The sequence below is a fragment of the Flavobacterium psychrotrophum genome, from assembly GCF_003403075.1.
In the GTDB taxonomy this organism is placed as follows: Bacteria; Bacteroidota; Bacteroidia; order Flavobacteriales; family Flavobacteriaceae; genus Flavobacterium; species Flavobacterium psychrotrophum.
On sequence record NZ_CP031557.1, the window covers coordinates 1,383,377 to 1,441,047 of the forward strand.

Below are 57,671 nucleotides of genomic sequence, written 5' to 3' on the forward strand. Positions count from 1 at the left end.
CTACACGCGCAAGGCGGGTAATGGTTTCTTCTTCTTTACCTTCGGGGGTAACAAGTAATAATGGCTGGTTAACATCCATAATTAGCGCACCTACCCAGGGAGCGAAGCTTCCGTTAAGGCCAATAAAAACAGATCCCGGTATGTGCTCTGCTATGAAGTCATTTTCATGCCTTACATCAAGAACTAAAGCTCCGGTTTCAGATGCTATGGCTTCAAATTCGGCAGGGGAGAGGGCTTTTGCTCCTTTTTCTATTACTGTATCAAGGCTGTCGTATCCTTTAATATTCAGCATTACATTTTGAGGGAAATAAGCAGGTGGCCTGCCCAGCCCGTCTAGCAGTTCGGTAGTAAACTCTTTAAGAGTCATGTCAGCACGCAGCGCATAATTAGTGCGTTTTTGGTTACCCAAGGTATCTGTAGTTTCTTTACTCATGTTTTTCCCGCAGGCACTGCCGGCTCCATGGCTTGGGTATACTATGGTTTCATCTGGCAATACCATTATTTTTTCTCTCAGCGAACTGTAAAGGTGTGCTGCAAGTACTTCCTGTGTTAGTTCGGTGGTAAGTGCCTGTGCAAGGTCTGGCCTTCCTACATCGCCTATAAATAAAGTGTCTCCGGTAATAATGCCGTGAATGCTCTTATTTTCATCCAGCAGCAGGTAGCAGGTACTTTCCAGCGTGTGGCCGGGTGTATGTATGGCTTTAATAATATAGTTGCCAATGGTAAATTCCTGGCCGTCCTGTGCTATCAGCGCATCAAATTCAGGCCTTGCGGTAGGGCCATATACAATTTGCGCACCTGTTTTATGTGCCAGGTCAATATGACCCGATACAAAATCGGCATGAAAGTGAGTTTCAAAAATATATTTAATTTTAGCTCCGTCTTTTTCGGCCCGGGCTATATATGGCTGTACTTCCCTGAGTGGGTCAAAAATGGCAGCCTCGCCGTTGTTTTCAAGGTAATATGCCGCCTGCGCGATACATCCTGTATATATTTGTTCAATTTTCATTAAAAATGGTTTATAAGCCCCCTTTTGTTATATTGTTACAATTAAAAAAACTACATTTGGGGTAACGTTGCAAATATACCAATTTAAAAGATACACAACCCCTCCTTTATAGGGGAAGCAATTGTAAAAACGTTATGTTTTTTTTTGATTATACCCTATTATAAACATAGGTCTATGTCCGTTAAAAATTGTTATTTTTGTATTAAAACGATGTTAAATAAGATTTCAATTAAATTAATCATAATTTTATTTAATATTTTTTGTGTTATTTGTAATTGTTAATACCTTTGTGTATATATTTGTATCAAATTTACGAGTACCAAATCTTGTTTTAATTTAAGTTGTAATATAGGTATGGCAACAGCTGCAAAACCCCGCAAAATGGGGATGTATGAAAACGTTAAGAACCAGTTTGAAAAGGCTTCAGAAGTAATGGGCCTTGATGAGAGTCTTAAGAAAATTTTAGCTTTAACAAATAATGAAATAGTTGTTCACTTTCCGGTAAAGATGGATAACGGTGAAGTACAGGTATTTACAGGATACCGTGTGCAACACAATAACTTTTTGGGGCCGTATAAAGGTGGGCTTCGCTATCACGAAACGGTAGACCTTGATGCTGCACGTGCACTGGCTACCTGGATGACCTGGAAAACATCGCTTGCCGGACTTCCTTACGGAGGCGGTAAAGGTGGTATTCAGCTTGATCCAAAAAAATATAGCCAGGGAGAACTTGAAAGGATAACCCGCAGGTTTACTTTCGCACTGGGCGATAACATAGGCCCAGAGCATGACATCCCAGCACCGGATGTTAATACCAATGCCCAGATGATGGCTTGGATCGCTGATACTTACATGAGTACAAAGGCTCCGGCAGAACGTTCTAAAAACCAGCACGTTGTTACGGGTAAGCCGGTAGGGTCTGGTGGTCTTGAAGGGCGCGACAGGGCTACAGGCTTTGGTGTTGTTGTAACACTTGAGGCGTGGGCTAAACTTAGAAATACTTCTCTTGAAGGTAAAAGGTATATAGTACAGGGGTTTGGTAACGTAGGTTACTGGGCAGCGCATTTTATGAACAAAAATGGTGCTATACTTGTAGGTGTTCAGGATGCAACAGGAACTATTTACAACCCTGATGGTATGGATCCTGAGGATCTTTTAAAATACCAGAGCGATAATGCTACTATACACGGTTATACAGACCATGATTTTGACAGTTCAAAATTCTTTGGTATTGACTGCGACATTATTATTCCTGCGGCACTGGGTAACCAGATAACCGAAGATAACGCTGCTGATATTAAGGCACAGGTTATTGCTGAAGGCGCTAATGGCCCTACAGATACCGAAGGAGAAGCTATATTGCTTGCTAAAGGTGTAGAGATCATTCCTGATATTCTATGTAACTCTGGTGGTGTAATAGGTTCTTACTTCGAGTGGCTGCAAAACCGTAACGGTGAAATGTGGACTATGGATGATGTAATTGTTAAACTGCGCCGCAAGCTTGAAGAAGCTTTTGGTAAAGTTATAGACAGCTCAGATAAATATAAAACGGACTGGAGGACTGCTGCTTATATAGTTGCACTTACCAGAATAGAAATGGCTTATAAACAAAGAGGTATTTTTCCATAAATAAATCTTTTATTATAGATATACAAAGGCGCTCAGGAATGGGCGTCTTTTTTTGTGGCATTATAGAGAGTATAAATACTATATTTGAAAAAGTTTATTATTCGTTTACCAATCAACCAGCATTACAATGGGAATGATATTTTTCTTTATGGTTTTATTTACCATTTTTATTTTAGGTGGTTTACTTTACCTGCTCTATATACCTTTTAAAATATGGTTAGTTAGGACTGAAAGATTGAGTTTTGAAAAGAGCAGAAGGATCAATAAAATATATTTTGGGATTTTAACGGCAATTGTTCTCGCTATTACATATATAGGTATTTTTCCTGATGAAAGTTTTTATGCAGATGAATTCAAAAGAGTAACCTTAAGGAAATTACCTGATTCGGCTGATTTTATATCTAAATCTGCATCTTACCCGGATTTTCATGGAGAATATTGGTCGCGGTCTGAAATAGAATTATCAAGACCAGAATATAATAAGCTGTTGATGGAGCTTTATAAAGACGAAAGGTTTAATAAAAACTTTCAGAGATTATCTTTTGAAGGGGGTAAAAATACAAAAGATATTACCTATCAGTTTCTAAGGGAGATAGAAGAGGAGAGTGATCTATATTTATATATTGGCTTTAGTAAAAATAAAAAAACGATTTATGTAGACCTAAGCCGCTCGTAAATTGAGGTGGTAAGTATATGCTGGACAACCATAAATTTCACTCATAATTTACAACCGTTTCTTTACACCCAATTAAATGTTATTGCCTAAATTTGCGGTACAAATATCAAAACGATTAAAACTTTATCTATATGAGTTCATTTGACGTTGTCGTTATAGGTTCGGGACCCGGCGGCTATGTAGCTGCTATCCGTGCTGCGCAATTAGGCTTTACTACTGCAATCATCGAAAAATATTCAACCCTTGGCGGTACCTGTCTTAACGTAGGCTGTATACCAAGCAAGGCTTTGCTTGATTCTTCTCACCACTATCATGATGCCCACTCTAACTTTAAAGAGCATGGTATTGATATTGCCGGAGAAATAAAAGTAAACTTCGAGCAAATGATAGCCCGTAAGCAGGGTGTTGTTGACCAGAATGTAAGCGGTATTAAATACCTTATGGACAAAAACAAGATTACTGTTTTTGAAGGTCTTGGTTCTTTTGAAGATGCTACCCACGTTAAGGTTACTAAGAACGACGGAACTGAAGAGGTTATCGAGGCAAAAAACACCATTATTGCTACAGGTTCTAAGCCATCGTCACTTCCTTTCATAAAAATTGATAAAGAAAAAATAATTACCTCTACAGAAGCCCTTAAGCTTAAAGAAGTGCCTAAGCACCTTATCGTTATTGGTGGTGGTGTTATAGGCCTTGAACTTGGCCAGGTATACCTGCGCCTTGGTGCACAGGTTAGTGTAGTAGAATATCTTGACCGTATTATTCCGGGTATGGATGCCGGCCTTAGTAAAGAACTTACTAAAGTACTTAAGAAACAAGGTATGAAATTCTACACGTCGCACAAAGTAAAATCGGTAGAGCGTGCAGGCGAAGGTGTGCAGGTTCAGGCTGAGAATGCTAAAGGCGAAACTATTACCCTTGATGGCGATTATGCACTGGTATCTGTAGGACGTCGTCCGTTTACAGATGGACTTAATGCTGACAAAGCCGGAGTAAAAATTACTGAGCGCGGACAAATTGAAGTTAACGATCACCTGCAAACCAGCGTTCCTAACATCTATGCTATAGGCGATGTTGTTAAAGGTGCTATGCTTGCGCACAAAGCAGAAGAAGAAGGTGTATTTGTTGCAGAAACCATTGCCGGGCAAAAACCACACATTGACTATAACCTTATACCGGGTGTTGTGTATACATGGCCAGAGGTTGCTGCTGTAGGTAAGACCGAAGAGCAACTTAAGGAAGCCGGTGTTGCATACAAATCAGGTAGTTTCCCGTTCAAGGCATTAGGACGTAGCCGTGCAAGTATGGATACTGATGGTTTTGTGAAAATATTAGCCGATGCCACTACAGACGAAGTTTTAGGTATACACATGATAGGTGCCCGTACTGCTGACCTTATTGCTGAAGCAGTTATAGCTATGGAGTTCAAAGCAAGCGCAGAGGATATTGCAAGATCATCTCATGCACACCCTACCTATGCTGAAGCTGTTAAAGAAGCTGCTCTTGCAGCTACCGAAAATAGGGCGATACATATATAATACGTATTTACATAAAATAGCAAAACCCACTTCTAACAAGGTGGGTTTTGTGTTTTAGATCAGGTTATATGTAGTGTTAAAGCTTAAACCCGTATGCCAGGCGCAGCGCAATCTGGTCGGCATGAAAATCATTCATACCCTCATAGCGCACACTAATGTCTATAATATCGGTAGCATACCCAATGCCGGGTGCCCATATAAATGTAGTCTGGTCATAGTTATTGGTTACTGCAAAACCAGCACCTACTTCGCCCAGTACATAAAACTGGTCTTCCCATACAAATGCCTTAAAACCCGCCTTTGCAGGAATAAACCCAAGATCTTTAATATCGCCATCTCCAAAAAGGTTAGTAAAACCGGTTGTAAGTGTTAGCGATGTCTTTTTGGTAAGGTCATACTGAAACCTTACATCGCCACCCAGTGCCCAGTTAAAATAGTCTCCTGTTGTAACACCACCATTAACGGCAAAGCCTAAACGGTAGCTTTGACTATAATTATCAATAGCGGGGTTATTAGTTCCCTCAATTTTTTGCGCAAACGCCGTCATGCCAAGCATCATCATGCCCGATAACAGCAATCCTTTTAAATTAATCATCCTTTTCATGGCTCTCATTTGTTTTATGTTAGTAAGTCAAAATTAGCCCGATTGGATTACTAATAATCGTAATATCCTGTTAAATAAGTGTCAATGAAATAATAAAGTTAGGACTTGTACTACATAACCTGATGATTTAAAATATTTTACCATATGACAAATTGCCGTTTTAAGTCAACGGCGTACCTTTGCAGCCTAAAAATTATAACTTTGGCACTCGCAACCTATACTAAAGAATTTCGAAATAATATACAACTGGCTTATCCTGTTATATTAGGTATGCTGGGGCATACCCTTATTGGCCTGATAGATAATATAATGGTAGGTCATTTGGGTAGTGCAGAGCTTGCTGCTGTATCTTTAGGTAACAGTTTTGTATTTATTGCCATGAGTGTAGGCATTGGGTTTAGTACTGCAATAACGCCAATTGTAGCACAGGGAGATGGCGCAAAAGATGACATTATGGTACGCTCGGCGTTTCATCACGGTTTACTGTTATGTACTGTTTTGGGACTTTTGCTGTTTGGCATTGTAGAAGCTGCCAAGCCATTAATGTATCTTATGAAACAACCGGCAGAAGTTATAGCACTTGCATCTCCGTTTATAAGCTGGGTAGCATTTTCGCTTATCCCCATGATTATCTTTCAGGCATACAAGCAATTTTCAGATGGTATGTCTTTAACAAAATATGCCATGTATGCGGTTATCTTTAGCAACGCAATACACATTCCGCTAAACTATGTCCTTATATATGGTGTATGGGGCTTGCCTAAAATGGGTATGATGGGTGCAGCGGCCGGTACTGTAATATCGCGTATAGCCATGCTACTGTTTATGCACATTGCCATATCGCAGAATAAAAAACTAACGCAGTATATTAAAGGTTTTAGCTTTGGCGAAATCAAAAAGAGCATGATCAAAAAAATTGTGGGTCTGGGGCTGCCATCAGGTATGCAGATGTTTTTTGAAGTGGCCTTGTTTACCTCTGCCGTATGGCTATCGGGCTTTTTGGGTACAACAAATCAGGCAGCTAACCAGATAGCGCTTAGCCTTGCCAGTTTTACTTTTATGTTTGCCATGGGGCTAAGTGTTGCAGCTATGGTACGCGTAGGCAACCAAAAGGGGCAGCAGGATTATATAAAACTACGTGTTGTGGCACGGTCTATTTTTTTAATGGCTATAATTATAGAAACGGTTTTTGCATTACTTTTTGTGGCGCTGCATAATGTGCTGCCTTACCTGTTTGTGAATTCTGAACACATTTCGCAGGTACAGGATACCGCCGAAGTTATTGGTATCGCGGCACAGTTGCTAATTGTAGCAGCCATCTTTCAGCTTAGCGATGGCGTGCAGGTGGTAGTACTTGGTGCACTGCGCGGATTACAGGATGTGAAAATACCTACTATAATAACTTTTGTGGCATATTGGGTTATTGGTTTCCCCATATCTTTTTACCTGGGGTTGTATACCGAATTAAAAGCCATAGGTATCTGGATAGGATTATTGGCAGGGCTTACTGCAGCCGCAATATTTTTGTATCTTCGCTTTAACTTTCTTACAGATAAATTTATCAGTGAGGGAGAACAACCTGTTAAATTAAAATTGAAAACCGAAACAGAAATATAATGGAACTACCAAAATTTATACTTGGCGATAATACTGATTTCCCGGAAGATATCTTTATTGTGCACCTCGATTACCCACGCTTTATCATTAACCTTAAAGACGATGAAGTAGAGTTTTTAGAAGAGCCGGAAGATCTTGATGAAAATGAGCTTAATGCCGAAATGGAAGGCCTTATCGTGGCAGCAAACGAATTTTACGACCGTGAAATGGAACGCTACGAGCAGCAATAATATTTAATAATTGAAAAATCAGATTTCAGAATGAGATGCTTTCACATTCTGAAATCTGATTTTTTTATTCCGATTTTCGTTGAGTACATATTTTGAGACCATCTCTGCTGAGGATATACCCAAAACGACATCAGTCTTGGATAAAGCTTATTCTGAAATCTAAATTCTTACTTCTTAATTCCAAAAACGCTATCCGGTTTTTCCAGCGCATCCAGCTTTTTAATATATTCGTCGGGCAACAGGCTCATGCCATATTGGTAAGAAGCATTCATCCAACCAAAGCCACTGCGGGTAATGTAAGCAAAATCGGTACCAACATTACCATACTCAGCATATACTTTGTGGCTACCCAGTACCACATCATACTTCTCCGGAATTGTACCATTATAATCTACCGCATTACGGGTTATCATATATAGCCATCTGTATACCATTTCTCGGGCTTCATTTTCATAACCATAATTCAGCAGCCCTTTCCACAACAGCATTTGGTGCGGTGCCCATCCGTTAGGGTAGTCCCACTGGCGTTGTACCTCATTAAGTGCATACTTATCAGTACTTTCTTTAGAAGATCCTGCAAAACCGCCTTCTTCTTTTAGTTCTTTCATAAGCACGGTAACCATTTTAGAAGCCTCATCTTTAGTGCACAGTCCTGCCCAAAGCGGGAAGAAATTTGTAGCCGACATAAAATCAGTACGCTGCTGTGTTTTTACATTGTAGTCAAAAAAGCACTGTTGTTTTTCGTTCCAAAGATATTTGTGCATCAGCATTTTTCGCTTTTCGGCCTGCTCATGCCAGTAATTAGCGGTATATGTTTTACCATCAGTACCTTTAAAACCGTGCTTAAAATAAGTGCCTATTAAAAATTCGAAATCTTTTTCATACTTATATAATAAAGAGTTTACGTCAACACAGTTTAGGTCGGCCGCAATATTGTCAAGGCGCCAGCTGGTATCGTGACCGCTTTCACGCAAGGTACGATCGTGTACAAAGTAACGGTCGAGTGCGGGGCTTTTAATACTACCATGCTTGTATTTATCTTCAAATTCGGCCTCGGTCATATTATTCTTTTCTGCAAACTCCTGTAATATCTCTTTAAAATGGCCTTCTTCTGTTTCCGGCGGAATGCCTATACCATCAGCATAGTAACGGTTAAGTCCAGTTTCAGGAGTATAACGGTTGCCTTCCATCCATACTGTATTATATTCCTGTATGCAAATTGCCAGGCTTTCGGCTAGCCAGTCTTTATCTTTGGCATGCATGCTTTGATACACCTCCCTTATAAATGAAGATAAAAAAGGAGGCTGTGTCCGGGTTAGATAATACGATCGGTTAGCATTTAGTATCTTGCCGTAATGCTTTATCTGGTAACAAAAATTATCAACCATTCCCTTTGCGAGATCATCCCTTCGATCCAGTAGCAGGCCAATGCCTTCAAAATAACTATCCCAACCGTACATTTCGTTAAAGCGTCCGCCGGGAACCACAAAAGGTACCCCTCTATTATCTTCTATTTTTAAAGAAAGTATGCCAGGCTTCTCATTTATAGATTGTACATACTCAGGGGTAATGTTTTTAGGTAATATAACAACGTCCAGGTGCGGACGTTCTTTTTTAAGCGATGTAAAATACGCAATACCCACAGCATCATCATACGGAACATAAATGCGCTGCTGCTTATCATGCATTTTGTCATCGCCTGCAATGCGGTCAAGGCCATCGGCATCAATAGTGCGGGTGAGGTCATCCCAAAACTGGGTTTTAATCCTGCGGGATATGCGCTCGGCGGGTGGTTCCTGTATCTGCCTCAGGCTTATAAGCAGGCTATCGCGGGCACCGTCATTAGCAATAGCAAGTTCCTGCAAAAGGTTGCTTATATAATAAGTGTTGCGCAGTATTACGGTATCGCCTTTTGTGCTGAGCAAAAAATAATCTTTGTTGGGCGGTGCATCGTCTTTGGTAATTCTCTTATCGCCATCGGTATCATAACCTGTAAGCAGGTCGTTAATAGTTTGAGACACCGGAAGGTCAAAAACAGTTTGGCTTTCTATAAATTTATCACTACAACTCATACAACACAGTACTGCAAATACAATTCCGAAAAATGGCACTACAGGTTTATTTATATTAGAATTAACGCTCATTTTTTTAATAACTACTTGTACAAAGGGTGTACAAAACTTAAATTTAGAAATTCTTACAAGGGTGTGCAACAATTAGGGGAGGGGTTAACAATATATTAGGACATCTTTTTATATTTAACCATCTAGATTTACCATTACATATAAGAGTGTAAAATTTTAGGGTCTTAAATTAGAATAGAACAAATATGCCGGATTTACTGTTTGCAGATAACCCGGCTACGTTAAATTTGTTTCGATATGGCTTCTGATATATGATAATATATACCTGGCTGTACGTTATTATGACGAACATCTTGTAAAAAAGTAGCACTTTAGTATAAATAGGGGTGGTGTAAGGTTAGTTTCTTAAAAAACTTCCCCTCCCAACGCCCACGTTAATAGAACGTTAAGATAAAGTTTCAAAAAAGGGGTTTAAAAGGCTTGTAAAAGATAAAAAGAGTTGTAGATTTGCACCCGCATCACAGCAGACGTTCTTTACCACGATGACACTAATAAGGCAGAAGGTTTTTAACCGGAAACCACTTTCAAAAAAAAGTAAAAAAGATTAGGAGATAACGAAAAGTTTACTACTTTTGCACCCGCAACTACGGCAAACGATCTTAGCTTCTAAACTTCAGGAAAACCCAGTAAATACTGGTTATCCGCTTCGAAATAAATTTGAAAAAAGTTAGAAAAACATTAGGAGGAAAGAAAAAGTTTACTACTTTTGCACCCGCAACTACGGCGACGTACTTTGAGAGACTGAAACACGAGACGGATTTGAAAAGAAATTATTTACTCATATATATATGAGTTGTGAAAAATCTTTAAAAAAGCATCGAAAAAAAAGTTTAAAAAAAGCTTGGAATTAAAAAGGAAAAGATAGTATCTTTGCCCTCCCAAACCGCAAGGAATGGGATAGATTGAAAAGCAAAACGAACTTTAAAACGAAGCTAAGATAAAGAAAATAAATTTTCAAAAAAAAGCTTGTGAGTTTAAAAAGAAGTTGTAGTTTTGCAGCCGCTTAGAGAATGAGAAGATAAAGAAACAATATTTGAATCTTTAAATTTTAAATCTTTAACTGGAAAACAGAAAGACACGTTCATAGACATATTGGATTGACAGCATAAGAGAGAGTAAGACTACTAGCTTTTATTGAATTAAAGAATACCTAGCAACAAAGGTCGTAAAAATATAAAAATATACGATGAAGAGTTTGATCCTGGCTCAGGATGAACGCTAGCGGCAGGCCTAACACATGCAAGTCGAGGGGTAGAAGTCTTCGGACTTTGAGACCGGCGCACGGGTGCGTAACGCGTATGCAATCTACCTTGTACAGGGGGATAGCCCAGAGAAATTTGGATTAATACCCCATAGTATATTTGAGTGGCATCACTTGATTATTAAAGTTCCAACGGTGCAAGATGAGCATGCGTCCCATTAGTTAGTTGGTGTGGTAACGGCACACCAAGACAATGATGGGTAGGGGTCCTGAGAGGGAGATCCCCCACACTGGTACTGAGACACGGACCAGACTCCTACGGGAGGCAGCAGTGAGGAATATTGGTCAATGGGCGAGAGCCTGAACCAGCCATGCCGCGTGCAGGATGACGCATCTATGGTGTGTAAACTGCTTTTGTACGGGAAGAAACACTGCTACGTGTAGCAGCTTGACGGTACCGTAAGAATAAGGATCGGCTAACTCCGTGCCAGCAGCCGCGGTAATACGGAGGATCCAAGCGTTATCCGGAATCATTGGGTTTAAAGGGTCCGTAGGCGGTTTTATAAGTCAGTGGTGAAATCCGGCAGCTCAACTGTCGAACTGCCATTGATACTGTAGAACTTGAATTATTGTGAAGTAACTAGAATATGTAGTGTAGCGGTGAAATGCTTAGATATTACATGGAATACCAATTGCGAAGGCAGGTTACTAACAGTGGATTGACGCTGATGGACGAAAGCGTGGGGAGCGAACAGGATTAGATACCCTGGTAGTCCACGCCGTAAACGATGGATACTAGCTGTTTGAACGCAAGTTTGAGTGGCTAAGCGAAAGTGATAAGTATCCCACCTGGGGAGTACGGGCGCAAGCCTGAAACTCAAAGGAATTGACGGGGGCCCGCACAAGCGGTGGAGCATGTGGTTTAATTCGATGATACGCGAGGAACCTTACCAGGGCTTAAATGTAGAGTGACAGGACTGGAAACAGTTTTTTCTTCGGACACTTTACAAGGTGCTGCATGGTTGTCGTCAGCTCGTGCCGTGAGGTGTCAGGTTAAGTCCTATAACGAGCGCAACCCCTGTCGTTAGTTGCCAGCGAGTCATGTCGGGAACTCTAACGAGACTGCCGGTGCAAACCGTGAGGAAGGTGGGGATGACGTCAAATCATCACGGCCCTTACGTCCTGGGCTACACACGTGCTACAATGGCAGGTACAGAGAGCAGCCACTTCGCAAGGAGGAGCGAATCTATAAAGCCTGTCTCAGTTCGGATTGGAGTCTGCAACCCGACTCCATGAAGCTGGAATCGCTAGTAATCGGATATCAGCCATGATCCGGTGAATACGTTCCCGGGCCTTGTACACACCGCCCGTCAAGCCATGGAAGCTGGGGGTACCTGAAGTCGGTGACCGCAAGGAGCTGCCTAGGGTAAAACTGGTAACTGGGGCTAAGTCGTAACAAGGTAGCCGTACCGGAAGGTGCGGCTGGAACACCTCCTTTCTAGAGACACGACCGTTAGGTAAAATTAAAGAAGTAAAGATGGATACATCTTACTCTCGCTGTTAGTTCAAATAATATAATAAGGAGTAAAAGAGGATATTTTATAGTCTCGTAGCTCAGCTGGTTAGAGTACTACACTGATAATGTAGGGGTCGGCAGTTCGAGTCTGCCCGGGACTACTAATTTTACACTTATTAAAGGAAATTCTGGAGGTTGAGTGCCTTATTAATTGAAATTTGGGATTTGATACTTAGAATTTCAATACAAATAATGGGGGATTAGCTCAGCTGGCTAGAGCGCCTGCCTTGCACGCAGGAGGTCATCGGTTCGACTCCGATATTCTCCACAAATCGATTAGTCGATTTGAAGATTAGATAATTTGAAGATTTATTTTCAAATGGTTGAATTTTCAAATTTTCAAATTGAAAAAAGTTCATTGACATATTGAGATAAGAAAAACAAGAAAAATATAGAAAGCATGTAAAGTGTTGAAATGTTTTAAGAGTTGAAAGTTTAAAAGTTGCAAAACTTTATAACGTTCAACATTATAACTTCAACCGTAAGTACAATAAGCAAAATAAGGGCGTATGGGGGATGCCTGTGGCTCTCAGAGGCGAAGAAGGACGTGATAAGCTGCGAAAAGCTGCGGGGATTGGCACATACGAATTGATCCGCAGATATCCGAATGGGGCAACCCAGTATGTTGAAGACATACTACTCCGATAGGAGGGCAAACCCGCTGAACTGAAACATCTAAGTAGGCGGAGGAGAAGAAAACAAAAGTGATTCCGTAAGTAGTGGCGAGCGAACGCGGAATAGCCCAAACCAAAGTTGTTACGGCAATTTTGGGGTTGTAGGACCACGACATTTGTTGCAAATTGAATTAGAACCATCTGGAAAGTTGGGCCATAGACGGTGATAGCCCGGTATAAGTAAGAGATGTAAATGATAGTGGTATCCTGAGTAGGGCGGGGCACGTGAAACCCTGTCTGAATCTGGCGGGACCATCCGCTAAGGCTAAATACTCCTGAGAGACCGATAGTGAACCAGTACCGTGAGGGAAAGGTGAAAAGAACCGTGAATAACGGAGTGAAATAGATCCTGAAACCATACGCCTACAAGCGGTCGGAGCACCTTTGTGGTGTGACGGCGTGCCTTTTGCATAATGAGCCTACGAGTTACCGTTGCTGGCAAGGATAAGTACTTCAGGTATGGATCCGTAGCGAAAGCGAGTCTTAATAGGGCGCTTTAGTCAGTAATGGTAGACGCGAAACCGTGTGATCTACCCATGGGCAGGATGAAGCTGTGGTAACACACAGTGGAGGTCCGAACCGGTTGACGTTGAAAAGTCTTCGGATGACCTGTGGGTAGGGGTGAAAGGCCAATCAAACTCGGAAATAGCTCGTACTCCCCGAAATGCATTTAGGTGCAGCGCTGGCTTAGTTTATTAGAGGTAGAGCTACTGATTGGATGCGGGGGCTTCACCGCCTACCAATTCCTGACAAACTCCGAATGCTAATAAATGATTACCAGTAGTGAGGGCATGGGTGCTAAGGTCCATGTCCGAGAGGGAAAGAACCCAGACCATCAGCTAAGGTCCCCAAATCTATACTAAGTTGAAAAAACGAGGTTTGTCTGCCCAGACAGCTAGGATGTTGGCTTGGAAGCAGCCATTCATTTAAAGAGTGCGTAACAGCTCACTAGTCGAGCGGACGAGCATGGATAATAATCGGGCATAAGTATAGTACCGAAGCTATGGATTTGTATTATATACAAGTGGTAGGGGAGCATTCTAACAGCGTCGAAGGTGTAATGTGAGTTATGCTGGAGCGGTTAGAAAAGAAAATGTAGGCATAAGTAACGATAAGGGGTGCGAGAAACACCCCCGCCGTAAGACTAAGGTTTCCTCAGCTATGCTAATCAGCTGAGGGTTAGTCGGGACCTAAGGCGAATCCGAAAGGAACAGTCGATGGCCAACGGGTTAATATTCCCGTACTTCTTATAATTGTGATGGGGCGACGGAGTGATGAAAGCACCGCGAACTGACGGAATAGTTCGTTGAAGTACCTAACTATAGGATTTGTAGTCAAATGCGCAGATCCTGGTGAAATACGATAGTACACGGAGCCTTCGGGCAAAGTGATAGTGTGCCTAAGGGCTTCCAAGAAAAACCTCTAAACTTAGATTATAAGAACCCGTACCGTAAACCGACACAGGTAGTCGAGGAGAGTATCCTAAGGCGCTCGAGAGATTCATGGCTAAGGAATTAGGCAAAATAGACCTGTAACTTCGGGAGAAAGGTCGCCAGCAGCAATGCTGGCCGCAGTGAAAAGGTCCAGGCGACTGTTTATCAAAAACACAGGGCTCTGCAAAATCGTAAGATGAAGTATAGGGCCTGACACCTGCCCGGTGCTGGAAGGTTAAGAGGAGATGTTATTTTCGGAGAAGCATTGAATTGAAGCCCCAGTAAACGGCGGCCGTAACTATAACGGTCCTAAGGTAGCGAAATTCCTTGTCGGGTAAGTTCCGACCTGCACGAATGGTGTAACGATCTGGACACTGTCTCAGCCATGAGCTCGGTGAAATTGTAGTATCGGTGAAGATGCCGATTACCCGCAGTGGGACGAAAAGACCCTGTGCACCTTTACTATAGCTTAGTATTGACCTTGGATAATTGATGTGTAGGATAGGTGGGAGACTATGAAGTGGCGTCGCTAGGCGTTGTGGAGTCATTGTTGAAATACCACCCTTTGGTTATCTGAGGCCTAACCCCATATTGTGGGGGACATTGCTTGGTGGGTAGTTTGACTGGGGTGGTCGCCTCCAAAAGAGTAACGGAGGCTTCTAAAGGTTCCCTCAGCACGCTTGGTAACCGTGCGTAGAGTGCAATGGCATAAGGGAGCTTGACTGAGAGACATACAGGTCGATCAGGTACGAAAGTAGAGCATAGTGATCCGGTGGTTCCGCATGGAAGGGCCATCGCTCAAAGGATAAAAGGTACGCCGGGGATAACAGGCTGATCTCCCCCAAGAGCTCATATCGACGGGGGGGTTTGGCACCTCGATGTCGGCTCGTCACATCCTGGGGCTGGAGAAGGTCCCAAGGGTTGGGCTGTTCGCCCATTAAAGTGGCACGCGAGCTGGGTTCAGAACGTCGTGAGACAGTTCGGTCTCTATCTACTGCGGGCGTTAGAAATTTGAGTGGATCTGATTCTAGTACGAGAGGACCGAGTTGGACTGACCTCTAGTGTATCTGTTGTTCCGCCAGGAGCACCGCAGAGTAGCTACGTCGGGAAGGGATAAGCGCTGAAAGCATATAAGCGCGAAACCCACCACAAGATGAGATTTCTTTTAAGGGTCGTGGAAGATGACCACGTTGATAGGCTATAGATGTAAAGGCAGTAATGTCATAGTCGAGTAGTACTAATAACCCGTTAGCTTATGTACGTCTTTCCTGCCCCGCAAGGGGCAGGGAGAACTTTCTAAAAAATAGTACTTGAATTTTTATCTCAGTATGTTAAGATATTGGTTTATGGTTGTGTGTTGTTATACTACAGCATCATCAATAAACGCATTGCCCAAAGCAATGAGCCTTTTAAGGTGATTATTGCGGCGGGGCTCACCTCTTCCCATCCCGAACAGAGAAGTTAAGCCCGCCTGCGCAGATGGTACTGCATTTTGTGGGAGAGTATGTCATCGCCTTTTTTTAGAAAGCCCTTTACAATAGTAAAGGGCTTTTTTGTTTTGGTAAAACCCGCTGTAACTAATATTGGATCAATACCAAAACCTGTGGGTTTTAAAGGATCAATACGAAAACCTGTGGGATTTACAGATTTAAGCATATAAATTAGTAAGCCTAAAGAGAAAGAATTCTACGTTTCTTAAACCCCTGAATTTACTTCTGAAGATTTTTATCTTTGCATGGAAGGATTGTATGAAGAATTTTGCTACTTTAATCACATAATTTATTATCGTTGAGATATAAAGAAAAGTAGCTTAAAATATACTTCTATATAATTCAAGATTATATTATTTTTTTGTAGTTAACTAATTAAATGTCAGGCGAAAATTTTTTTAAAATTTATTTTGTATTACTCTTTTATTATCATTACCCTTCCTTTAAAACCGGTACAGAGACCCCATTCACCTTTCATTAATTGTACCTCCCACTGATCATAAAGTATAAACATTGCTGTGTTTGGCCCACTTGTACCTTGGTTCATAGCTTCAAATTCAATATTGTTAAAGCCATCGTTTAATCTTACTCTTAAAGGTTTGTATGTGTTGTAAAGCGTAAATTCCTGTATTACAACCTGACCATTTACCAAAACTCTAACACGGTCTCCATCTTCTGCACCAAAATCTGCAGCCATAATATCTACATACCCTGACTTAGTACGTATTTCTCCAAAATCCTGATTTCCCCTAAATTCTTTAGCTGAATCACCAGTAGGTTTTACAGTCGTACGGTCAGAAAATTCTTTTGTACGATTTACAAACTTCTCATCAGGATACATACTAAAATCGGCTTTTTTTTCGCCTACGCTGAAGGTAGGATAACCTGGGTTAGACTTCTTTTCCGGTTTGATATTAAATGGGCTGTTAGGCGCTACGGTAGTCGTTGAGGGTTTAACCTCAGTATTATTGTTACTTGCTTTAGGTATAGATATGCCGCTTTTGGTGCCAGTGTCAAACTGTGCCCAAACGGATGATGCTGTTAATGTTAAGACTGCTATGCAAATATTTTTCATAGTGAAAATTGGTGTAGAAACAAAGTAACAAAAATTTTGCCAATATCACTTACCTGTTAAGTATTGATTGAAATTATAACGCTTTAACTTCTTTAAAAGTATGCTGACCGCATCAATATCATCTTGAATTTTCTAATGGTTAAAAGATTTTTTTGATATTTGTATTTGTAATACGAGAGTCCTGATGAAAAATGTTTTAAAGCTTTTACTGTTAACCATATTTATTGTAATGACATTAATGCTTGCTTCCTGTAAAATGAGAAGGTTTGTATATTATAATTTTGCTAATATTACTGATTACAAAATATTTCCCTATCGTACTGCTAAAAACGATTCGATAAAATTTACATTCGAAACACTGGAAAAGCAAAAAGCGCCACGTACCCTGACTTTTGGTAATAAAGAGTATGGTTTTGACGAATATCTTAAAAAAAACAAAACAGTTGCTTTCCTGATTATTAAAAATGATACCCTGCTTTGCGAGAAATATTTTAATGGATATAGCGAAGCATCAATAGTTAATTCTTTTTCAATGGCAAAATCTGTCACTTCCATACTTATTGGTTGTGCAATAGATGATGGTTTTATAAGGTCTGTAGAGGAGCCTGTTATTAAATATGTGCCGGAGCTTACTGGTAAAGGGATGGATGAAATGAGTATAAAAAACTTACTGCAAATGACTAGCGGTATGAAGTATAATGAGAGTTATGTAAATCCATTTGGCGATGCGGCTACCTATTACTATGGCACTAACCTTCGCAAAGCATTAAATAACAGGGAAACTTTACAGGCTCCCGGTACCGAATTTAGTTATAGCAGTGGTGATACCCAAATGCTAGGCCTTGTGCTGGAACGTGCGCTTGAAGGAAAAAATATTACGGAATACTTACAGGAAAAACTCTGGAAACCATTGGGTATGGAATATGATGCCACCTGGAGCCTTGACCGCAGGGAGAACGGACTCGAAAAAACATTTTGCTGCCTTAATGCCCGTGCACGTGATTTTGCGAAAATTGGCCGGTTATACCTTAACAAAGGGAAATGGGACAACAAGCAAATTGTTAGTAAAGAGTGGGTAGATGTAAGCACTACTGCAGATACGCTAGAAGGTGGTGCACCACATTATAAATACCAATGGTGGCTTGAAAAAGATGGTAATTATATGGCACAAGGTATATTGGGTCAATATATCTATGTAGTTCCTAAAAAGAATATGATTATAGTAAGGCTTGGCAAAGACTATGGTAATGCCAAATGGGAATCAATATTTTATTCCCTTTCCAATTTATATTAAACCGTATTATTAAAGTATTGGGATACTATAATTTTGGATATTGTGGAGTATAGAAGTCGGAATATTGCAGCTACCAGCTATCTGAATTACTTGTTCCTGCCCGTGCGGCTGTCTTCGGCATTCCAATCTTCGGTAGAGTCATGACGGTCGCGCTCATCTTCGCGTGTTATATTGCCGTTTTTATCATATCTGGCATTGTTGTTTACGTTGTCGTCTGCGCTGATAATGCCTTGGTTGTTCGTTTTATCTTTATTCATAATTGAATGTTTAATATAAAGCTATTCAATAATTGCTTTCCCATTGGTTAAACAAATGATAATGTTTTGTGTTATATACCATTTAAAAACCTGTTGTACCGATAATTTTGTATTTTGTCAACCTTAAACTCAAATTGTTTTTATGAAGTATTTATTATTTTACATTTGTTTGGTAACATTTTTATGTAGCCTTAGTGTTGTTGCCCAAGATAGTACCGCAACTGCATATGCTGTACCCATCAATAAAGAATTAACTGAAATCAATGCCAATATTGCAGAATACCGCGCAGAGTTAACTGCTCTTCAGACTAAATTATCTGAACTTACAGCCACTGCAAATGAAAAAACAGCGGCGGCAGAAAAATCTGCGTCAGATAATGCCGATGCAGCAAAAAAACTTAAGCGAGACATTACAGATACAAAGAAAGCCAGAAAATCATCAAGAGCTGCAGATCAGGCTGCTTCAGACACTAAGGCTGCCGATAAGGCGAATGCAGCAGTAAAGAAAGCGCAGAAAAAAATAGATGCACTGGAAAAGAAAATAAATAAACAAGAGAAGAAGCTTTTAGAGGCCAATAAGCTATAAATAAACAGGTGCATTTTATATAGCCTATTTAATAAATAAGTTCTTCTACATTTTTACGGATGTTCTCCGATATTTTTTCAAGTGGAAGATCATTAGCATCAGTGCCAAAAGGGTCTTCAATTTCTTCGGCGATAAGCTCCAGGCTTGCAAGTACATAAAATACAAATACCACAACAGGTATAACATAATATCCCAGTTGAAACACATATCCAAACGGTAAGCTCATTACATAAAAGAAAATAAACTTTTTTATAAAAGCACTGTAAGAGTAGGGTATAGGTGTGTTTTTTATACGCTCGCAGGCTCCACTAATATCAGTAAAACTTTGTAGTTCAGCATTAAGAACTATAAGCTGATCACCGGTTATTTTGCCTTGTGTGTAAAGATCATTTGTGTGTTTTAATATTGCTTTGGCAACCTGGTTTGGTTTATGTTTATAGTGGTCTGGCCTTAGTATGGCATTGTCAAAAAGCTCATGACTCACTTCCTCATCTTTCAGGTGTTTGTTTAGTACATAGGCAAAGGCTGGTATAAGTTTTCGGAAAAGCTCCTTATCATTCTTATCCTTAATCATTACAGCTACCTTAATTGCAAAGTTGCGGGAATTATTTACCAGAGCACCCCACAGCCTGCGCCCTTCCCACCAGCGGTCATAAGCGGTGTTAGTACGAAATACTAACAGCATCGAAATTACAAATCCTAAAAGCGCATGTACCACAGTAAGGTTTTTAACGTGGCTTGTTTCAGATAGTTTCCAGTAACTGGTTTCTAACCATGCAATACCCGCAGAATATGCTGCAATGCCTATCATTAAGGGAAGTAACTTCCTGATGGTATCTCCTTTATGAAAACGGAATATAAACGAAAACCATTCTTTTGGGTTGTATGATATCATAGCTGGTTTTTTCGGCTAAAATAATACTTTTAGACAATGTCCATTTATATCTGTCCTGTATTATTTATCAGTATATAAGGTATTACTGTTTTATTCCACTTGTCACTATATAATCTTTTGGCATGGTCTTTTGCAAGATTATAAAAACTATCCCACTGTTCAGGATAAATAGTCTGGCAGCCTTCGCTGGAGGTAGAGTTGTAACTGCCACGGTGTATATTAATGCCAAACCCCGAACCGGTAAATTCGCCATCCATCCCATCGCGCGTTACGGTTGCATTTCCAAGGCGTTGACATATTGCAGGGTAACTTGAACTCCCATTATGAGTGTCAAACTTATGACAATAATAAATACCGGGTTTTAAGGTAGCAATTCCTTTTTTTGAGGGTGTTGCCCGGCGATATACTGATGGATCAGTATTGGCATTAAAGGCAGACATGGCTTCGGGAGCAGCAATAAACAGGGCATCATCATAAATACCACGGTCATTAACGGCTGCTGCTCCTAGTGTATTTAAATAATAGCCTCGAATTCCAACAATAAACAATGGATATTTTTCTGTATCAAGATTGTATGGCGCTATCAATTCTTTTAGTCTGGTGTAGGACAAACGTGGTTTTGCCGAAGGTAAAGTTACGCTCATTTGTTTTTTATTTATTTGTTTTACAGTGTTTTGCATAGTAAATATAAATATTTTATAAGTTTAAATAGCTAAACACTAATGGTGATTTTTGCACTACTTTATACTTCGTTAATTGGCATGTCAAAAAATTGGCGCATTGCTACATTACAATTATCTTTGCCGGTAACAACACAAACTACAGCACATGAGTTCTGATACGAGCAAACGCTACAGCCAGCGTGGAGTTTCGGCTTCTAAAGAGGACGTACACAACGCGATTAAAAATATTGATAAAGGGCTTTTTCCAAAGGCTTTTTGCAAAATTGTACCCGATTATCTTACCGGTGATGCCGATTATTGCCTTATAATGCACGCCGATGGCGCAGGTACTAAATCGTCTCTTGCTTATATGTATTGGAAAGAAACCGGCGATATATCAGTATGGAAAGGCATTGCACAAGATGCGCTTATCATGAACATAGACGACCTGCTTTGTGTAGGGGCTGTAGATAATATCATGCTCTCATCTACCATAGGGCGTAATAAGAATTTGATTCCGGGAGAAGTAATTTCTGCTATCATAAACGGTACCGAAGAGCTTATTGAAGAACTTAAGGGGTATGGCGTTACCATACACTCTACCGGCGGCGAGACAGCCGATGTGGGCGACCTTGTACGCACAATTATTGTAGACAGTACAGTAACGGCACGTATAAAGCGCAGCAATGTTATTGATAATGCTAATATACAGGCTGGTGATGTTATAGTGGGATTAGCTTCTTACGGGCAGGCCAATTATGAAAAAGGCTATAATGGCGGTATGGGTAGTAACGGTTTAACCTCTGCACGCCATGATGTATTTAATAAATACCTTGCAGATAAATATCCTGAAAGCTTCGATGCGGCTGTTCCGTCTGAACTGGTGTACAGCGGTAATATTAAACTGACCGATGAAGTGGAGGGTAGCCCAATAGATGCCGGTAAGCTCGTATTATCTCCTACGCGCACCTATGCACCGATAATTAAAAAGATACTTGGTAAATATACGCCTGAAGATATTCACGGAATGGTGCATTGCAGTGGTGGTGCCCAAACTAAGGTGCTTCACTTTGTAGATAACGTTCATGTTATAAAAGATAATCTTTTCCCGGTATCTCCTTTATTTAAACTGATACAGGAGCAAAGTGGTACTGACTGGAAAGAAATGTACCAGGTGTTTAACAGCGGCCACCGTATGGAACTGTATGTACCTGAAAGTATTGCGCAGGATATTATTGCAATATCAGAATCTTTTGGTGTACCTGCTCAAATTGTAGGCAGGGTAGAAGTATCTGAAGCTAAAAAACTGACAATAAAAAGCGAGTACGGTACTTTTGAGTATTAGTATTTAGTTATGAGAATTGAAATTCCTCCTATAGTAGGATAAAAAATAAGGCCATCCCGAAAGAGATGGCCTTGCTATTTTAAAGTAGTGTTTACTCTTATTTAAGAGAACCTACCATATCTTCCGGTTTTACCCAGGCATCAAAATCTTCAGGGGTTACATAACCTAAACGTACTGCCTCATCTTTAAGGGTAGTGCCATTTTTATGTGCTGTTTGTGCAATTTCGGCAGCTTTGTAGTAGCCTATTTTTGTATTAAGAGCTGTAACAAGCATTAGTGAGTTGTCTACAAGCTCTTTAATACGAGTGTAGTTTGGCTCTATGCCCTGTGCGCAGTGCTCGTCAAACGATACACAGGCATCTCCCAGTAAACGTGCAGACTGTAAGAAGTTTGCAGCCATAACCGGCTTAAATACATTAAGCTCATAATGGCCCTGCATACCGCCTACGCCTATGGCTACATCATTACCCATTACCTGTGCGCAAACCATAGTAAGCGCCTCACATTGAGTAGGGTTAACTTTACCCGGCATGATAGAAGATCCAGGCTCGTTTTCAGGAATTATTATTTCGCCAATACCAGAGCGTGGACCAGAAGCGAGCATACGCACATCGTTAGCAATTTTATTTAATGAAACAGCAAGTTGTTTAAGTGCACCATGTGTTTCTACAATAGCATCATGAGACGCAAGTGCTTCAAACTTATTAGGAGCCGTTACAAACGGGTGTCCTGTAAATTTAGCAATGTATTCAGCAACTTTTACATCATACCCTTCTGGAGTATTAAGGCCAGTACCTACAGCAGTACCGCCCAGGGCAAGTTCGCTAAGGTGGCTAAGTGTGTTTTTAACGGCTTTAATACCATAAGTAAGTTGCGCGGCATATCCGCTAAGCTCCTGTCCCAGGGTTAGGGGGGTAGCATCCATAAGGTGCGTACGGCCTATTTTAACCACGTTCATATACTCTGCAGATTTTGCAGCAAGTGTGTCGCGCAGTTTTTCTACACCCGGCAGGGTAACTTCTACAACTGCCTTATAAGCAGCAATGTGCATACCTGTAGGATAAGTGTCGTTGCTCGACTGCGATTTGTTTACGTCGTCGTTAGCTTTAAGTACCGGTTCGCCTTCGCCTATTTTGCCTCCGGCAAGTACCTGTGCGCGGTTAGCCACCACTTCGTTAACGTTCATGTTACTTTGTGTACCAGAACCTGTTTGCCATATAACTAACGGAAATTCGCTATCCAGTTTACCTTCCAGTATTTCATCGCATACCTGTCCTATGGCATCACGTTTCTCAGCGCTTAGTACGCCAAGGTCGTGGTTTGCATAAGCAGCTGCTTTTTTAAGGTAAGCAAAGCCTTCTACAATTTCTTTTGGCATAGAGCCTGACGGGCCTATTTTAAAGTTGTTGCGAGAACGTTCTGTTTGTGCTCCCCAGTACTTATCGGCAGGCACCTTAACTTCGCCCATCGTGTCTTTTTCAATCCTGTATTCCATTTCGAAAAATGATTTTTATGGTTTTTTATAAATTTAGGTTAACGGCTCCCTAATTACCTGGCTGTGTGCAGGCGGGTGTAAGCCAGCCAAATTTAAGCAATAATGAATCCTTAAGAAAATGTTTTCGCCTTTAATTTTATCTGAATTTTTATCGCCTTTTTAATTGTTTTAGAAGATTGAAAGCCCTAAATTTGGTGCTCAATTCAAAAAGTTCCGGAATATGTTTGAATTTCAAGAGTACCTGGGTTTTATTGCTTTTCTTACCATAGCTACCATAGGTTTTTGGTTGCTGATGTTTCTTGCAAGCTTTGTATTTTACTGGCTTGGTGGTGCAACAGTAGAGCTTGTTAAAGAAAAGAGAGCCCTGAAAAACGATAAAGCGTAATTTATTGTTTACAATACAAAAGCCCCTTAATAGGGGCTTTTTATTTTTAGAATGATACTGAGATTATATCCTGTTTGCAATTTTTGCTACTTTCCAGTAACGCACCATGTCAGATATGAGGCCTTCATACTCAGCATAATCATTAGGTTTTGTAAAATAACCCTGAATAGATAATCCGTATGCTTTTTTCATAAACTCGGTATTATCTCCGGATGTGGTTAAAAATACATAAGGAATACATTTATCATTTAGTTCCTGATCCTGAAATATCAATTCTCTAAGCGCAAAACCATCCAGTTTAGGCATATTAATGTCTGATATTATAAGAAAAGGCGAACTGGTTGTTCCTTTAAGGTAATCTATTACTTTAGTACTGTCATCTATAAGTACCACTTTATTAGTGTAACCATATTTATTTAGCACATCATCAAAAACTTCGACTAAAACATCTCTGTCATCTGCATCGTCTTCTATAATAATTATGTCTCCGTTTAAATTCATATAATATTTATTTTTTTGCTAAAATAAACTATTTATGTTATTTTAATCTTACAATATTTAACTTCGGATTGTTAAAACTATACTAATGATACGATTTTTAAAATGATTCAGACTTTTTTATAGGAAAATACAGCGATATTACAGTGCCTACATTAACTGAACTTGATGCTGAGATATGCCCATTATGATTTTGCATTATTTTTTTGCACAATGCCAGGCCTACGCCACTGCCTTTGCTGTCAGGATCTGAATGCAGGCGTGTAAAAATATTAAAAATGCTCTGTGCATATTGCTGGTCAAACCCAATACCATTATCTGCAACATAAATAACCTGGTACAGTTCAGGATCATTAGCATTAAAAGGCTGTAATTCTTCAGCAGGTGTAATTTTTATTTCCGGTTTTTTTTCTGGAGCCGTATATTTTATAGAGTTGTTTATAAGATTACTAAATAGCTGCTTTAGTAAAAAAGAAATACCATTTATAACAGGCAGGTTATTGTCTATTATAATCGACACATTTTTTTCTGCAATAGTTTCAGATATTTCAAGAGATACTTCTTCTAACAGTTCTTTCAGGTCAATGTGCTCTGAACTGTCATCATTATATTTGAGGCGTGTATACTTAAGAATATCTATAAGTAACGTTTGCATACGGTTAGCCGAAGTATTCATTCTTTTAATAGAATCCTGTACTGTTTCAGGAAGATCGTGCTGGCGTGTTAAAATGCGCGATGCCATTAACTGTATTTTACGTAACGGTTCCTGCAGGTCGTGCGTGCTTATCCAGTTTATGTTTTCGAGTTCGCTATTAGTTTGCTTTAACAGTTCGCTCAGTTTGCGGTACTTTTCTTCTTCCTGTGTAATTACAAGCAGGCTTATCTGGCGTTGCAGGCTGTAGGCATAAGTTGCCGCAGCATCAAGTTCAGGTTGTAGCCAAGGCTTGCTTATACAGTCTACAATTTCTTTCCATAAAGCAAAAGACCTTCGTGGAGATAATCCTTTTTCATCTTTCTCAATAGATTTTGCAGGGTCTCCCGCCCAGTTCACTTCAGTTTTAGTTTCTGGCCTGTACCAGATTATGCAATTATTATTGTCAATATCCAGCGAATGGTAAATTATGCCTGAGACGTGCTGACAGTCTTCGGCAAATTCAGGTAAATAGTCAATCAGTTTTTCGGTACTGAAGTTTCCGTGTCTTGTATGGTTTGCCAGCCATTGTGCCAGCATTATTGTTTTTTCGTTATTTGGTGTAAGGCCGTGATTATATGCTGTACCGTTAAATATGATAGAAACGCCTGAGGTATTACAAATGTTTAATATTTCCGGGTTCTCTACAATAGCCTGAAGATCTGTGGCTTTATAAAGCGCATGGCTGTTCATTTTTTCTACGGCAAGGCTTGTTTTTCGAGAATGCTCATATTCTTCGGATGCCTGCCTTACATCAATTTGCGATGTAATAAAATGTCCCTGCAACTGGGCTGCAAGGCGAATTTCGGGAGTAAGGTTTTTAGGAGAATAGTGGTGGCAGGCTATAAGGCCCCACAATTTCTTTTTGTATATAAGCGATATAGTAAGAGTAGCGCCTACACCCATGTTGTGCAGGTACTGCACATGTATGGGCGATGTACTGCGCAATATTGCCAGGCTAAGGTCGAGGTTTTTATGCTCAGCATCAGCTATGGTATAAATAGGTACGGGTGTGTAATCTATATCATATATAAGGCGTAGCAGGTTGCGCATATAGAGCTCTCTTGCCTGTGCGGGTATATCGGTGTGTGGGTAGTGTAATCCTAAGAAAGGCTCCAGGTCTTCTCTAACGGCCTCGGCAAATACCTCTCCGTTATAATCTTTATCAAACCGGTACACCATAACGCGGTCATATCCGGTAATATCTCTGGTGCCTTCTGCTACCAGCTGGCAAAGTTCTTTAAGGCTATGGGTATCGTGCATGTAAGCAAGAAACTGCGATGTCTGGTCATATACATCTACGGCCTGGCGTGTAACCAGTGTTACCGGCTCTCCTTCGAGTATATAAATATCATCATCGTTTTTGTGTAGTGTGCATAAAAAATCTACACCGGCCAGAGTAAGCCGCAATAGTGTACTGCCCAGCATCATACCGTTATGCTCATACTCTCGTAGCGTATCAGCAGCTTCAGCGCCAAAAATTGTACCGAAGCTTTGCCCGAGTAGCTGGCTGTGAAACAGGCTAAGATATTCAGCAGTATTAGCACTACAATAATCTATAAGCAGTGTTTCGCCTTTAAGCCCCAGCAAAAAACCATGTGGCTGTATGCTGCCCGGTATGTGTATGGGTTCCTGTTCGCAATTGGTAAGGTTTACAATATCGCGGTTTACAATGTCCTTTATATCCATGTAATATTATACGGTGCTTTTAGAAAAATGCCTGTTAATTGCGTTGTAGGCATAGTTAGCACCTGCAATAATTTCTTCGCCTGCATTGTTAGCGGCTTCATAAGCTGTAAATTGATCAAGAAATGCTTTCCAGCGGCTGCCTGTCTGGCCTCCGTAGCCAGAGAAGTAAGCAGCGCCTTTTTCTGCATCGTGGCCCAGTACGCCGTTAATGTTTTTTAATATTACACGTCCGCCAAGGGTAGAACCTTCTATAACATATAGTACGCCCAGTGCAAATGGCAGGGTAAGGTTTTCTATACCGTCAGATAATGGCTTTTCGGCATCGGTAACTACAGCGCCTACAGCAGTAAGGTCAGCTTCTATAAGGTGTGTTTTATTACGGCTGTCAAGATCTGTTATTACAGTAGCAGTTATAGGGAAAATGTTTTCTTCGGCATCTTTAACTACATCACGCATTATGGTAAGGTAGTGTCCGTACTCAACATCGGTAACATCTGGTTTAAGTATTGATTCAGAAACAGGTAACGCTTCAAGCGCTACGTGCGATTCTGAAGTAAGGCTGCGTAAGTTTTCAAGAAAAGTTGGTGCAGATACAGTGTTGTTCATTAGATTGTAATTGAAATTAAAAATTTTATTTGTAAACGTAATAAAGTCACGTTATATAATAAACCATAAGGCTGTTCATACAATGTTACCTAAGCAAATATAACCATTTAAATTTGTAATAAAACATGATAAATATTCTGTTAGATAGGTTTAAAAAATGTAATATCTATAAAGTTAATTTAATATTTGAATGTATGTGTTGCTGTAATTTTAATCTTTTGCAGTAATTTTTTTAAATTGTAATGATATCTGTAAAATCATATAAAAAAGATTATGGACTTGCTGTTTAATTTTGTAGTCGGTAATTATGTTTTAAATGAAAAAGCTTCTATTCCTGGTTTCAATAGCAGGACTTATATGTGCTGTTTATTGTATGGTAACAGGTTTTGAAGGCGGGTGTGATGCACAGAATCCTATGTTTTTTGCATTGCTGATTATCTTGCTTTTTAATAGTCTTGTGGGGCTTGTTCTTACATACCCAAAAAAGAAAAATAAGAAACAAAAAGAAGGCAGTAACACCAGTAACGACCTTTAATGAAATTTGGCTACACTATAGCCTACTGTAAAACAGCAAATGCTGCTGTGCTGTTTGGCGGAAAATAAGTATCTTCACGCCGTTTTTACACAAGGCACAAAGCATTCGCACATGAAAAATATCAGCAAATACTATCCGCAACTCTTAGCGGTACTAGGTTTTATCATTGTTTCCCTTATTTATTTCTATCCGGTTTTACAGCCCAATAAGGCTTTTTACCAGTCTGATATTGCTCAGTATACGGGTATGGCCAAGGAGCAAAACGATTTTAGGAAAGCTAACCATGGCGAAGAACCCTACTGGACAAATGGCGCCTTTGGCGGTATGCCTACCTATCAGCTTGGGGCTAAATATCCTTACAATTTTGTAAAGACTATAGACGGTGTTATCCGTTTTTTACCACGCCCGGCTGATTACCTTTTTATATATTTCCTTGGTTTTTTTATACTGCTAAGGGTTTTAAAAATAGATACGCTCAAGGCATTTTTTGGTGCACTGGCCTTTGGTTTCAGTACATATCTCATTGTGATACTTGGGGCAGGGCATAATGCCAAAGCCCATACCATAGCCTATATGCCGGTAATTATTGCCGGTATCATATTGGTTTTCAGGAAACGATATATAACCGGTGGTTTGCTTACGCTTTTTGCTGTAGCGTTAGAGATTAATGCGAACCACTTCCAGATGACGTATTATCTGCTGTTCCTATTGCTATGTATTGGTATTTATTATGTAATAGACATTGTTAAGCAAAAAGACTATAAGCACCTGGGTACATCTATGGGTGTGTTTGCTATTGCAGGTATAGTAGGTCTTGGGCTTAATGCTACGAGTCTTATGGCTACAGCCGAATATACAAACTACAGCATTAGGGGCAAAAGCGAGATAAGCTTTAAACCAGATGGCAAAGCTGTAACATCTAATGCTGCCATGGACCACAGCTATATTACAGAGTACAGTTATGGTAAGGCAGAAAGTTTTAACCTTATTGTTCCGGGGCTTTTTGGCGGCGGAACGGTAGAGAAATCTAAAGAGGGTTCTAAAGTCTACGACTTTTTTCTTAGCCTTGGCGTACCACCAAATGAAGCTTTGCAATATGTAGAAAAAACACCGTCTTACTGGGGTGACCAGCCTATAGTTGAAGCTCCGGCTTACATAGGCGCGGTAGTATTTTTCCTTGCGGTATTTGCACTTTTTGCAGATAACAGGAAACTAAAATATGCTTTTCTTGCAGGTGGTATTATTTCCTTGTTGCTTTCATGGGGTAAAAATCTCCCGGGACTTACCGACTTCTTTATCGAAAACGTACCGCTTTACGATAAGTTCAGGGCAGTATCTTCAATACAGGTGGTGTTAGAGCTTTGTTTACCTGTGCTTGCATTTATGGGGCTGCAAACGTTCTTTAAATTAGATAAAAAAGACCAGTTTAAATACCTTTGGCAGTCTGTTGCTGTAGTGGGCGTAGTGCTTGTAGGACTGCTGTTTGCTAAAGGCTCATTTAATTTTGAAGGCACACGTGATGCATACTTTGCAGAGCAGATATTTGGACCTGATGGTGCCAAGCAGGTAGGGCCGGGTTATATAGCAGCACTTAAGGAGCAGCGTATGGATCTTTATACAGGCGATATTTTCCGTTCATTACTGTTTATACTGGGTGCAGCGGTAGCGCTTTGGCTGGTAACAAAAGAAAAACTGAAAGAAACAACGGCGGTAATTGTGGTGGGGCTTTTAGTAGTATTAGACCTGTTTACAATAGACCGCAAATATGTAAATGCCGAAGACTTTGTGCCGGCACGCCAAATGGAACAGCCTTTTGAGATGACTGCCGCCGATGCCGAAATCAAGAAAGATGAAGGCCACTACCGCGTATACGAACCGTTTGCAAGGTTGCAGGGACGCACATCTTACTATCATCAGTCGGTAGGGGGGTATAGTGCCGTTCGCCCTCGCAGGATGGATGAATTGTTTACCTATTCTTTTGAGAAAGGTACCAATATTGATATTTCTCAAATTATAAAGAATCTTGACCAGCAGTCGTTTGCCATGACGGGCGCTGTGCCGCAGCTTGACCTGCTAAACGTAAAATATATTTTACTGCCGGGGCAGGAGGGCGACATTGTGGTAACCAATCCGTTTGCATCAGGTCCTGCGTGGTTTGTAAATAAAATACAGCCTGTAACTACAGCCGATGAAGAGTTGAAATCTGCGCTTAAGCTGGATGTAAAACACGTGGCGGTAGTAAATAAAGATAAGTTTCCTGATGCGGTTGCTAAGACCTCTTTTGTGGTAGATAGCACAGCAACAATTAAGTTAGATACCTATGAGCCAAACCACTTGGTTTACTCATCATCAAATAAAAATGAAGGTTTTGCGCTGTTTAGCGAAATGTATTATGGCAAAGGCTGGAATGCGTATATTGATGGCAAGGCAGTACCACACTACCAGGCAGATTATGCCATACGTGCACTTAATGTACCGGCTGGGCAACATAAAATTGAGTTTAAATTTGAGCCGCAGGTTATTAAGACCGGAGGCATCATATCACTGATAAGCTTTATTATTTTCCTTGGTTTATTAGCCGCAGGTATTTGGTATGAAAGGAAGCAGGCAGTAAGGCAAGAGGCAAAAGCCTAAAGGAAAGCGAGAAGCCCAATCTGAAATCTAAAATCATAAATCTGAAACCAAAAGTCCTCATAGTAACCTATTACTGGCCGCCCGCGGGTGGGCCGGGTGTACAGCGCTGGCTTAAGTTTGTTAAGTACCTGCCAGATTTTGGTATTGAGCCTATTGTTTACATACCGGAAAACCCTACCTACCCATTAATAGATGAAGGATTGCTTGCAGAGGTGAAGCCGGATACAAAAATTATAAAACACCGCATTATAGAGCCGTATGCCTGGGCTGCTGCTTTTAGTAAAGGCAACACCCAAAAAATAAGCAGCGGCATTATTCCTGATAAAAAAAAACAAAGTGCATTGCAGCGTCTTATGCTTTGGGTAAGGGGCAACGTTTTTATTCCAGATGCACGTGTGCTTTGGGTTAAGCCATCTATAGCATATTTGTCAAAATATATTCAGGAAAATAATATTGACACCATAATTACTACGGGGCCACCACACAGCCTGCACCTTATAGGCCTTGGCCTTAAAGAAAAGCTTGGGGTAAAATGGCTGGCTGATTTCCGTGACCCGTGGACAACCATTGGCTATCACAAAGAACTCAAACTTGGTGCTTCGGCAGCAAAAAAACATAAGGATCTTGAGTATAAGGTACTCAATACTGCAGATACCGTTATTGTAACCAGCCCTACAACAAAAAAAGAGTTTGAAGCGCTTACCACAAAGCCCATTGCAGTTATAACCAATGGTTATGATGTAGAGAAAATAGTGCGACAGCCGCTTGATGAGAAGTTTACCCTGGCACACATAGGCTCGTTTCTTAGCGAACGTAATCCTCTAATACTATGGCAGGCCATTGCCGAACTTATTGCTGAAAATGCCGACTTTAAAACGCATTTTGAGCTTAAGCTGATAGGGGCGGTAAGCAGGGAAGTACTAGAAGGCATCAATCAGTATAAACTTAATGATTATGTAAATAACCTTGGCTACATACCCCATGCCGAGGCTGTGGCACAGCAGCGAAAAAGCCAGGTATTACTGCTTGTAGAGATAGACAGGGAAGAAACAAAATGCATTATTCCGGGTAAGTTATTTGAATATATGGTTTCTGAGCGGCCGATATTGGCGATAGGCCCTGAGGGAGCCGACTTTGCCGAAATAATGCGCACTACAAACAGTGGCGTATTTGCCAGATATACAGATAAAGATAAGGTTAAGCAAACCCTGCTGAGGTACTTTGATGAATATGCAAAAGGTACTTTAAAATCGCATCCTATAGGCCTGCAGTATTATTCCCGTAAAAACCTTACCGGACAGTTAGCAGAAGTTCTGAAAAAGGTTTAGATCGGCTTTTTATTTTGGTCAAGTTTTGTTTTTCACAAATCCCTTTAGTTATATCATTAGTAAATTTATTGTAATCAAAACGGTTTAAATACCACGCTGATACGCCAAGTCGCCAAGCTTTGCGACTTATCAGTCGATTGTGTCTGAACTTAATAAGAATACAACTTTGCGTCTCGGCGCCTTTGCGAGAAAAAATTATTTAAACTACATTTATCTGGTATTATCACCTCCCTTTAAATCGATGCGCATTTCGTAATTGCCGAAATTTGTGAAAATTCGAGTAATTCGTGGCTTATTTTTTTGTGAATAGTCTCTCCTGAATGATATTTCATAACTCAACTTTTGTTCGTAACTTCGCAGGCTTATTTATAAGGCTTTAGGCTTAATGATTATGGAAAACAGGAAGAAAGTCGCTTTTTATACACTGGGTTGCAAACTGAACTTTTCAGAAACCAGTACCATTGCACGCAGTTTTGCTGATGAAGGTTTTGACCGTGTTGATTTTGAAGACCCGGCAGACATTTATGTTATCAATACCTGCTCGGTTACCGAGAATGCGGATAAGCAGTTTAAGCAGATGGTAAAAAAAGCCCTGAAGTCTAATAACAAAGCCTTTGTTGCCGCTGTAGGTTGTTATGCCCAGCTAAAACCAGAAGAACTTGCCGCTGTAGACGGTGTAGACCTTGTACTGGGCGCTACCGAAAAATTTAAGATTACCGATTACATAAACGACCTGTCTAAAAACGATATGGGCGAGGTGCATTCCTGTGAAATATCTGAGGCCGACTTTTATGTAGGCAGTTATTCTATAGGCGACCGTACCCGTGCGTTTCTTAAAGTGCAGGACGGCTGCGACTATAAATGTACATACTGTACCATACCGCTGGCACGTGGTATTTCCCGTAGCGATACGCTGGAAAATGTACTTAAAAATGCAAAAGAGATATCTACACAAAATATTCGTGAAATTGTACTTACCGGCGTAAACATAGGCGACTATGGCAAAGGTGAATTTGGCAATAAAAAGCACGAGCATACTTTTTATGAGCTGGTTCAGGAGCTGGATAAGGTAGAGGGTATTGAACGCCTGCGCATCTCATCTATTGAGCCTAACCTGCTTAAAAATGAGACCATTGATTTTGTGAGTAAGAGCCGCACTTTTGTGCCGCACTTTCATATACCATTACAATCGGGTAGTGATGATATCCTTAAGCTAATGCGCCGCCGCTACCTGCGTGGCGTATATACAGAGCGTGTAGGCAAAATACGCGAAGTAATGCCACATGCCTGCATAGGGGTAGATGTTATTGTAGGTTTCCCCGGCGAGACAGATGAGCATTTCCTGGAAACATACAATTACCTTAACGAAATGGACATTAGCTACCTGCACGTGTTTACATACAGCGAACGCGATAATACCCCGGCTGCCGAAATGGGTGGTGCCGTACCCGCTAATGTACGTGCAAAACGCAGTAAGATGCTAAGGGGGCTTTCGGTTAAAAAGCGCCGTGCATTTTATGAAAGCCAGTTAGGTACTACTCGTACCGTTTTATTTGAAGGAGAAAATAAAGAAGGTTACATACAGGGCTTTACAGAAAATTATGTAAAGGTAAAAACACCATGGAATCCTGAGTTGATTAATACGCTTCATGAAATAAAGCTGACTAAAATTGACGAGGATGGCCTTGTAAGGATGGAGTTTGTAAACGAGCCTGTATTTGCATAAACGACAATTATAGTCATTAATACAATACTGTATTTTATCGGTTTGGGTTTTGCTTAATGTATACTTCTGTAGCACCCAGGCCATATTTTTGGTAATCGGCATCGCCAAAGGTAATGCCGTCATAACGGCCAAGTAAAAAATCGAGCTCTGATTTTAAGATACCTTCGCCTACGCCGTGTATAAACACCACTTTAGGAATGCGGTTTTTAATAGCAAAATCAAGCTGGCGTTGTGCAGTATCGGTTTGTATGGTAAGGATGTCGTAATTGTTCATCCCTTTCTTATTAGGCACCAGCTTTTCGATATGGAGGTCTATTTCCATTATAGTGCCCGTATCTTTTTTAGACTTTTTCTCTTTTACAAAAGAGCGTTTTTTAGGGGTTTCTTTTTCCCTTAAAACAGCACCTACGCTCTTTCCTGCAAAGAAAGAGCGCATTTCGTTGCTGTTATTTACTATAACAAGTTCAGCCTCGTCAAAAAGCAGTTCAAAACCGTCGGTAGTTTCTATACTTACCTTTCCCTTTTGGTACGCCCTTACGGTACCGTTAAAAGAGTCGTCTAAAACGCTTACTTTATCTCCTGGCTTAAACTTCATTGTCAGTATCTTTTTGCTCATTCTTGCCGGGCACTTTGCTCATTAAGCGCATCAATCCTAACATAAAAACTATAATAGCCCCCACCATCAGGTAGGGGTTAGGTTTAGCCAGCGATTGTTCATACAGCGCAATAAAGGCAGCGGCAAACATGAGTATGATATAAATTGTCTTCAATTATCTTAAATTAAAAGCGTCCGCCCATTGAAGCTGCCATAGAAATAAAGTAGCCTATAAGCGCAATATAAGCTATTATACCCAGTATAACATAAATACCTACAAACATATAATGTTGTTTAAGGCTGCTAAAGCTCTCTGTAAGAAGTTGCGTATTTACTTCAGCAATAGCTCTTTTTACCCTGCTCGAAAACCTGAAAAGCTGTACTACGGGCAGCGCGCCCAGTATTGTAAAGGCAAGGCCTACAACTCCAAATGTAGTGGCAGGAAATGGTACACCACCACTTGCCATTGCACTACCGGCAGCAAACATGGTAAGACATCCTAAAAGGCCAAATCCTAAACCTATAAAGCCAAGGATAGATAAAAACATGGCCCAGTTAGCAGCTGTGCGCAAAAAATCCTGTGCTACGGGTGTAACCTGAAGTTCAAAAGAATCAAAAGATGATTTAGTGGAATAGTTTTCCATGGAAAATTAATTAATTGGTTATTTTTCGAATTGTTTTAGTGTTCTCTTAATAATGTTGGTGCATTCCAGCAATTGCTCTTCTGTAATTACAAGCGGCGGCGCAAAACGGATTATGTTGCCATGTGTAGGTTTTGCCAGCAGGCCGTTTTCCATTAGGGCAACGCAAATGTTCCAGGCGGTATCGCTTTCTTCTGTATCGTTAATAACTACTGCATTAAGCAAGCCTTTACCACGTACCAGTGTTGCAATATTGCTCCCCGCAATATACGCATTCATTTCATTCCTGAAAATAGTGCCCAGCCTTTCTGCATTGGCAGCAAGATCCTCATCCTGCACTACCTCAAGCGCTGCTACCGCTACTGCGGCGGCTATAGGGTTACCGCCAAAAGTAGAACCGTGCTGACCAGGTTTTATAACGTTCATTATGGCATCATTGGCAAGTACGGCACTTACAGGGTAAGCACCGCCAGAAAGGGCTTTGCCCAGTATAAGAATATCGGGCTGCACATCTTCATGGTGTACCGCAAGCAATTTGCCTGTGCGGGCAATGCCGGTTTGTACTTCATCTGCAATAAACAATACATTTTTGCTTTCGCAAAGTGTTTTGGCTTTTGTCAGGTATCCGTCGGCAGGTACATATACACCGGCTTCTCCCTGAATGGGCTCTACTAAAAAGCCTGCTACATTGGGTTGTTCCAGTGCTGTTTCAAGCGCTTCGATATCATCATAAGGTATCTTTATAAACCCGGCAGTATAAGGACCAAAGTTTTTACGGGCATTTTCATCATTACTAAACGATATGATGGTAGTGGTACGCCCATGAAAGTTATTTTCGCATACAATAATCTGTGCCTCCTGTTCGGCAATGCCTTTCTTTTCATAGGCCCATTTGCGGCACAGCTTTATGGCGGTTTCTACAGCTTCGGCACCGGTATTCATAGGCAGTACCTTGTCAAAACCAAAGAATTTTGTAACAAACTCCTCATAGCGTCCTAGCCGGTCGTTATAAAATGCGCGCGAGGTAAGGGTAAGGGTTTGCGCCTGTGTTACCAGTGCATTGATGATCTTAGGATGGCAGTGCCCCTGATTTACGGCAGAGTAGGCAGAAAGAAAGTCAAAGTATTGTTTGCCTTCGGCATCCCAAACATACACCCCTTCGCCTTTGCTTAGTACTACAGGTAGCGGATGGTAGTTATGCGCACCATATTTGTCTTCCAGGGCAATAGCCCTTTCGGTATTCAATTTTTCTAAAACCGGCATTGTGAATTGTAATTTTATTTAAAAAACAGCAATTCCTTCTTAAGGAGAGAAATCATCCTATTTGCTGCAAATTAATAAAATTTAAATTATTTATATGATAGTGTAGGGTTAAATAAAACGTTTTAACTGATGTGGCTATTTAAGCAGCTTAGTTCTTCTTCACCCTTTTTAAAATCAGTAGGTTTAATGGGTTGATGCCAAGCCCTGTAATGTTTTTTTGTGTAAAGCGCGAAGCCTTATCATAAAATAACGGAATAACAGGTGCCTGTTCCATCACCAGGGCATCCATTTGTTTATAAAGTTCAAAGCGTTTAGTGTCATCCGTTTCTAAAAACGCGGCTTCGTATAATTTGTCAAACTCAGGGCTGCTAAAGTGCGTATAGTCCGGCCCGCCGGGAGAGAAATTTTTGCTATAAAATAGCGACAGGTAATTTTCGGCATCGGGATAATCGGCAATCCAGGTAGCTTTAAAGAACGAAGCCTTACCTGTAGCAATACTTTGTGTAAGCGTAGTAGGTGGGTTTACATCTACTTCTACATTCAGGCCAATTTTTTGCCATTCGCGCTGTAGGTATTCTGCAATATCCAGATAACTGGCTGTAGTGCTCATTTGTATTTTTGGGTTGGCATTACCGGTCTCTTTTTTATACGCGGCTACTAAATCACGTGCTTTTTGCAGGTTGTAGTTATAACCTTTAGCACCATGTCCGCCCAGGCCGGTAGGTATAATACCGTGCTCAGCGCCTATGCCCATGCCATTACGCAGGTATAATATCATTTTGTCTCGGTCAAATCCATAATTAAGCGCCTGCCTTAAACGCCTGTCTTTTATGGCGGGGTTATCGCCATCCATCCTGAATCCCATATACTCCGTGTTGAGGTAAGGCCCGGTAATCATGGTTACATTGTCTTTATATTTTGGCTGTAGTTCGCCTCTTGGCGTTAGGATCTCGTCTTTATAACTTGGGTCTAGCCCCGATACAAAATCAAGTTTACCCTGTACAAACTGTAAGAAACCACTTTGCTTATCGGGCAGGAAGGTTACCGCTACGGCTTCAAGGTAGGGTAGTTGCGTGCCATTTTCGTCATGCTCATAGTATAACGGGTTTTTTCGCAGTACAAGTTTTACACTTTCTTCCCAAATTTTAAATTGAAAAGGCCCTGTACCAATGGGGTTAGAGCGAAAATCATAACCTGGTAACTCAAAAGCCTCATGCGGTACTACCGAAGCATACTTCATTGTCAGCAATCCTAAAAAGGCAGGGAAGGTTTTGGCAAGCTTTATTTCAAAAACCGAATCGTTTACGGCTTTAAAACCTTTAACATTTTGTAATATCCATCCGCCTGGCGAGGCAACTTTTTCATCGCGAAGGCGGTTAAGGCTATACTCAAAATCGTGCGCCGTTACTATTCGGGTACTATTCGGTACAAATATTTTATTCTGATGAAAATATACATCCTTCCGCAAGGTAAAACTATAAGTCTTTCCATCTGGTGAAATACTCCATCGTTTAGCAATATCCGGTTTAATGCGCAGATTGTCATCCAGTTGTACGAGTCCGTTATAGAGTTGGTTACATACCCATATTGACGGACGTATTTTGGCAAATGCCGGGTCGAGCGAGTTAACCGCAGCATTCTCATTATACCTGAATACAAGGTTTGACCTGTCTTCTTCAGTTTTTTTTGAACACGAAGAAAGAATTAACAAAAAGGCGACGAAATAGGGATATTTTAAAAATTGGCGCATCAAAAAATAATAATGTAACGAATAGCTCGCTTTTGTGATTTTATTTTGAATTTTATTTATATCGATTCTAATTTAGGTGCATTTTATGCTGTGTTTGGCTCTTAAAGGTGATAATGATGTTTGTGTTTTAACATTTATTATGTAAAAATTTTATAATTTAACCACCCGTTTTTCAGCATAGTGTTTTAATGCACGGGATAAAGATAAACGGATTTTACATAACAATTGTGAGCAATGAACATTTTAATGGATAACGAACAGAAAGGCCTTTACGACTCAAAACATGAACATGATGCCTGTGGTATTGGGTTTGTAGCCAGTATCAAGGGGCGCAAGAGCCACCAGCACATATCTGACGCACTTACCATACTGGAAAATTTAGAGCACCGTGGCGCCTGTGGCTGTGAGGATAATACGGGTGATGGTGCCGGAATTTCGTTTCAGGTACCGCATGCTTTTTTAGTAAGCGAATGCGTAAAACTTGGTATTAAGCTGCCTGAAGCCGGACAGTATGGTGTGGGTATGCTGTTTTTCCCTAAAGGGATGGCAGAGGAGAGCAAGGAGGTTTTTGCCGAAACGGCAGAGCAGCTTGGCCTTGATATATTAGGATACCGCAAAGTGCCCGTTAACCGCAACGGCATAGGAGATACCGCGCTGAGCGTAGAACCCGAAATAGAACAGGTGTTTATTAAACGTCCTGACCATCTGGCTACTGATATTGAGTTTGAGCGCAAACTATTTGTGTTGCGCAACTATGCATCGCACACTATTAATAATACAATCCGTAAAAATGAGACAGGCTTTTACATAGCCTCGCTTTCATCGCAAACCATAATATATAAAGGGCAGCTTACCAGTAACCAGGTACGCCGTTATTTTACCGATTTGCAAAGCAAGCGTATGACGAGTGCTTATGCACTGGTACACTCGCGTTTTGCGACTAATACTTTCCCGAGTTGGGCACTGGCACAGCCATTTCGTTACATTGCACACAATGGCGAGATCAACACGTTGCAGGGCAACCTGAACTGGCTGCGCACTAACGAAAAAAACTTTGCCTCGCCACACTTTACAGCCGAAGAAATAAACATGCTGTTGCCACTTGTGGCCGGCAAGCAGTCAGATTCTGCGAGCCTTGATAATATGGTGGAGATGCTGATGCTTAGCGGACGCTCACTCCCGCATGTGCTGATGATGCTGATACCCGAAGCCTGGGATGAGAACGAAGCCCTCGACCCGATGCAGAAAGCATTTTACGAATACCACTCCTGCCTTATGGAACCGTGGGATGGCCCGGCTGCCGTATGTTTCAGTGATGGTAAAATGATAGGCGCCACGCTCGACAGAAATGGCCTGCGCCCCATACGCTACAGCATTACTAAAGATGACCGTATGATTCTGGCTTCAGAAACCGGAGTGCTTGGCCTCCATGCCTCTGAAGTGGTCAAAAAAGGCAGATTGCGCCCCGGTAAGATGTTGGTTGTAGACCTTGAAAAAGGTGAAATACTGTTTAATGAACCTCTTAAAAAAGAAATTTGCAGCCGCCAGCCTTATGGCGAATGGCTTGAAAAATATAAGATTACCATGAGTAGTGTGCCAGAGCCGCGCATTACGTTTACACCACTGGCACATCCGCAGGTATTTAAGTACCAAAAGGTTTTTGGCTATACTACAGAGGCTATCGAAGATATTATTATGCCTATGGCGCTCCACGCTAAAGAACCAGTGGGCTCTATGGGTACAGATACGCCACTGGCAGTACTAAGCAAGGAACCGCAACACCTGGCTAATTACTTTAAACAGTTGTTTGCACAGGTTACTAACCCGCCGATAGACCCGATACGCGAAAAACTGGTAATGTCGCTGGCGAGTTTTGCAGGTACAAGCGGCAACATCCTGGCCGAAGACCCTCTGGCGGCGCATAGTATCATATTACGCCACCCGATACTTGATAATTATTACCTTGAAAAAATACGCAGTATAGATACGGGCACGTTCCAGAGTAAGACCATACAAAGTTATTTCAGGGCAGATGGCAGCCCTAATGAGTTGAAAAAAGCACTCGACCGTATTTGCCGTTATGCTGTAGATGCTGTAGAAGACGGTTACCGTATGATCGTTCTTCAGGATAGAGCCATCGACTCGCGTCATGCGCCTATACCTTCTATACTGGCTGTTGCAGCGGTACATCACCACCTTATAAGAAAAGGGTTAAGGGGAGAGGTAGGCATTATTGCTGAAGCCGGAGACGTTTGGGAGGTACAGCACGCTGCATGCCTTATTGCTTATGGCGCTACAGCCATAAACCCATATATGGCATTTGCTACGATACGCGACCGTGTAGCAGAAGGATTATGCGATACTGCGGTACCTTTTGAAGAATTACGCGAAAATTATATTACTGCACTAAATAACGGATTGCTTAAGGTGTTTTCTAAAATGGGAATATCTACATTCCAGTCATATCAGGGGGCACAAATATTTGAAATATTGGGCATAAGCCGTGAAGTGGTTGATATGTATTTTAGCGGTACTACTTCTAACATAGAAGGGCTTAAGCTGGATGACATTGCAGAAGAAGCCCTTATTAAACACCGCTTTGCTTTTACCAATAAGCAAATACCAAGCGACAGGCTGCCGGTGGGCGGCGAACTGCAATGGAAGCGCAAGGGAGAGTTTCACCTCTTTAACCCGCAAACCATACATTTATTACAACTAAGTACAAGGACAGGCGATTATAACCTGTTTAAAAAATACAGCAGGCTGGTAAACGAGCAGGGCGAAAAAGCCTGTACGCTCCGCAGCCTTCTTGCTTTTAACAAGCAGCATAAATCTATCGCCATAGATGAGGTAGAACCTGCTGAAAACATTTACAAACGCTTCTCTACAGGAGCCATGAGTTTTGGCTCCATTTCATGGGAGGCGCATACTACACTGGCTCTGGCAATGAACAAGCTTGGTGCAAAAAGCAATACAGGAGAGGGTGGAGAAGACGAAGCCCGTTACGAGCCACTTAGCGATGGCAGGAGTATGCGATCTGGCATTAAGCAGGTAGCAAGCGGACGCTTTGGTGTTACAAGCCGTTACCTTACCGAAGCTGATGAGTTACAAATAAAAATGGCACAGGGTGCCAAGCCCGGCGAAGGTGGGCAACTACCGGGCGAAAAGGTAGACGAGTGGATAGGGCGTACGCGCCATGCCACACCGGGCGTGGGGCTTATTTCGCCGCCGCCACACCACGATATTTATTCTATCGAAGATTTGGCGCAATTAATATTCGACCTTAAAAATGCCAACCGTGCCGCACGCATCAGCGTAAAGCTGGTAAGTAAAGCAGGAGTGGGCACCATAGCATCGGGTGTTACAAAGGCCAAGGCTGATGTAGTACTGATTTCAGGTTTTGATGGTGGTACAGGCGCATCTCCTTTAAGTTCGGTAAAACACGCTGGCTTACCGTGGGAACTTGGCCTTGCCGAAACCCACCAAACGCTTATCAAGAACAAACTGAGACCCAGGGTTACCGTTCAGGCTGACGGGCAGATGAAAACCGGACGCGACATTGCCATTGCAGCATTGCTTGGTGCAGAAGAGTGGGGTGTTGCTACCGCAGCACTGGTTGTCGAAGGCTGTGTACTAATGCGCAAATGCCACCTTAATACCTGCCCTGTGGGTGTTGCCACTCAGGATAAGGAACTGCGCAGCCGTTTTAATGGTGAGGTAGACCATGTGGTAAACCTGTTTAAGTTCATAACTGAAGAACTGCGTGAGATCATGGCAGAACTGGGTTTCCGTACGGTAGATGAAATGATAGGGCAGGTTGAGAACCTGAAACAGCGTGAAGATATTGACTACTGGAAACATAAGAATATTGATTTATCGCGTGTAATTTATAAAGAACCAAACCCTGATAATGTAAGCCTTTACAAAACAGAAGAACAGGATCATGGCTTAAGCGATATACTGGACTGGCAACTGTTAGAAGCAGCACAGCCGGCATTGAAAAATGGCGAAAAGGTTAGTGCTGAATTCAGGATTCGCAATACCGACAGGGCAGTGGGCACACTATTGAGTAACGAAATTACCAAGATATATAAAAGTGATGGCCTGCCGGAAAACACCATAAACTTTAAGTTTTATGGCGCAGCAGGGCAGAGTTTTGGTGCATTTGCCACAAAAGGCCTAACTATGCAGATAGAAGGTGATGCCAACGATTATTTTGGCAAAGGCCTTAGCGGAGCAAAACTTATCATTGCCCCGCCGGCTAATGCCGGCTTTAAGCCCGAAGCCAATAGTGTAGTGGGTAACGTTGTGTTATATGGTGCTACCAGTGGCGAAGCCTATATCTACGGACGTGCGGGGGAACGCTTTGGCGTGCGAAACTCTGGCGCTACAGTTGTGGTTGAGGGTATTGGCGACCATGGCTGCGAATACATGACCGGCGGTCGCGTTGTTGTGCTAGGTAAGATAGGCAGGAATTTTGGCGCAGGTATGAGTGGCGGTATCGCCTATGTTTATGATGTGTATAAAGACTTTGCTGATCGCTGTAACCCTGAAATGATTGACCTGGAGCAATGCAATGATGCGGATAAGGCAGAGCTTTATGGCTTGTTGCTAAAACATTACGAATACACAGGAAGCGCTACAGCTAATTTTATGCTTAAAGATTTTGACAACCAGATAGCCAGCTTTATAAAAGTATTCCCTAAAGATTATAAAAGGGCATTGCTTAAGCAGGAGACAGAAAAAAGAATTAAGAATTAGTAAGCCGGATTGACCACAGCTCCTGCAAGGTTTTCAAAACCTTGTAGGCTATTATTTAATAATCATGATTGAACGTCATTTAGAACATTATCATATCAAAGGAGATTTTTCCTTTAAAGCTACAGAAGATTTAATGTTGAAGTGTAATGCTCCAACTAATTATAGCGGTATTTATCTAATATATTACCTTGATACACTTATATATGTACGTTCATCGGGACAAAAAAAGGATGGGATATTAAAAACTAGAAAATCAGGCGTGGGAGGAATGAAAGACAGAATAGTTAACGGATATCATCCTAAGTTTGGGAAGGTTAAGAGAAAAAAGATTTTTCCATTAAAAATGCAAGAATTTGAATTTGAAGAATTGAAATTCAAATGGTTTGTAACTTACGATAATGTTCGCTTTTTTGATTTTCCAACTGATGTCGAAAGTAAAGTATTAGCAAATATTAAAACTCGTCCTATTTGGCACAAATAACCTATAAGGTCTTATGACCTTACAGTTCGGGAAGCGGATAATAAAAAGATATTTCCCTCCTTGCCTATGGGTGTAATATGCCTGCGAAGCGGAGGGATATACCTGATATCGGGAAAGAAGGGCTGGAAAGTGAAGGCCTTCATAAAAAAAGAAAAGATGAAGCAGGAAAAAATAACAGGTTTTAAAGAATACCACCGTGAGTTGCCGGAAGTGCAGCCCGTTACACTGCGTATAAAACATTTTAAAGAATTTACAGCGGCTTATACTGATGAAAAACTGCACCAGCAGTCGGCGCGGTGTATGGATTGCGGCGTGCCGTTTTGCCATAGCGGCTGTCCGTTAGGTAATGTAATTCCGGAGTTTAATGATGCTGTGTTTAACGAGCAGTGGGAGGAAGCATATGATATACTTTCTAGTACCAACAACTTTCCTGAGTTTACGGGCAGGATATGCCCTGCACCCTGCGAGTCGTCCTGCGTGCTAAACATTAATCGCCCTGCCGTGGCTATTGAAGCCATTGAAAAGCATATCATCGAAATAGCTTTTGAAAAAGGCCTGGTGAAGCCCTTTCTACCGGAAGGGCGTAGTGGTAAAAAAGTTGCTGTTATAGGCAGTGGCCCCGCAGGGCTTGCCGCGGCAGAGCAATTAAATGCTGCGGGACATACTGTTACCATTTTTGAAAAAGATGATGCAGCGGGTGGATTATTGCGTTATGGCATACCTGATTTTAAACTGGAAAAGAATGTAATAGACCGCCGTGTTGCGATAATGGAGCAAAGCGGTATAAAGTTTCAGTACCATGCGCATGTGGGTATTAATGTATTCCTGTCAGATATATTGCATGAGTATGACGCCGTAGTAATGGCAGGGGGGGCTATGGTGCCGCGTGATCTTGATGTTCCGGGTCGCGACCTTAAAGGTATACATTATGCTATGGAATTCCTGAAACAACAAAATAAGCGGGTTGCCGGACAAGATCCGCTTGCCCACGCCGGTATAGAAAGTAATATTATTGATACTGAAGTTACTGCTACAAATAAAGACGTAATTATAATTGGTAGCGGAGATACAGGTAGTGACTGCATAGGTACGAGCATCCGGCAGGGGGCTAAAAGCGTAACACAACTTGCGCTGATGCACCAGCAGGGGACTGACAGGCCATTATATACGCCATGGCCGGAATATCCTGATGTGCACCGTACATCATCATCGCAGGAAGAAGGCGCAGAACGTCTTTTTGCAACCGTTACGAAAGAGTTTATTAGCGATGGACAGGGTAATGTTGCTGCTGTAAGGGTGGCTGATCTGCATTGGGAGTTTACGCCGGATGGTAAGCGTGTGCGTTCGGCAGAGAAGCCGGGCAGTGAGCGCATCATTCCGTGCGATCTGGCATTGATCGCTATTGGCTTTGCCAAACCGGAGCAGTTGCTCATTGATCGTTATGAGCTTGCTAAAGACGCACGCGGTAACCTGCTTGCAGATGACATTACCTATAAAACATCGCACAACAAGATATTTGCCTGTGGTGATATGCGCCGTGGCCAGAGCCTTGTGGTGTGGGCCATTAGCGAAGGCCGCGAGTGCGCCCGAAACGTAGATGCTTTTTTATGTAAAGATGCTTCGGTGCTGGAAAATAAGGATGCAAGTTTAGAGACAGAGGCTTTTGGCAATTAATGGAACAATTTATTAATTGTTTAATGTTGCAATTGAAGTACTTAAGATGGCATGTGAAATAACAAAAAAGACTACTTAGATTACATCTTAGTAGTCTTTTTTATTTGTAATTGAGTATTATCGGACACCAAACATATTTGCAATTAATTCATACGAATGTTTGCGGTCTTCAAAACTATCCGCCCATGTAGCTATCATTATTTCATCGGTATTATAATCTTCCGCAAGGCGGGTTATTTTTTCCTTAACCACATCTGGAGTACCTGCTATAAAGCGGTTGCGGTTCCAGGCAATGCGCGCACGCTGGTGCATGGTGTATTGCATGGCTTTTACCTCTTCAGGAGATGGCAGATCGCCGGTATTGCCCATTTCAATGTGCAGCATACGGTAGTCAAACTGTGTTATCCATTCGTCTACTACTGCCTGGTCTTCATGGCAAAAGGCAAAGATACCCACGTTTACCTTTGGCTCTGCCCATTCTTTACTTGGTTTAAAGCTATCGCGGTATATTGCAACCACTTCGGGCCCTCCCTCTGGATTAATAAAGTGAGCAAAAGATAATGCCATGCCAAAATGTGCAGCAAACTGTGCGCTGCCGCCACTGCTGGTAAGCATCCAGAGTTCCGGCATTATTTGGGGGATGGGGTAGGCCTTAACCTTATCGTGTACGGTTTCGGGCATTTCTTCATCACGCAGCCAGGCGCGTACGTCAATCAGCTGCTCCATCAGGTCTTTTTCGCTAAAGGTATTGGCAGGATTAAGTAAATGCGACGAAAGCCTGTCGCCACCCGGTGCACGGCCTATACCAAGGTCGATACGATTTGGGAAGAGCGTTGCCAGCATACCAAAGTTTTCGCTGACTTTTAGCGCCGTATGGTTAGGTAGCATGATGCCACCACTGCCTACACGGATGCGCTTAGACTGCGATGCAAGGTAGGGGATAAGCACCTCTGGGGTTGTACCCGCCACAAGTTTAAAATTATGGTGTTCGCTAACCCAGTAGCGTTCAAAACCCAGTTCATCGGCGAGTTGTACCAGCTTGCCAGATTCCATTAAGGCTTCGTGAGCAGTACTGTTTCGCCCTACCTGAGATTGGTCTAGCACGCTAATCTTTATATTTTTCATGTGTAATTTACTGCTAAAATGTAATAAGCAAATTTACATATAAAAATCGAAATATTTAAATACGTTTATTTGTATTCCAGTAACCGAAAGGTTTTTAAAACCTATAGGCTACTGAAAGTATGTTACGCCTGAGCAATTTTAGTTGTAGCAATGGCACCAAGGCAGTTTTTAGGGATGTTAAATGCATCTACAAGCGGCACCGCATCCTGGCGTGTTTCCCAGCACAGCTGGCTTACCAGTTTACGAATGGCCTTTGTCTTAACACCTTCCATATACCCTTGTTCCAGGTACCAGGCTTTGTGCTCATCAATTTTGTTCAGGGCAAATAAACTATAAAGACGTGTAAGTACTTCGGAAAGTGCAGGGTCTGTAAGCCCGTTTATTTTTGCATGGAACTGCTCTAGTATAATACGTTCAAGATATGCCTCAGATATTTGCAGCATGTGCGGGTGCATAATGTTAGCTGCATCAAAACCGTCAAGCCCATCGTCTACCAGTTTTTTAAAGCGCCTTGCGGCAGAAGCCGTCAGTTCGCGCTCGCGGTATTTAAACGCCTGTAAATGAAAGGCAGGATCTTTAAGGTGTGTTTCGTCGGTATTGCGGGTAGCGAACGGGTTTTTCTCTGTGATGCCCGTTTTGGCCTGCTCCACTACATAATTAAATATAGTACTTACATTCATTTCTCCAAACTCCTTGCGATATTCACCCAGTCGGTTTTTGGCGGTCAGCTGCATCAACACCGTATTATCACCTTCAAAAGTAGTGTAGATCTCTGTATCATTTTTAAGGTCGTCAATACGGTTTTCGCTCAGGTAACCTTTACCACCACAAGCTTCCCGGCACTCCTGTAACATATCGCGCACGTTCCAGGTAGTGTATGACTTAAGCCCAGCAGCCAGTGCTTCGATTTCCTGCATATCATCCTCGCTTCGGTTGATGAAGCGTTTGGTGAGGTATTGCAGGGCAAAAGTAAGCGCATAGGCATTTGACAGATAAGGCATCAGCCGTTTTTGGTGCATACGGTAGTTAAGTATTGGCACTTCGTTTCCTCCTTCAGGACCAAACTGCCTGCGTTTATCGCTATATTTAATAGCGGTTGCAAGTCCGGTTTTTCCGGCTGCCAGTGCCGAACGCGGTATGCCAATGCGACCACCCACCAGCGTACCCAGCATGGTAAAAAACCTGCGGTTATCGCTTGGTATGGAGCTTTCAAAAGCACCGTCTTCGCTAACGCTCGCAAACTTATCCAGCATATTTTCATACGGAATCTCTACATTATCAAAATAGATAATGCCGTTATCTACACCGTTAAGCCCCATTTTGTGGCCACAGTCTTCGATGGTAATGCCCGGTAATACTTGTTTTTCTATATTGCGAATGGGTACGATAAAAGCATTAACGCCATAATCTTTACCATCAATCACCAGTTTAGCAAAAACGGTAGCTGCTTCGCCATGTGTGGCGGCATTGCCTATATATTCTTTACGGTCATATTTCTCAGGAGTATTTACTATAAAACTACGGGTGGCATGGTTATATGTAGCCGTAGTGTGAATGCCTTTAACATTGCTGCCGTGGTGTGTCTCTGTCATGGCAAAACAGCCCGGTAGTTCTAATGAACCTATTTGCTCCAGGTATTTTTTATGGTGCTTTTCGGTACCCAGGAACAGGATGCTCATACCCCAAAGGCCAAATTGCACACCAAATTTAATTACCAGACTCAGGTCCTGGTAGCTTAGGGTTTCCATAATGGCAAAGTAGGCTTCCATATCGCCCTGCCCGCCTTGTGCCTTAGGGTAAGCATAACCGCCCAGGCCTTCCTTAGCCAGTACCTTGCACCAGTCCAGCACCTTTTCTCGGAAAGCAGTAACATCAGGGTCTACCACAGGGTTAAACTCCTCTCGGCTGATGATGCTTTTTACTTTATTGATGATGTTTGCATTGTCGCCATCCAAAAAGGCAGTCATTTCGGCAATGTCAAAACTATTTTGGGTATTGTGCTGCTGGGTAAGGGTTTTGCCTTTAGGGCGATAATCGGCAATGGCTTCGCTGCCAATAATGCCAAATTGCTGCTCTAACTGCGCCACACCGGGTGCGTAATTTTTAATATCCTCTTCGTTTAATGCAGGTCTTTCGGCATTGGCTATCAGGATACCCAGATCAGTTAACGAAGCAGCCTTAGCGCCACCTGCAAATGCGGTTTCAATCTTTTCCCGCCACTGGAACAGTTCTGAGCGCGATGGCGGAACATCAGCATTTATCTTAGATTTCAGGAATTCCTTTTCTGCCTTGGTAAGCCAGTCCTGGTTATTTATAAAATTGGCAATTGCCTTATATTCGTTGGTCGAAAGTTCGTTATCCTGCCATGCGTGGTAAAGTATGGGTAATAGCAGAGCAAGCTTGGGGTCGTTATTAAAAGTAATGTCCATTGCTGTAAGTTTGTTGCCTTAAAAATAAGCATTATCTTACATTGGCTATTGTAAAGTAGTGTTAAGGTTTACGCCAAAAAATGCATAGCTTTGTACTATAACCGTCAAACAGTATTGCTATGGAGCATAATGCAAAATCGATCCGCTCATTTATAGGAGCCAAAAATTTTGAGATATCAAGCCGTTTTTACCGCGACCTTGGTTTTGAAGAAAATGTACTGGGGACAGGCTTTTCGGTATTTAAATCGGGTAACCATGCATTTTATTTACAGGATGCCTATGTAAAGGATTGGATAGACAATACCATGGTTTTTATGGAAGTAGAAGATGTACACAAATTTTGGGAGCAACTTGTGGAGCTTAACCTGTCCGAAAAGTATGATGATGTGCGTGTAGAACCCATACGAACCCTGGACTGGGGCAGCGAGTGCTTTGTTGTAGACCCATCGGGTGTATTATGGCATTTTGGGACGTTTAACAACTAAGCATCCCAAAATGCTACAACTATAATTTGGTCAGTCGATTACTGCTTCTTTACATATTTTGTAAGGATAACAATAAGCTGTCCGTCAATTTTACCTTCAATCTGTTCGGTATTGTCGTGTACAAGACGAATATTGCGCACTGCTGTACCCACTTTTGCGTTTAGGGTAGAGCCCTTAACGTCAAGGTCTTTTATAAGGGTAACGCTATCACCTTGTTGTAGTATGTTACCATTGCTGTCTTTATGAAACTGCACGCTGGCATCGCCGGTATGGTCACCGGTTAGTTTGGCGTATTCTAAAAGCTCATCGTCCAGATACATCATGTCCAACGCATCTGCAGCCCAGCCCTCCTCGCGGAAACGGTTTAGCATACGCCACGAGACCACCTGAACAGCAGGGACCTCGCTCCACATACTTGTAGGCAGTATGTTTTGCCAGTAGGCGGCATCCGGCTCTTCTTTTTTATCAATCTGGGCAATGCATTTCTCGTCTATCAATATAAAACCATCCGCACCCAGGTTGCGCGCGGGCTGTACTTCATAAGCTACAAGGTTAGCCGTTGTGCCACAAAGTTCGCATTGGTTGCCGCTGCGTTCCTGCAGCAGTTGTTCTGTTGTCATAGTAAGGTTTTGAAGGACAAATGTAAGAAAAATAGAGAAGGATATAATACTAAGTTTAGTTGATTACAGTACTTTAATATCCGGTAAAATACCTGCGGTCATTGTTTAAAGGAATTAAACAATTTACTTATTTTACAATATCTTTTTTATACCTGAACTCATGCGATTTAAGTTCTGCACCACCGTGGCCGTCAGGAACATTTTTTGTCATTACGTATACTGCATACTTTTTAGAAAAGTCCATATCCGGATATATTTTGGGAGCTATGAGTCGAAGCTCTTCATATTCTTTAACCATTGAAATACTGTCTGAAAGATTGGTTTTGTAAATAATCATCGGAAACATTCCCTCTGCGGCTGTTTTAATTGTAAGATCTGTAATTAATGGCCTTGATTTCATTTCCTTAACTTCTATAGGAAAAGGATATTTTTTGTTAAGTATTTTTGCAAGTTCTTTTTTGTAGTCTTGTGCTTCATTCGCTATGTTGTACGCTATGTCGCCCTCAATATCTTTAGACCATTCAATAGCTGTATCAGTATAAAAATAAGCATCCAACAAAAAATTTTTCTTCTCAAGTTTTTTTGCTTCTTCTAAAAAGTCGAAAGGTGTAAGCCCATAACGCCCAACAGGGGTAATGTCCATACGGTGTATTAGCCATTTGCCAGATCCATCATTAACATACTGTAAGATTAAAAGATAATCCTGTAGTACAAATGGTAGTTTTAACATTGAGATATAGGTTTCTTTTGATACGTTTGTCCACTTAAAAGTATATCCCTTATCAGCACTGATAATTTCGCTACGCTTTGTTTTTGTACCATTTATGATGTAATACTGGTCGTATATATTGTATGATCCATCGGTATATTGTTTTCGAAATGCCCATGAAACATTACGTGTGCGCGATTGTATGTTCTTTTTAAAATCATCAGTACCCAGTGCTTTATATATTTTTAAGTCACTGCGCATCATGGCCTGTATGAGACTGTCATTTTTTAATTTTATTACTTGCTGGACTTCAGAGGCAATTTTTTCTGAGAGGATAATTTTTTCATCATTGCTACATGAAGTTACTGTAATAATTGTCAAAAAGAGCAGTATGATTATTTTTTTCATTTGGTGGATGGTTTATAAAACGGTAAAGTTATGAGAAATTAAGTTATTTTACATCTACTGTTTTTTTGAGAAACAGACAGTACGAGAGCCGTTATTATTAAAATTTGCTGAATACATATTGAGATACTCTTTTTATCCAAAATCTTCTTGTTTTCTTACCCGGTAGCATTACAATTTAGCGGGGAAAAATTCAAAAAAATCTCTATTATCGCTTCAGTTGAAAAAGTTTAGATTGCCTCTATGATAATTACTTACAGCGTGTTATAAGGGTGGGTGAAGTTTATTTTAAAAAAAATAAATAATATTTGCTTTTTTAAAATAAATGCTTATTTTTGCTATATAGTTTATAAATAATTTAAACCCCAAAAAAATTATGAAGAATTTTGTAAAATGGTATGCAGTAGCATTCTTTTTAGTAAGTAGTTTCACAATGTTTGCTCAAGGAGGTAGTGATGAGACAAGTCCACAAAACACAAGTGGAGGTGGACAAACGGTTGATGGAGAAGATCCTTCAGGTTCTATAAATAATCAGTTAGTTTATTTAGGTCTTGCAGGTGCAGTGTTTGCTTTTGCTTATTACAAAAATAGCGTAGCTAAAAAAACAGCTTAATGCCTATTGGCATTTTAACGATAAAAACCACCTAATTTAAGGTGGTTTTTTTATGTAAATTTATGAAAATTAATAATAGTAAAATTGTTATTTAAGTTTTAGGTTTATGAAACGTTTAGTAGCTATTGTAACAGGTTTTGTTCTTTTGTGGTACGTAGGTGCTATCATTTATCCAAGTTTACCAAAGAGTATGAAAGCTGGTAATATTAAGGTAGTACTTGAAAAAATTAGGATATCTGTTGGTATGGGATCACTTTTTGACAGACCGATTTCACTAACTAAAAGATTTGTTTCATACAGATTTTATGAAAATGGAAAATGGGAAGAAAAAAAAGATTTACTTCAACCCCTTTTTGATGATTATGTAACGTCAGGCGATTTTGCTTCACTTACACATGCGCGATTAGATGCTTCACTTATTTTTAATATATATCGCCTTCATAGGGTTAGTAACATGGAAACCATAAGAAAAACTAATGATTATTCTATGTTTGTAGATCACATGTTTTCTTATCATGTAGGTACCAAAAAACCAGATTCATTAGAAATATTTTATACAAAAAAAAATAATGATAACTCGGTTGAATTATTGTTAAACTTCAAATGTATACCATGAATATAAATTTTGAGAGAAAAATCCTTGCCTTTCAAAACTGGATAGAAAACCATATTTTTGAGCAAAAGAACATCTTGTGGTTTAGAAGGTGTTGTTATACTTTATTACTGATAAAGATGCTCTTCATTTGGACAGATCTTAACATATTCTATAAGCACGTTATAAAACAGCATACTAGTTTAATATGGCCCCACAAATGGATGCTATTGCCAATATTTAATAATTACTATCATTATTATTGGCTGATGATTTGTTTGATTGTTCTATATGCAATCATTTCAAAAGGTTCATATTTCTTGTCCGCTATTATTTTCATAATTAGCTCTAACTATTTCCTATTAATTCACGGAGCTACAAACAATGGAGATAAAATTATGAATGTCTTCATTTTTATGCTCATTTTTGTGAAATGTAATGCAAAACCAAGAAGTTTAGCACAAATGATAAACAATTCGGCTTTAATTATTCTTCAACTTCATGTATGTTTATTATATCTTTATAATGTTTATGGAAAACTAATACAGCCAACATGGAGAGATGGTACTTATTTGGAAAATGTATGGAGTCTTCCTTATCACGTTAACAATACTTTTTTACCCAATTTTATCTCAAATCCAAGTTCTTATTTTTTAACAGCATGGTCAGTATTACTATTTGAATTTTCTTTTCCGGTGCTGATTTGGACAAAAACTTTTAATAAGCCTCTTTTAATTATAGGCATTTTATTTCACTTAAGTATAGGTCTAACGCTTTCATTACCAGACTTTGGACTGATAATGATAATAAGCTATATTTTGTTTTATAAATTTAAAGAAAACCAGATAGCAGGTGATGTAGTTACTCTTGATTCATAATATTATTTGATTTAAGTTTAAAAGTGTGATTCAATATTATGTGTTCCTTATATGTTGAACATTATGTACATGGACATAATTTTTAAAAAGAGGGGATCTCAAAACTATGAAATCCCCTCTTTTTATCGTCAACAGAAAATCATCAAAAATTAAGCTTATATCTTTTTTAAATTAGTTATCATGTTTTCAGAATTCTTGATAGTTTTTTCGATTTTGAGTTTAGATACAATCTTTTTTATAATTCAGACTTTATCGTATAGGTTACTCCTTTCTTAGCCTCAAAAGAAACGGTGTAGCCTATTGTAGACTTTTTACTTTTCAATTTAAGCGAATCAACAACAAAAGGCTCATCTGCGCGTATGGTTAATGTGCCTCCGTTGTTAGATATTATTTTTGCGGTGCTTAATTTTCCGGATGCCCAGTTGATGTCTACAAGATAATTGCCACGTGCTACAATACCGTTAACACTACCGTCTTCCCAGGCATCAGGTAAAGCCGGGAGTAGTTGTATCTCGTTATTATGGCTTTGCAGCAGCATTTCTATAACACCGGCAGTACCTGCAAAATTACCATCTATCTGAAATGGCGGGTGGGCATCAAAAAGATTAGGATATGCACCACCATGTCCGCCATATTTAGGATCGTTATCTTTTGTAAGGCGCAGCTGGTTTCTAAACAATCTGTAAGCATGGTTGCCATCTAGTAGCCGTGCCCACATATTTACTTTCCAGGCAAGGCTCCAGCCGGTACCGTCGTCTCCGCGCAGCTCCAGTGTTTTTCTCGCTGCAGCAGCTAAATCCGGCGTGGTTAGCGGAGAAATACTGTTTGCAGGGTGTAGCGCATACAGGTGTGAGGTGTGCCTGTGGTGCGGGTCTTCTTCTTCAAAGTCTTCATGCCACTCCATTAATTGCCCTATACTGCCTATTTTATAAGGAAATAGTGTTGCATTTGCTTTTTGTATGGTTGCAGCAAAGTCTTTATCGGTACCTAAAATGGCCGATGCAGCCATGGTATTAGAAAACAGGTCTCTTATAATAGCCATATCCATAGTACTTGCTACAGTAACCGCACCCTTTTTTTTGCCATCATAGTAATACCTGTTTTCCGGAGATGTAGAAGGCATTGTTACCAGGTAGCCATTTTCATCTTTTTGTAACCAGTCTAAGGTAAAAAGAGTAGCCCCTTTCATTATGGGGTAAGCTTCTTTCAGGAACTTTTTATCGCCCGTAAACTGGTAATGCTCCCACAGGTGCCTGCTTAGCCAGTTGGCTCCCATATACCAGTTAGCCCACATAGGATCGCCTTTGCCAAGGTCGCCTACAGGGTTGCTTGTACCCCATATATCAGCGTTATGGTGCACTACCCAGCCCTTTGCATGATAAAAGCTTTGCGCAGTTTCAGCTCCCGTAACAGAGAGGTTTTTGATAAGATCGTTTAATGGCGACGACAGTTCAGAAAGGTTACCTGTTTCTGCCGGCCAATAGTTCATTTGCACGTTAATATTTGTAGTATAGTTGCTGCTCCATGGCGCGCGAAGGTCTTTGTTCCATATACCCTGAAGGTTTGCCGGGGCATCTTTAGTGCGTGATGACGAAATAAGCAGGTAACGCCCATACTGGAAGAATAAAGCCTCCAGGTTTGAGTCTTTACCGCCTTCAGTATATTTTTCGAGCCTTATATCGGTAGGCAGTGCAGATTTGTCTTCTTCGGTTTTATTAAGCTTTAAAGCTACCCTGTTAAAGAAATGGTGAATATCCTTAAGGTGCTCTTTAAGCAGGGGATCATATTTTTTATTAGCCAGTTTTAAATATCCTGCTACAAGTTTATGTTCATCTTTACCCTGGCTGTCAGGGCATTTGTCAAAACCGTTAAAACTGGTGGCAGCAGTAACTATAAGCACCACTTCAGATGCGTTTGTTATAACAATATTATTTCCGTCCTGTGTTAGTTTCCCGTCTTTAATCATTGGCTTTACAGCCAGTTCAAAGCGCATGCCGCGACAGCCTGTAATATCTTTATACACAATTGGCTCTTTGTTATAATTAATATAACTGGGATCTGCATGTGCAGGTGCTTTTCCGTTAAGGTAAATAGCATCCCCTTTAATACTGGCCTTATTGTACAGCTGGCTCCTGGCATTTAAGGTAACAGATAATTTGCCTTGCTGGCTCGCTGTTAGCCTGATAACAATACTACCCGCTGGTGCAGAGGCAAAAATTTCTCGTTTATACTCTACACCATTAATTGTAAAAGTGGTAGTAGCTAATCCATCCTGAATATTAAGCCCTCTATAATAATTTGTTGGCTGGCTGCCGCCAAAGTCCTGCTTTAAGATAAGGTCGCCTAACGGCAGATAACTTTCGCTGTAAAGCCCCTGCATTTTTTTTGTAAGTTCGTAAGCCTTTTCATAATCGCCCTCGCGAAGTGCTTTACGGGTTGGCTCCAGGTTTTCAAAAGCCGAAGGATTTACATTTTTAGGAACGGGCCCGCCACTCCATAGTGTAGCTTCATTAAGCTGGATGAGTTCTTCATCTACTTTACCAAAAATCATGGCACCCAGCCTTCCGTTACCTATAGGTAAAGCCTCTGTCCATTCTTTTGCCGGTTTATCGTAGTGCAATGTGAGATCCTGCTGTGCATATAGCGGAGTAGTGCAGGCGGACAGTGCTGAGATCAATAAAAGTTTTGCAAGAAAGTTTTTCATAGTTGTTATGTTTATGGGTTGATTTACAGTTCGGTAAGTGTTGCTGTAAATCCGCCCCGTGGCAGACAGTTTATCTGTAAAGGGGTATTTTTGCCCGGTATTATTTCTTTTATTGTAAAAGAGGTATTGTCTTTACCATCAGATATTAAATCAATTTTTACGTTTTTATCTGTGATGGCATTCAGGTCTATTTTAAAATCCTGCGGTATATCTTTTCCGTTAAGGCCGGCAATATACCATGTGTTGCCTTTTTTCCGGGCAATGATTACTTTTTCTCCCGGATAACCATCCAGCAGTTTAGTATCATCCCAGGTTGTAGGCACTTTTTTTAGAAATTCAAGTGCTTTTTCGGGCAGGGCGTTATATGACTCAGGACGGTCTGCAAAATGCTGTAAAGCTGACTCAAATACTACCGATAGCGCCAGTTCATGAGCGTATGTTGTTATATGCGGATTTTGGCTGTCTGAAAATGTTACCGGCGTATAATCCATAGATCCTACTACATTGCGGGTAAAAGGTAGTGTAGTATTGTGGCGGGCTGCTGCATTTGTTAGTGTGCCGTTATTATTGTACCATTCAGCACCATATACAGCCTCAGTAGTAAGCAGGTTCGGGTAGGTGCGTGCCCATCCGCGAGGTACTGTGGCACCATGCAAATTAACCAGCAGCTTATATTTAGCAGCATCTTCTAAAATATCAATATAGTATTTTATCATATCCTGCTGATCTCCGGCAAAAAAGTCGACTTTAATGCCATAGATTCCCATTTTATTGAGCCATGCAAATTCTTTTGCCCGTTTTTCCGGGGTAAGAAGCCTGTCCCATGGGGTAGGCTCCAGCCATGATGTTCCTGAATTATACCAAATGAGTGGTTTAACGCCTTTTGCTTTTGCATATCTTACGGCATCTTCTATTGTGCCGCCATTTTCCATTACATCCCATTCCCAGTCTATAAGTGTGTATGGCCATTTCATTTGTGCGGCAAAGTCTATGTATGCTGTCAGTTTTTTAAAGTCTTTAGAACCGTGATTGTTTGCCCAGTAAACCCAGGATGCTGCGCCAGGTTGTATCCATGAGGTATCTTTTAGCTTATTAGGCAAACTAATGTCGTCTATAAGGGTAGATGCTACAATATCGGGCAGTGTACCTATGGTTAAGGTACGCCAGGCAGATTTCCAGGGCGATGTACTAACGGCACCAACCTGCTTAAAGTTATCCCGGGTTTCAGGATAGGTAACATTATATTGATTAGGGCTATTTGCATTAGTTAGCCGCGCGGCACAATTATTTTGAGACAGTCCTGCTTCAGACAGCAATACCAATACGTTACTGCCCGTAACGTTATACAAGGCAGGAAATCCCCATTCTTGTTTTTCGCTTCCCTTGCCATTAGTGCTCTCAGGATAAAAACCTTCGTATGATGTTTCAAATGGCTGCATCCATCTCTTTGTGCCTTCCGGAAGAATATAAGCTGTATTTTCGGCGGTAATGTTTACAGGTGTAGCAGACTTGTCTGGAAATTCATAGCGGAATGCAACCCCATCATTGTACGCCCTGAAAATGATATTTAGAGACGTATTGTTACGATTCTTAAATTTAAAAATTCTTTCGTTACCAAAGTTTTCCCGGTCTTTGCGCTTACCACTTACAGCAGTATACTTTTCGTGTATGGGTTTTAAATCAGATACACTTACCAGTCTAAGTTTATTTGTAAAAGTTTCATTATTTGTTATGATGCCCAGAGGCGATTTCGGTAAGACCGTTATACTTTCACTACCTGTTTTATACAACACACTAAAAGATATGGCAGATTCATTTTTTTGTGCTGTAACTAAAACGGCGATCTTTTTATTGGGCGATGAAATTTCCTGTGCAGTGCCCATTGTGCAGCAAAGCAAAACAAATAGCAGGTAAATAGCTTTTTTCATAGTAAGATATTAGCGTTGCGGTTCTGCTTATAATGCCCTGTCTAAATGTACATAGCCACCATCTACATAAATAAGTTGCCCGGTGGTGTGCGATGAGCGTTGAGATAATAAAAAGGCTACCATATCGGCTATTTCTTCTGTTTTAGTCATGCGGTGCTCTAACGGAATATTTGCTGTTATCTTGGCAAGTTTCTCTTCCGGATTGTCAAAGGTGTTTATCCAGCTTTCATATAGTGGTGTCCACGCTTCAGCAACAATTACTGCATTTACCCTAATGCTGTAGGGCAATAATTCCAGTGCCCACTCGCGTGTTAAAGCATTTCGGGCACCATTTGCCGCCGCATAGCCCGACGTGCCACCCTGACCCGTTTCGGCAGTTTTACTGCTTATATTTACAATGGCACCCTTAGATGCTTTAAGGTAGGGCAGGGCATGGTGTGCTAATAAATAGTAGTGTACAGCATTTTTATGATATGACGCTATAAAGCCCTCATAG

At 41.0% G+C, this 57,671-nt stretch carries 43 protein-coding genes, 2 tRNA genes and 3 rRNA genes (2 of these 48 running past the window's edge); 25 read left to right on the top strand and 23 right to left on the bottom strand.

Going from position 1 to position 57,671, the window contains the following annotated elements; all coding sequences use genetic code 11:
- On the bottom strand, positions 1–1,009 hold the 5' portion of the coding sequence (locus tag DYH63_RS06015) for an MBL fold metallo-hydrolase (RefSeq protein WP_116787952.1). The gene continues 401 nt to the left of window position 1, outside the view; only the first 1,009 of its 1,410 coding nucleotides appear in the window; the start codon lies at positions 1,007–1,009; the stop codon falls past the left edge of the window.
- A gap of 354 nt (positions 1,010–1,363) precedes the next feature.
- Between DYH63_RS06015 and DYH63_RS06020 the strand changes: the two genes are divergently transcribed.
- The 3 genes from DYH63_RS06020 (at position 1,364) to lpdA (ending at position 4,852) form a co-directional block, all read left to right on the top strand.
- A complete protein-coding gene (locus DYH63_RS06020) occupies positions 1,364–2,638 on the top strand; it encodes a Glu/Leu/Phe/Val family dehydrogenase (RefSeq protein ID WP_116787953.1) in 1,275 nt (424 codons plus the stop codon).
- A 127-nt stretch (positions 2,639–2,765) separates the two neighbouring features.
- Positions 2,766–3,314, top strand: coding sequence for a hypothetical protein (locus DYH63_RS06025; RefSeq protein ID WP_162926941.1), 549 nt, complete (start codon positions 2,766–2,768; stop codon positions 3,312–3,314).
- Positions 3,315–3,445: 131 nt separating this feature from the next.
- Positions 3,446–4,852: a dihydrolipoyl dehydrogenase gene (gene lpdA / locus DYH63_RS06030; RefSeq protein WP_116787955.1), complete on the top strand. Its 1,407-nt coding sequence runs from the start codon at positions 3,446–3,448 to the stop codon at positions 4,850–4,852.
- A gap of 76 nt (positions 4,853–4,928) precedes the next feature.
- Here lpdA and DYH63_RS06035 read toward each other — a convergent pair whose 3' ends face one another.
- Positions 4,929–5,456: a hypothetical protein gene (locus DYH63_RS06035; RefSeq protein WP_116787956.1), complete on the bottom strand. Its 528-nt coding sequence runs from the start codon at positions 5,454–5,456 to the stop codon at positions 4,929–4,931.
- A gap of 201 nt (positions 5,457–5,657) precedes the next feature.
- Between DYH63_RS06035 and DYH63_RS06040 the strand changes: the two genes are divergently transcribed.
- Positions 5,658–7,073: an MATE family efflux transporter gene (locus DYH63_RS06040; protein WP_116790752.1), complete on the top strand. Its 1,416-nt coding sequence runs from the start codon at positions 5,658–5,660 to the stop codon at positions 7,071–7,073.
- On the top strand, positions 7,073–7,303 hold the full coding sequence (locus DYH63_RS06045) for a DUF8828 family protein (protein WP_116787957.1): 231 nt from the start codon (positions 7,073–7,075) through the stop codon (positions 7,301–7,303). Before DYH63_RS06040 ends, DYH63_RS06045 begins: the two co-directional genes overlap by 1 nt.
- Positions 7,304–7,470: 167 nt before the next feature.
- On the opposite strand, the gene DYH63_RS06050 is transcribed toward DYH63_RS06045, so the two are convergent.
- Positions 7,471–9,447, bottom strand: coding sequence for a trehalase family glycosidase (locus DYH63_RS06050; protein WP_116787958.1), 1,977 nt, complete (start codon positions 9,445–9,447; stop codon positions 7,471–7,473).
- Positions 9,448–10,630: 1,183 nt separating this feature from the next.
- Between DYH63_RS06050 and DYH63_RS06055 the strand changes: the two genes are divergently transcribed.
- From DYH63_RS06055 to rrf, 5 genes are all read left to right on the top strand, one after another.
- Positions 10,631–12,146, top strand: a 16S ribosomal RNA gene (locus tag DYH63_RS06055).
- Positions 12,147–12,251: 105 nt separating this feature from the next.
- A tRNA-Ile gene (locus DYH63_RS06060) sits at positions 12,252–12,325 on the top strand.
- 93 nt (positions 12,326–12,418) lie between these two features.
- A tRNA-Ala gene (locus DYH63_RS06065) sits at positions 12,419–12,492 on the top strand.
- Positions 12,493–12,712: 220 nt separating this feature from the next.
- A 23S ribosomal RNA gene (locus DYH63_RS06070) occupies positions 12,713–15,592 on the top strand.
- A gap of 149 nt (positions 15,593–15,741) precedes the next feature.
- A 5S ribosomal RNA gene (rrf, locus tag DYH63_RS06075) occupies positions 15,742–15,850 on the top strand.
- The 16S, 23S and 5S rRNA genes sit together here with 2 tRNA genes alongside, the layout of an rRNA operon.
- A 386-nt stretch (positions 15,851–16,236) precedes the next feature.
- Here rrf and DYH63_RS06085 read toward each other — a convergent pair.
- Positions 16,237–16,896: a hypothetical protein gene (locus DYH63_RS06085; RefSeq protein WP_116787959.1), complete on the bottom strand. Its 660-nt coding sequence runs from the start codon at positions 16,894–16,896 to the stop codon at positions 16,237–16,239.
- A gap of 184 nt (positions 16,897–17,080) precedes the next feature.
- Here DYH63_RS06085 and DYH63_RS06090 point away from each other — a divergent pair, with 184 nt between their 5' ends.
- A complete protein-coding gene (locus DYH63_RS06090; protein ID WP_116787960.1) occupies positions 17,081–18,190 on the top strand; it encodes a serine hydrolase domain-containing protein in 1,110 nt (369 codons plus the stop codon).
- Positions 18,191–18,276: 86 nt separating this feature from the next.
- Here DYH63_RS06090 and DYH63_RS21240 read toward each other — a convergent pair whose 3' ends face one another.
- A complete protein-coding gene (locus DYH63_RS21240; RefSeq protein ID WP_162926942.1) occupies positions 18,277–18,447 on the bottom strand; it encodes a hypothetical protein in 171 nt (56 codons plus the stop codon).
- 142 nt (positions 18,448–18,589) lie between these two features.
- Here DYH63_RS21240 and DYH63_RS06095 point away from each other — a divergent pair, with 142 nt between their 5' ends.
- Positions 18,590–19,033 carry a hypothetical protein gene (locus tag DYH63_RS06095; protein ID WP_116787961.1) on the top strand — a complete coding sequence of 148 codons (444 nt, stop codon included), beginning with the start codon at positions 18,590–18,592 and terminating at the stop codon, positions 19,031–19,033.
- Between the two features lie 28 nt (positions 19,034–19,061).
- On the opposite strand, the gene DYH63_RS06100 is transcribed toward DYH63_RS06095, so the two are convergent.
- Both DYH63_RS06100 and DYH63_RS06105 read right to left on the bottom strand, forming a co-directional pair.
- Positions 19,062–19,928 carry a bestrophin family protein gene (locus tag DYH63_RS06100; protein ID WP_116787962.1) on the bottom strand — a complete coding sequence of 289 codons (867 nt, stop codon included), beginning with the start codon at positions 19,926–19,928 and terminating at the stop codon, positions 19,062–19,064.
- Between the two features lie 44 nt (positions 19,929–19,972).
- Entirely contained in the window at positions 19,973–20,572 is a 600-nt protein-coding gene (locus DYH63_RS06105; protein WP_116790753.1) for a hypothetical protein, read from the bottom strand.
- Between the two features lie 184 nt (positions 20,573–20,756).
- Between DYH63_RS06105 and DYH63_RS06110 the strand changes: the two genes are divergently transcribed.
- Positions 20,757–21,935 carry an AIR synthase related protein gene (locus DYH63_RS06110; protein ID WP_116787963.1) on the top strand — a complete coding sequence of 393 codons (1,179 nt, stop codon included), beginning with the start codon at positions 20,757–20,759 and terminating at the stop codon, positions 21,933–21,935.
- Positions 21,936–22,032: 97 nt separating this feature from the next.
- Here the strand turns inward: DYH63_RS06110 and fumC are convergent, their stop codons facing one another.
- Entirely contained in the window at positions 22,033–23,430 is a 1,398-nt protein-coding gene (fumC, locus tag DYH63_RS06115) for a class II fumarate hydratase (RefSeq protein ID WP_116787964.1), read from the bottom strand.
- A 220-nt stretch (positions 23,431–23,650) separates the two neighbouring features.
- Between fumC and DYH63_RS21245 the strand changes: the two genes are divergently transcribed.
- Positions 23,651–23,815: a hypothetical protein gene (locus DYH63_RS21245; RefSeq protein WP_162926943.1), complete on the top strand. Its 165-nt coding sequence runs from the start codon at positions 23,651–23,653 to the stop codon at positions 23,813–23,815.
- 63 nt (positions 23,816–23,878) lie between these two features.
- Here the strand turns inward: DYH63_RS21245 and DYH63_RS06120 are convergent, their stop codons facing one another.
- From DYH63_RS06120 to DYH63_RS06130, 3 genes are all read right to left on the bottom strand, one after another.
- A complete protein-coding gene (locus DYH63_RS06120; RefSeq protein WP_116787965.1) occupies positions 23,879–24,316 on the bottom strand; it encodes a response regulator in 438 nt (145 codons plus the stop codon).
- A 97-nt stretch (positions 24,317–24,413) separates the two neighbouring features.
- Positions 24,414–26,693, bottom strand: a complete 2,280-nt coding sequence (locus DYH63_RS06125; RefSeq protein WP_116787966.1) for an ATP-binding protein — start codon at positions 26,691–26,693, stop codon at positions 24,414–24,416.
- A 6-nt stretch (positions 26,694–26,699) separates the two neighbouring features.
- Positions 26,700–27,299, bottom strand: a complete 600-nt coding sequence (locus DYH63_RS06130; protein ID WP_116787967.1) for a biliverdin-producing heme oxygenase — start codon at positions 27,297–27,299, stop codon at positions 26,700–26,702.
- A gap of 316 nt (positions 27,300–27,615) precedes the next feature.
- On the opposite strand from DYH63_RS06130, the gene DYH63_RS06135 reads away from it, so the two are divergent.
- From DYH63_RS06135 to mtaB, 4 genes are all read left to right on the top strand, one after another.
- Complete coding sequence (locus DYH63_RS06135; RefSeq protein WP_116787968.1) at positions 27,616–27,834, top strand: hypothetical protein; 219 nt, start codon at positions 27,616–27,618, stop codon at positions 27,832–27,834.
- A gap of 111 nt (positions 27,835–27,945) precedes the next feature.
- Positions 27,946–30,468, top strand: a complete 2,523-nt coding sequence (locus tag DYH63_RS06140; RefSeq protein WP_116787969.1) for a YfhO family protein — start codon at positions 27,946–27,948, stop codon at positions 30,466–30,468.
- Positions 30,469–30,509: 41 nt separating this feature from the next.
- Positions 30,510–31,796 carry a glycosyltransferase family 4 protein gene (locus DYH63_RS06145; RefSeq protein ID WP_116787970.1) on the top strand — a complete coding sequence of 429 codons (1,287 nt, stop codon included), beginning with the start codon at positions 30,510–30,512 and terminating at the stop codon, positions 31,794–31,796.
- 391 nt (positions 31,797–32,187) lie between these two features.
- Positions 32,188–33,522: a tRNA (N(6)-L-threonylcarbamoyladenosine(37)-C(2))-methylthiotransferase MtaB gene (gene mtaB, locus DYH63_RS06150; protein ID WP_116787971.1), complete on the top strand. Its 1,335-nt coding sequence runs from the start codon at positions 32,188–32,190 to the stop codon at positions 33,520–33,522.
- Between the two features lie 34 nt (positions 33,523–33,556).
- Here mtaB and DYH63_RS06155 read toward each other — a convergent pair whose 3' ends face one another.
- From DYH63_RS06155 to DYH63_RS06175, 5 genes are all read right to left on the bottom strand, one after another.
- Positions 33,557–34,117, bottom strand: coding sequence for a DUF8465 domain-containing protein (locus tag DYH63_RS06155; RefSeq protein WP_116790754.1), 561 nt, complete (start codon positions 34,115–34,117; stop codon positions 33,557–33,559).
- Positions 34,107–34,292, bottom strand: a complete 186-nt coding sequence (locus tag DYH63_RS06160) for a hypothetical protein (protein ID WP_116787972.1) — start codon at positions 34,290–34,292, stop codon at positions 34,107–34,109. Before DYH63_RS06160 ends, DYH63_RS06155 begins: the two co-directional genes overlap by 11 nt.
- Positions 34,293–34,302: 10 nt before the next feature.
- Positions 34,303–34,761 (bottom strand): hypothetical protein, encoded by a 459-nt coding sequence (locus DYH63_RS06165; RefSeq protein WP_116787973.1) that lies wholly within the window; start codon positions 34,759–34,761, stop codon positions 34,303–34,305.
- A gap of 18 nt (positions 34,762–34,779) precedes the next feature.
- Positions 34,780–36,021: an ornithine--oxo-acid transaminase gene (gene rocD, locus DYH63_RS06170; RefSeq protein WP_116787974.1), complete on the bottom strand. Its 1,242-nt coding sequence runs from the start codon at positions 36,019–36,021 to the stop codon at positions 34,780–34,782.
- A gap of 148 nt (positions 36,022–36,169) precedes the next feature.
- Positions 36,170–37,771 (bottom strand): ABC transporter substrate-binding protein, encoded by a 1,602-nt coding sequence (locus tag DYH63_RS06175; RefSeq protein WP_116787975.1) that lies wholly within the window; start codon positions 37,769–37,771, stop codon positions 36,170–36,172.
- Between the two features lie 234 nt (positions 37,772–38,005).
- Between DYH63_RS06175 and gltB the strand changes: the two genes are divergently transcribed.
- From gltB to DYH63_RS06190, 3 genes are all read left to right on the top strand, one after another.
- Complete coding sequence (gltB, locus tag DYH63_RS06180) at positions 38,006–42,532, top strand: glutamate synthase large subunit (protein ID WP_116787976.1); 4,527 nt, start codon at positions 38,006–38,008, stop codon at positions 42,530–42,532.
- A gap of 64 nt (positions 42,533–42,596) precedes the next feature.
- Positions 42,597–43,013 (top strand): hypothetical protein, encoded by a 417-nt coding sequence (locus DYH63_RS06185; RefSeq protein ID WP_116787977.1) that lies wholly within the window; start codon positions 42,597–42,599, stop codon positions 43,011–43,013.
- Positions 43,014–43,169: 156 nt separating this feature from the next.
- Positions 43,170–44,687: a glutamate synthase subunit beta gene (locus tag DYH63_RS06190; RefSeq protein ID WP_116790755.1), complete on the top strand. Its 1,518-nt coding sequence runs from the start codon at positions 43,170–43,172 to the stop codon at positions 44,685–44,687.
- 117 nt (positions 44,688–44,804) lie between these two features.
- Here the strand turns inward: DYH63_RS06190 and DYH63_RS06195 are convergent, their stop codons facing one another.
- Both DYH63_RS06195 and DYH63_RS06200 read right to left on the bottom strand, forming a co-directional pair.
- Positions 44,805–45,812: an LLM class flavin-dependent oxidoreductase gene (locus DYH63_RS06195; RefSeq protein ID WP_116787978.1), complete on the bottom strand. Its 1,008-nt coding sequence runs from the start codon at positions 45,810–45,812 to the stop codon at positions 44,805–44,807.
- 122 nt (positions 45,813–45,934) lie between these two features.
- Positions 45,935–48,241, bottom strand: a complete 2,307-nt coding sequence (locus tag DYH63_RS06200; protein ID WP_116787979.1) for an acyl-CoA dehydrogenase family protein — start codon at positions 48,239–48,241, stop codon at positions 45,935–45,937.
- A gap of 119 nt (positions 48,242–48,360) precedes the next feature.
- On the opposite strand from DYH63_RS06200, the gene DYH63_RS06205 reads away from it, so the two are divergent.
- Complete coding sequence (locus DYH63_RS06205) at positions 48,361–48,726, top strand: VOC family protein (RefSeq protein ID WP_116787980.1); 366 nt, start codon at positions 48,361–48,363, stop codon at positions 48,724–48,726.
- A 38-nt stretch (positions 48,727–48,764) separates the two neighbouring features.
- Here the strand turns inward: DYH63_RS06205 and DYH63_RS06210 are convergent, their stop codons facing one another.
- Positions 48,765–49,346, bottom strand: coding sequence for a PhnA domain-containing protein (locus tag DYH63_RS06210; RefSeq protein WP_116787981.1), 582 nt, complete (start codon positions 49,344–49,346; stop codon positions 48,765–48,767).
- A gap of 127 nt (positions 49,347–49,473) precedes the next feature.
- The gene (locus tag DYH63_RS06215) at positions 49,474–50,463 is read right to left on the bottom strand and encodes a hypothetical protein (protein WP_116787982.1); all 990 of its coding nucleotides are present in this window, start codon (positions 50,461–50,463) and stop codon (positions 49,474–49,476) included.
- A 373-nt stretch (positions 50,464–50,836) separates the two neighbouring features.
- Here DYH63_RS06215 and DYH63_RS06220 point away from each other — a divergent pair, with 373 nt between their 5' ends.
- From DYH63_RS06220 to DYH63_RS06230, 3 genes are all read left to right on the top strand, one after another.
- Complete coding sequence (locus tag DYH63_RS06220; protein WP_116787983.1) at positions 50,837–51,073, top strand: hypothetical protein; 237 nt, start codon at positions 50,837–50,839, stop codon at positions 51,071–51,073.
- A gap of 106 nt (positions 51,074–51,179) precedes the next feature.
- Positions 51,180–51,689, top strand: a complete 510-nt coding sequence (locus DYH63_RS06225) for a hypothetical protein (RefSeq protein WP_162926944.1) — start codon at positions 51,180–51,182, stop codon at positions 51,687–51,689.
- The gene (locus tag DYH63_RS06230; protein WP_116787985.1) at positions 51,686–52,543 is read left to right on the top strand and encodes an HTTM domain-containing protein; all 858 of its coding nucleotides are present in this window, start codon (positions 51,686–51,688) and stop codon (positions 52,541–52,543) included. Before DYH63_RS06225 ends, DYH63_RS06230 begins: the two co-directional genes overlap by 4 nt.
- A 235-nt stretch (positions 52,544–52,778) precedes the next feature.
- On the opposite strand, the gene DYH63_RS06235 is transcribed toward DYH63_RS06230, so the two are convergent.
- The 3 genes in view from DYH63_RS06235 to DYH63_RS06245 are tightly spaced (at most 27 nt apart) and all read right to left on the bottom strand, a layout consistent with a single transcriptional unit that may run on beyond the window.
- A complete protein-coding gene (locus DYH63_RS06235) occupies positions 52,779–55,247 on the bottom strand; it encodes a glycoside hydrolase family 95 protein (protein ID WP_116787986.1) in 2,469 nt (822 codons plus the stop codon).
- A gap of 23 nt (positions 55,248–55,270) precedes the next feature.
- Positions 55,271–57,175 carry a glycoside hydrolase family 97 protein gene (locus DYH63_RS06240; RefSeq protein WP_116787987.1) on the bottom strand — a complete coding sequence of 635 codons (1,905 nt, stop codon included), beginning with the start codon at positions 57,173–57,175 and terminating at the stop codon, positions 55,271–55,273.
- A 27-nt stretch (positions 57,176–57,202) separates the two neighbouring features.
- Positions 57,203–57,671, bottom strand: partial view of an L-fucose dehydrogenase gene (locus tag DYH63_RS06245; RefSeq protein ID WP_116787988.1) — the 3' portion only. The gene runs 311 nt beyond the window's last position; the window shows 469 of its 780 coding nt (coding positions 312–780); the start codon falls outside the window, past its right edge; the stop codon is at positions 57,203–57,205.

Coding starts and splice junctions, on each gene's coding strand:
- DYH63_RS06025 (WP_162926941.1), top strand. CDS start 2,766: ATGGGAATGATATTTTTCTTTATGGTTTTATTTACCATTTTTATTTTA.
- DYH63_RS06175 (WP_116787975.1), bottom strand. CDS start 37,771: ATGCGCCAATTTTTAAAATATCCCTATTTCGTCGCCTTTTTGTTAATT.
- DYH63_RS06050 (WP_116787958.1), bottom strand. CDS start 9,447: ATGAGCGTTAATTCTAATATAAATAAACCTGTAGTGCCATTTTTCGGA.
- fumC (WP_116787964.1), bottom strand. CDS start 23,430: ATGGAATACAGGATTGAAAAAGACACGATGGGCGAAGTTAAGGTGCCT.
- gltB (WP_116787976.1), top strand. CDS start 38,006: ATGAACATTTTAATGGATAACGAACAGAAAGGCCTTTACGACTCAAAA.
- DYH63_RS06035 (WP_116787956.1), bottom strand. CDS start 5,456: ATGAAAAGGATGATTAATTTAAAAGGATTGCTGTTATCGGGCATGATG.
- DYH63_RS06095 (WP_116787961.1), top strand. CDS start 18,590: ATGAAGTATTTATTATTTTACATTTGTTTGGTAACATTTTTATGTAGC.
- DYH63_RS06215 (WP_116787982.1), bottom strand. CDS start 50,463: ATGAAAAAAATAATCATACTGCTCTTTTTGACAATTATTACAGTAACT.
- DYH63_RS06220 (WP_116787983.1), top strand. CDS start 50,837: ATGAAGAATTTTGTAAAATGGTATGCAGTAGCATTCTTTTTAGTAAGT.
- DYH63_RS06125 (WP_116787966.1), bottom strand. CDS start 26,693: ATGGATATAAAGGACATTGTAAACCGCGATATTGTAAACCTTACCAAT.
- DYH63_RS06135 (WP_116787968.1), top strand. CDS start 27,616: ATGAAAAAGCTTCTATTCCTGGTTTCAATAGCAGGACTTATATGTGCT.
- DYH63_RS06165 (WP_116787973.1), bottom strand. CDS start 34,761: ATGGAAAACTATTCCACTAAATCATCTTTTGATTCTTTTGAACTTCAG.
- DYH63_RS06200 (WP_116787979.1), bottom strand. CDS start 48,241: ATGGACATTACTTTTAATAACGACCCCAAGCTTGCTCTGCTATTACCC.
- DYH63_RS06140 (WP_116787969.1), top strand. CDS start 27,946: ATGAAAAATATCAGCAAATACTATCCGCAACTCTTAGCGGTACTAGGT.
- DYH63_RS06110 (WP_116787963.1), top strand. CDS start 20,757: ATGAGTTCTGATACGAGCAAACGCTACAGCCAGCGTGGAGTTTCGGCT.
- DYH63_RS06100 (WP_116787962.1), bottom strand. CDS start 19,928: ATGATATCATACAACCCAAAAGAATGGTTTTCGTTTATATTCCGTTTT.
- DYH63_RS21245 (WP_162926943.1), top strand. CDS start 23,651: ATGTTTGAATTTCAAGAGTACCTGGGTTTTATTGCTTTTCTTACCATA.
- DYH63_RS06210 (WP_116787981.1), bottom strand. CDS start 49,346: ATGACAACAGAACAACTGCTGCAGGAACGCAGCGGCAACCAATGCGAA.
- DYH63_RS06235 (WP_116787986.1), bottom strand. CDS start 55,247: ATGAAAAACTTTCTTGCAAAACTTTTATTGATCTCAGCACTGTCCGCC.
- DYH63_RS06105 (WP_116790753.1), bottom strand. CDS start 20,572: ATGAGCGTAACTTTACCTTCGGCAAAACCACGTTTGTCCTACACCAGA.
- DYH63_RS06085 (WP_116787959.1), bottom strand. CDS start 16,896: ATGAAAAATATTTGCATAGCAGTCTTAACATTAACAGCATCATCCGTT.
- DYH63_RS06225 (WP_162926944.1), top strand. CDS start 51,180: ATGAAACGTTTAGTAGCTATTGTAACAGGTTTTGTTCTTTTGTGGTAC.
- DYH63_RS06090 (WP_116787960.1), top strand. CDS start 17,081: ATGAAAAATGTTTTAAAGCTTTTACTGTTAACCATATTTATTGTAATG.
- DYH63_RS21240 (WP_162926942.1), bottom strand. CDS start 18,447: ATGAATAAAGATAAAACGAACAACCAAGGCATTATCAGCGCAGACGAC.
- lpdA (WP_116787955.1), top strand. CDS start 3,446: ATGAGTTCATTTGACGTTGTCGTTATAGGTTCGGGACCCGGCGGCTAT.
- DYH63_RS06045 (WP_116787957.1), top strand. CDS start 7,073: ATGGAACTACCAAAATTTATACTTGGCGATAATACTGATTTCCCGGAA.
- DYH63_RS06190 (WP_116790755.1), top strand. CDS start 43,170: ATGAAGCAGGAAAAAATAACAGGTTTTAAAGAATACCACCGTGAGTTG.
- DYH63_RS06020 (WP_116787953.1), top strand. CDS start 1,364: ATGGCAACAGCTGCAAAACCCCGCAAAATGGGGATGTATGAAAACGTT.
- DYH63_RS06230 (WP_116787985.1), top strand. CDS start 51,686: ATGAATATAAATTTTGAGAGAAAAATCCTTGCCTTTCAAAACTGGATA.
- DYH63_RS06130 (WP_116787967.1), bottom strand. CDS start 27,299: ATGAACAACACTGTATCTGCACCAACTTTTCTTGAAAACTTACGCAGC.
- DYH63_RS06205 (WP_116787980.1), top strand. CDS start 48,361: ATGGAGCATAATGCAAAATCGATCCGCTCATTTATAGGAGCCAAAAAT.
- DYH63_RS06240 (WP_116787987.1), bottom strand. CDS start 57,175: ATGAAAAAAGCTATTTACCTGCTATTTGTTTTGCTTTGCTGCACAATG.
- mtaB (WP_116787971.1), top strand. CDS start 32,188: ATGGAAAACAGGAAGAAAGTCGCTTTTTATACACTGGGTTGCAAACTG.
- DYH63_RS06155 (WP_116790754.1), bottom strand. CDS start 34,117: ATGAAGTTTAAGCCAGGAGATAAAGTAAGCGTTTTAGACGACTCTTTT.
- DYH63_RS06185 (WP_116787977.1), top strand. CDS start 42,597: ATGATTGAACGTCATTTAGAACATTATCATATCAAAGGAGATTTTTCC.
- DYH63_RS06120 (WP_116787965.1), bottom strand. CDS start 24,316: ATGAATTTAAACGGAGACATAATTATTATAGAAGACGATGCAGATGAC.
- rocD (WP_116787974.1), bottom strand. CDS start 36,021: ATGCCGGTTTTAGAAAAATTGAATACCGAAAGGGCTATTGCCCTGGAA.
- DYH63_RS06195 (WP_116787978.1), bottom strand. CDS start 45,812: ATGAAAAATATAAAGATTAGCGTGCTAGACCAATCTCAGGTAGGGCGA.